Genomic DNA, 40427 nt, shown 5'->3' with positions numbered 1-40427 from the left:
GCTGGCCAAGCACGGTCAGGTCGAGCAGTTGCGCGTCCGCGCCGACAACGGCGACCGGTTCGCCGCCGACCGGCTAGCTGAACTGCTGGCCAAGCACGGTCAGGTCGAGCAGTTGCGCGTCCGCGCCGACAACGGCGACCGGTTCGCCGCCAACCGGCTAGCTGAACTGCTGGCCAAGCAAGGACAGTTCGAAGAAGCCGTCCAGGTGCTGCGCTCTCGCGCCGACAACGGCTCCCGGTACGCCGCCTGCCGGGTGGCTGAGCTGCTGGCCGAACAGGGACAAGTTAAGGACGCCATCCAGGTGCTACGCGCCCGCGCTGCCAACGGCGACGGACCCACCTCCCGCCGCTTGGCCAAGCTCCTCGCCGAACAGGGACAAGTCAAGGACGCCATCCAGGTGCTACGCGTCAGCGCCGACAAAGGCTACCGGTTCGCCCGCCACCAGTTGGTTAGCTTGCTGGTCGCGGAGGGGCAGGTCGAGGAGCTGGAACGCGAAGTGGCGGCTGGAACGGCAGGTGCGGTCGCCGCCCTGCGTCGCATACGGTCCCGCAGGACCGCAGACGGCGATTAGCAGATTAACAACTGAAGCGTGTGTCGAGCTACATGGATTCTGGGCTGATCCAGCCCGCTGAGCAGGTCCGGTACAGGTCTTCTGCCACACCTGACCGACATCTGCGCCAAGCTACCTGGCCGTTTTCAGTGACTTTCGGCAGAGGTGAAGGTTGATGTCGATCAGTCCTGCTAGCTCAAGGCGATCGCGGCCGGGTGGAAGTTGCGAAGAGTAAGTGCCCATTGGCCGATCGCGCAAGGGCGGGCAGCGAAGCGGCCGAGCTCTGGGTGCCGGATGCGTCGGCCGAGTCCTCCAAGGAAGTCGGTGAGGTCGGGGCGTGAGTCGTCTAGATCTTGACGGCGATGGTCCGCGGCGATCTCCAGGCGGGCGTGGCGATCATCGCGGTAAGGGCGGCGACGTCGGGGTATCGGGGTGCCAGTGTCGTGATGCCCGGCCAGGGTGCGGTGGAAGCGTTCGATTTTGCCGTTTTTTTTGGGGTCGGTAGGGCCGGGTCCGTTTCGGGGTGACGCCCAGCTCGGGGCAGTCGTGCCCGAAGGTATTCTTTTCACTCTCTCCCCCGGCGCCGTCGAAGTAGGCATCAGGGTCGAAGTCTGGGACGAGGAGCCCCCTTCCTTGACTCGGGAATACCTCGACACCTTCACATCCGAGATAACACCTACTCAGAACCCACTGCAGTTGACTTCAATTTCACCCGGCCCCAGCGATCGCTCCCTCGATTTGCCGGAGATCAGGCGTTACAAGGTCGAAGCTTATGTCATTTCACGAGAAACACGCCGCGACGAGGATTTCGACCTCGATGTCCGCGCTGAGCAATGGGTGATCCGCCTGTGGTGACGGGCCGGCGGCGCCGCGCCCGTCCAGCGAGCAGGAGCCACCCCTTGGACGCGACACGGACGGCGAACGTCGGGCTAAGCCGCGAGCGACAAGGTCAGCGGTGGCCGGTCGTTTCCCCAGCATGGATGGAGGGTTGCGCGGTCCGGTGCATGGCGATCCGGGCGCGGAAGGACTGCGCCACCGGCCCATCCGGCAGCGGAGCGGCCCACCGGTAGGACGGAGCCCGGGCCACCGCCGCTGCGACGAGTGTTCGGCCGAAGCCGAGGCGCCGGTACTCGGCCCCGACGTGGACGTAGTCGAGGGTGGTTGTCTGGCACGGCGGGCAGGTGGTCACGGTGACTCTGCCGACCTCGGTGCCATCGAGGCGCAACTCGATCTGGCCGGCCATCGTCCCGGCGGGCGGCGGATGCGCGACGAGGACGAGCCCGTCACCCGGAGCCGCATCGGCGGCGTGCTGGACGGTGACGTCAAGGTGCGCCCACTCCGCGAGGCGCCGGGCCCCTGGTTCGCAGGCTTCGTGGGCGCGGCAGACCTCGCACAGCGTGCTGTGCAGCCGGTAGCGGTGACTGAAAGGCTTGAGCCGGCCGTAGAGATCGAGCCGATGACCACGCAAGCAGACCATGAGCGTGCCGATCGCCGGCCGGACCGGGATCAGCCCGCCGAACTCACCCCGCGCCCCCGACCGGACGGCACCACCAACCTGGCCGTCGATCACGGGCCGGCTCACGATGGTCCCGGCCAGTGCGGGCGCCACCATGGGTTCGTGCGGCTCATCCAGCAACCTCCGACAGCCGACCGCCGGCGGTTGCCCCGACGGCGGCGACGGCGCCATCAGGGCCCGGGAGCTGCAGCGCCAGGTGGCGTGGGCGAGCCGCGGCCCCGCGGCCTCGGCTGGTCGCCACGACATCACGGGCATCCAGGTGGCCGAAACCGTCGTCCGAGAGGCCGCGCCACCGGCGTTTCGCGACTTCCAGTTCAAGATCGGCACCCGGCCAGGAGCCGGCAGAGATCAGGACCGCGCCCCGGTTCCGCACGCGGCCGGCCAGCCGACGCGCGAGTTGTGGCTGGATACCGCGGGCAGCGGCCGGGCCGAGCACGACCAGGTCGAACCCGTCGATCAACGCCGACACGACCGCAACCAGCTCAACCCCGGGATCCGGCACGAGCGCGAGCCGGTCCAAGTCCACGCCCAGCTCGGCGGCCGCCACCACCCCGACAGCCGGCATCCCGATGATCGCCGCCCACGATCCTTCCCGCGTCGCCTCGGCCAGCAGCGCCAAGACCAGCGCAGCCGAGCCCCGCACGGCTACCGTGCTGCCGCGCCGCAACCCACCCGGCACCAGCCCAGCCAGGGCCAGCGCCACCGGCAAGCGACCGGCGGACGCTGCCTTATCCAGGCTCGGCTCGCCGAGCTGCGCAGCCGTCCGGACACCCGGGATGGCCGCGAGCCCGGCCACCGCCTCCGGCACCCCCACCACGCACCTCCAGCACCACGAACACGCACCGGAGACGCCCACGAGGGGAAGCCGCAAGCGAACCCGAACTCATCGAACACTTGTTCGGATACTGCGAGACCCTGCACTATCTGTCAAGCCGAGCCGGTCAAGATCACCCTGCGATGACCGCGCCCGCAGCACTGAGCGCTCGACCTCGTACCAGCTGTCACCCACACGGCGACCGTCGACCTCATCGGCGTGTCCCACCTCGCCAGCGCCGCGATCGCCGAACTGCTCGCCCGCCGCGCGTCGCTACGGCTCTACGCCCCGCCGGAGACCGCCGCCCACCACGTCCTGAGCCTGGTGGAACTGGAACACCACACCAGCGATCCCGACCCCGCCTGAATCCGGCCCGCCCGTTCGGTTCCGTTGCCGGAAACGAGCGGTTGATCAGGCTTCTTCCAGACCCAGGCGACGCAACGTGCTGAGCTGGGTCATCGGGTTCGCCGGCCAGCCGCAGACACATGCGGCAGCTGACCCGCTGGTGGGTGGGGGTGATCTCGCCGCCGGCGCCGAGCGCGGACCAGCCTTGGTGGCAGGCGGGCGCGGGCAGGGTGAAGCTGTTGATCCAGCACCCAGACGACCTGGTGGGCGACGTTGGAACGGCCAATGCGCAGCCGCGTCCCGGTGAACAGCCGGTGCTGCACCCCGGCGAACTGGACCGGGTCGACCCGGGTGACCGGGAACAGCGGGAGCGACTCGCTCACCCAGCCATTATGGCCAGCAGAGTGCGCCAGGATTCGTCGATTTAGCTGGCACCATCGCGGCGGTTGCGTGGCTCGGCTGTTCACGGGGCCGGCGGCAAAGCGGGGGTGGCGTTACTGGCCATCGGCCAGTAACGCCACTCCATGACGCGCCGAGCCTGAGGCCATCCTGATAGGCGAATGAGGTGATCAGCCGTTCCAACTTGGGTCGGGCGAGCAGGACGCGGCGACGGGTTGGGCTGGGCGTGAGTGCTCCCGCCCCGGCCAGGTGGACGGACACCAGCGGGCAGCTGCACCGCAAGAACGGTGCCCTCGACATCGCCGGCCCGCCGGTGGACGGCACCGGGGAGCTCGCCGCCGCGGTGTCGGACCACCTATCGTGACGCAGGAAGCCCGCGCCACGAAACGGTGACCAGCACCACGGCCACGGCCACCCGCGACCAGCGAGAACCAGAGCGCAGTGCGCCGCCGCGGTGGCACCGGGCCACCATGATGCCTCCCCCGTTCCCGCCGCGCCGCCTATGCTCAGGGCACTCCCATGGCTGACGCCAGCTTCGCGAGGTCGTCGCGCAGGCCAGGCACGGCGTCGTCGCCGATGCAGCCGGTGGAGAACTCGACGTAGAGGTCACCGTCTTCCCCAAGCCACCGAGCACGATGCCGCCGAACGGCGGCTGAGCGAGCTGTACCTCAAGGCCGTCGAGCAGCTCGGCTCCCCGCAGGCGGCGGTCCGCCACAGCGGCCTCTACGCGCTCGAACGTGTCGCCCAGGACAATCCGCCACAACGCCAGACGGTGGCCAACGTGATCTGTGCCTACCTGCGCAACCCCTACACTCCGCCGGCGGAGACCGATGAACGCCGCCCGCTGGGCGTCCGGCGCCCGCTCCCCGCAACTGCAGGAACGGGAAGTTCGCCTGACCGCGCAACGCATCCTGCAGCGGCATCTTCACCCCGGCCCGGATCCCGGCAACCAGCACCCTGCCTTCTGGTCCAACACCGAGATAGACCTCACCGGCGCCGTTCTCATCGAGTTCTCCCTGGAAGGCTGCCTGGTCGCCATAGGGATCTTCCGAAACGCGACTTTCACCGGCGGCGCCCGTTTCGGCGACGCGACCTTCAACGGCGGAGCCGAGTTCGACGGCGCGAACTTCACCGGCGGCGCCCAGTTCGCTGGAACGACCTTCGACGCCGGCGCTCGGTTCACTGGGGCGATCTTCTCCGGCCACACCTATTTCCAACGGGCGACCTTCACCGGCAACGCCGACTTCGATCGGGTGCATTTCACCGGCGACACCTGGTTCGATGGTGCGGTCTTCACCTGCAACGCCGCGTTCGCCGGTGCGATCTGCACCGGGTACGTCCGGTTCCACCACGCGACCTTCGGCGGTGACGCCCATTTCGAAAACGCGGCCTTCCTCAGCGATGCCCGGTTCGGTCGGGTGACCTTCACCGGAACGACCCAGTTCGTCCGCGCGACTTTCGACGGCCCCGCCCAGTTCGGCGACGCGACCTGCACCGGCGACGTCCGGTTCAGCGGAGCAACCTTCAACGGCCTCGCCCAGTTCGACAACACGACCTTCTACCGCAGCGTCGCGTTCGTCGGTGCGGCCTTCAACGGCAACGTCTGGTTCCGCGGTGTGACCGTCGGTCACACCGCCCAGTTCATGAGAACGACCTTCACCGGCGAGGCTCGGTTCACGGGGACGGCTTTCGCCACCGAGGCCAACTTCGAGGGGGCGACGCGCCGAGGCCGGACCTTCAATCCCGTGCAGCGCGATTGGCGTCGCCGGTGTCGAACGACCACACGATGCGGCCGTCGTCGGCGACGCCGCGGTGGGCAGATGCAGGGCCTGCAGATCCCCGAGGTCGACGACCCCTGGATCCAGCACGCCGACCGCCTGCCCGCCGCGGTCAAGGTGTCCGCGCGCATCTACGTCCGGCGCCCCGAAGAGGTCGCCGGCGAGCTGCAGCGACAGATGAACAAGGTCCGCTCGCAGGTCAAGCACTACACCGACGAGCACGAGCTCGAGCCGCCGCAGTCGCTGTCCCGGCAGGCCGGGCGCGTGCTGGAGATCGACGACGAGATGACGTCGGGCTTCACCGCGCTCGCCACCCGCGTCCGCTCCTGGTGGCGGCTGGCAGTGTCCGGCCCGACCGAGCGCGACACGCTGCGCCTGGCCCAGCAGCTGCTCGACCTCTACGAGGTCCTGATGGCACCACGGGCGGAGGTCGTCGAGGAGCCGGAGCCCGTCACCGTGTGACTAGTTCTAAAACTGACAGAGGTTGTTGACAGTCTGGGCTCCTGATCAAGGGAGGCCCATGGCTGAGCGAGTGTGGAGTGAGAAGGACCTGGTCAGGCGCGCGAACCGGCGCCTGGCCGTCCTGCGTCACGCCGAAGAAGTCAGCGGCAACGTCGCGGCGACCTGCCGCTACTACGGCATCAGCCGCACCGTGTTCTACCGGTGGAAACGCCGCTACGAGGACGAGGGCATCGACGGTCTGAAAGACCGCTCGAGCGCGCCGCTGCACTGCCCGACGATCACCCCGCCCGAAGTGGTCGAGAAGATCGTCCACCTGCGGCATCACTACCACTTCGGCCCGTTGAAGATCGAAATGTACCTGCGCCGCTACCACGACCAGGAGATCGGCCACTCCACGATCTACCGCATCCTCAAACGCCTCGGCATGAGCCGGCTCCCGGCGTCCCAGCGCTACAAACGCCACCAGCAGCGGTGGAAGCGGTATGAGAAGCAGCGACCCGGCCACCAGCTGCAGATCGACGTCAAGTTCGTCGAGCCGATCACCACCGACGCCGGCCGGAAGAAGCGGTACTACCAGTACACCGCGATCGACGACTGCACCCGCCTGCGGATCCTGCGGATCTACCCCCGCTCCGATCAGAAGACCGCGATCCAGTTCCTCGACTACGTCCTGTCCCGACTGCCGTTCCAGGTCGAGAAGATCCAGACCGACAACGGCGCCGAGTTCCAGTCGGCGTTTCACTGGCACCTGCTCGACCAAGGCATCGGGCATATCTACATCCGCCCGGCCACCCCGCGGCTCAACGGGAAGGTCGAGCGTTCGCATCGCATCGACGCCGAGGAGTTCTACCGCCTGCTCGACGGTGTCGTCCTCGGCGACCTCGGCGCCTTCAACGACAAGCTCAAGGAATGGGAGGACTACTACAACTACCACCGCCCTCACGGGAGCCTGGCCGGCCAAACCCCGTATGAGAGGCTGCTACAGAAGACCCAACACCCATCCCAGGGTGTCAACGACCAGAAGCAGCAGCACAACTAGTGCGTGGGTGGGGTGGGCGGCGCCGTCGCGGCGGGCGACGGCACCGGGGGGTGGATCAAATCCATAACGAATGGCTGGAACCCGCCGATAATGATCGTCGCCACCCCGCCGGCGAGGGCGACGGCCACCGAAGAGCCCCATGCGCTCAGCCACCAGAGGTTGTGCACTTCGGCCAGCCGCGTGGAGCTGGTGCCGAATCCCCTGAGGACCTTGCGGTCGGCGAGCAAGCCGAGTGTCATCAGGACCGCAAAGTCCTGCGCGACGCCGAGGCCGACCTGCCGCCAGTCGGTGCTGCCGCGCCCGACCACGCCCTCAAGCACGGCCGTGACCGCGATGGCGACGAACAGCCAGGTGGCCTTCGCCAGCCCGGTGGGGCCGCGGAACAGGGGGAAGAAGTACCCGAACACGAATCCGAACCCCGCCCACGTGAGCATGAGCGGGCCGACGGCCGTCAAGACGGTGAGCACGGGATATGGATCCTGCGGCAGGATGTCCAGCCGCGCGCCCAGCAAGCCGAGCAACGTCCACGGTGCGCCCAGCGCGGCGCCGACGCCGGCACACCACCCGGCGCGTTTCCACGGACGGCGGCTGTGCAACGAGCCGAACACCAGTTGTTCGGTCGGGATGCCGAGCAGGCCGGTCGTCCTGGTGCTGAAGGCGTGCTGTTCGAGCTCGGTCACCCGACTTAGACCGGCCTCAAACCCGAGGGAGCCGTCGGCGACCTTGTCGCGGACGTCTTTTCGCGCGCCGGATAGGGCCCGGCGAGCAGTGCCCGCGGCGGTCAGCTTTTCGAGGACGCGTTCGCGCCGCCTGCAATCCGTGGCGAGGACCGCGGACGCGTTCGGCACCTGTGACAGGGGGAACAACGCCCAGGCCAGCAGGCCGGCCCCGGCAACTACGATCGGCGAAGGCGAGCTCACCAGTGAGTAGCCGGTGATCGCCAGCAGCGTGGCGGCGATGCCGATCGAGCGGTGCGCGTGCAGAGTAGGGAGTGCGGTCACCGGCTGGATTCCCAGCTGGCGCACCGCGGTCACCAGGGCCACCGTGAGGACGAGCCCCAGGATGCCGTCGAGCCGCAGGCCGAAGGACAGCAGGTCGTTCCAGCCGGTGGTGCCGTCCGGGTAGCGCCACGGGATCGCGACGGCGAGGCACACCACGGTCACGGCGACGGTCGACGGGCCCTTCGGTGCCCAGTTGAACGCGCGTCGCACGAGGAACCCGGCGCCCAGGGCCAACGCGGCCCCGGCGGCGAACAGGACGGTCAGCCTGCTGGCGCCGGGAAGCGCGCCGGTCTTGTACTGCACGGTCGCCAGCGTCGCCAGCGGCAGGCTGATCGCCGCCGGGAGCAGGAAGCGGCCGCGAAACGGGCCGGGCGCCTGACCCAGCCGCAGCAGGATTCCTTCCGCCGCCAGCCCGAATCCGCCGAGAACCAGCAGCTCGACGGCGACGACGCCCACCATGGTCCCGGGCGACCAAGGCTCATCGGCCAACGCTGTCGCCCAGACCGAAGCCGCGGCGGCGAGAAGGGTTACTAACGACAGGGAGGCGAACGCCGGTTTCGACGGGCTGGTTCCGGTTTCAGCCGGTCCCCGGAACCACCGGGGCGCCATGCCGAGGGCCAACGCCGTCAGCACGATGATGGCGCCGTTGACGGCCGAGTAGCCCGTGGTATCCCACCCGAATAACCGGGCGGGAACCAGGCGCCCGGGTGCTTTCGAGGTCAGCGACCACCACAGACCGCTGGTGACCGACGCCAGCTGGCTCAGCCCGACGATGAGGCCGTGGAGCCCCAGGACGAAAGCCGACAGCCGGGCGAACCGTTTCCAGGACTCCCGCCGGGCGACGGTTCCGAGCAGGCCGGAATACTCCGCCAGGTGGAGCAGCAGCCAGGCGACCGCAGCAAGCGCGGCACTCCCCAGGTAGCCCGCGGCGGTCGTGAGGCTCCCGGCCAAAGGGGAAGTCGTGCGGAGCCATTTCGGTGCCGGTTCGGCGAAGACGTAGGGCTGCGGGGAGCCGGCTGTAAGGTCGAGCTCGAAGGACCCGGCGTCTGCGCCGAGGTCACCCACCAGCTTGCGTTCGTTCTGTTCGGTCACGAGAACCGGTCCGCGGATGCCGCCGATCTGCCGGTCCTTAGCCGTCACGGTCAGGACGGTTCGGGGCCAGAAGCTACCCGAGACGCCCAGCGTCCGGTCGGCCGGTACGGGGGGCTGTCCTGGGAAGCGCCGTTCGGTGCCGGTGAGGGTGATGACGGCCTGGACTTGCCCGGCAGCCATGGTGACCGTGGGGCGGGTCCACTCGAGTGAGGGACCCTCGTCGAAGTGGAGATACCCCAGCTTGGCGGAGATGAACGCGTCCGGGTTCGCCCCGGCCTCGCCTCGCCGCACCTGGTCGACCAGCGGATGCCGTCCGGGCAGGCTCAGCGCCAGCCGGGCCGTGATCGTCCCGTCCGTTTCGCCGATATCCGCGGCGAGCCGGGGTTCCGCGAGCCCGGTCTCGTCGGCCGTCGCCCAGCGGCAGCTCACCGCCAAGGTCGGCTCCGCCCCGATCCACCAAGAGCCGCCTGGCGGGCACTGCGCCGTGCGGGAACGCGGGGTGATCATCTGCACGACATCCAGACCGAGTGCGGCGGCCCCGGCGAGGAGCAGCAGAACGGCCGCGGTGGAGGTGAGGCGTCCGAGCAGTCGCCATGGAGAGGGGAGGTTCTGGTTCCCGGACATCACGACCTCGCGGGCGTAGGTTTCCACCTGGCCTGCGAGTAGTCGAAAAGCGGGGTCCGCTCGTAACGGTCTTTGCCGAATCGTGCCTTTGCGATCATCGCGACCGCGTCCGGAAGCCGCGGTCAGCCCCGATTCGGCGTCGAAGTGGAGTTTCAAGGTGATGCGGTACCGGTCGCTCCGGTACGCCGAGCGCGTCAGCTCGACCACGCGGTCCGTTGGTGTCCCTCGTCAGCTGCTCGATACTGAGCTGGAGCCGGTCGGCCTAAAGGAAGCCCTGCCGGCCGACGTCGTCGCCCGGGTTGGTCGGGCAAGCCCTGACGTCAGCTTGCCCGACCAGTGGTCGGTGTCAGTAGTAGCGCCACGCGGCGCTCAGTAATAGCGCCATGCGGAAGAGGCTCCGTAGATTCGCCAGGGCGCGGAACTGCTTGTATCGGACCCAGGCCGGGTTCTGCCTGATCACCTCGCTGGTGTCGGTGACGGTGAGCCCGACGACCACCCGCAGCACGACGACTTCCCGTTCGCTGTCGGAGAGCATGTCCAGCATCCGCCACACCTGCGAGACAGCGCCGGCGCGTTCGCTCGGGCAGCGCCGCGTGCCGGCCAGCCGGTTCTGCACCGGCATTCGCATCCGCAAGCACGACACTGGGCGATGAGCGAAAGCAAACTCGGCGTCGGCGGCGTCCTCACCGACCTGCCTGTGCTGTGGATCAACCACCAGGCCCGCAACACCGACGCCGCATACAAGCCCGTTCAACTGGCGGTCGCAGCCCGGTGCGGGCTGACGGTCGCCGACACGCTCGTCACCAACACCTCGGCCGCCGTCCACCGGTTCGCCGCCGAAGGCGCAACAGTGACCAAAGCGTTCGGCGCGACAGCGATCATCGAGGACGGCGGCCGCAAGACGACCTTGACCCACCTGCTCGACGCCTCCGACCTCACGGACCTTCGCGGCGTCGAGGTGAGCGCGCACCAATTCCAGCGCTGGATCCCCAAAGCCTGCGAGGCGCGTCTCATCGTCGTCGGCGACCGGATCTTCACCGCCGCGATCCACGCCGGCAGCGCCGCCGGCTACCTCGACTGGCGCAGTGACTACGGCGCCTTGCGCTATGAACGCATCGACCCGCCGTGCGACGTGGTCGCCGGTGTGCTGGAGTACTGCATCGCGTTCGGCCTGCGCTACGGCGCCTTCGACTTCCGGCCCGACGGCTGGTGGGTGTTCCTCGAATGCAACGCCACCGGCCAATACGGCTGGATCGAAGACGCGATCAACGCCCCGATCACCGACACCCTCGCCGACCTCCTCGCCCAGGGAGCCGCATGACGGCCGCCGGCTGGCCGGAACTGGCCCACGGCCTGGCCGACCAGCTCGCCGACGACGGCGTCCTGCACTCCCCAGCCTGGCGGGCCGCACTCGAGCAGACCCCGCGGCACGTGTTCGTCCCGGCGTTCCACACCCAACGCGCCGACGGCACCTGGGCCACCACCACCGACGGCGATGACCGGTGGCTCGAACAGGTCTACCGCAACCAGCCCCTCGTGACCGCGCTCGCCACCACCACGACCGGCCACCAGGTCACCATCTCCTCCTCGACCAAGCCCGGCCTGATGATCCGCATGCTCGAGGCCCTCGACATCCACGACGGACACCACGTCCTCGAGATCGGCACCGGAACCGGCTACAACGCCGCCCTGCTCTGCCACCGCCTCGGCGACCAACACGTCTACTCCGTCGACATCGGCGCCGACCTCGTCACCGCCGCCCGCCAACGCCTCGCCAGCCTCGGCCACACCCCCACCCTCGCAGTCACCGACGGCACCGCCGGCCTCCCCCAGCACGCCCCCTACGACCGGATCATCGCCACCTGCTCAATCCCGGAAATCCCCTGGACCTGGGCCGAACAACTGCGCCCCGGCGGCCTCCTGCTGACCGACCTCAAACGCACCATCCACGCCGGCAACCTCGTCCTGCTCACACGCCACGACGACCGCCTGGAAGGCCGATTCCTCCCCGCTGGGCCGGCTTCATGGCCATCCGCCACACCGACACCGCTCCCGAAACCCACCAGCCCCCGATCAACCCCGACACCGGCACCCCGACCACAACACAGCTCGACCCGCTGCCATGGACCTTCCCCGTGCCGTGGTTCCTCGCCCACGCCGACCTCCCAGCGGGAATCGGCTTCGGCTACCGCGGCGCAGGCCCCGAATGGGCCGTCTTCACCGCACCCGACGGCTCGTGGTGCACCGTCCGAACACAACCCGACGACCACGGACAGCGGGACGTCCTGCAGAACGGGCCGACCGCAATCTGGCACCACGTCGAAACCGCCACCCACACCTGGACCCAGCTCGGCCAGCCAGGCTGGGAGCGACTCGGCCTCACCGTGTACCTCGACCGGCCGCACCGCGTCTGGCTCGACCAGCCCGACAGCCACATCCACTGGGAAATGCACAGCTGACGGTCGCGATCACGCCGAAGCCCAACCGCATCCAGCAGCGAACACACACCCGAACGCAAGGTACACCGGATGACCTTCACCAGCGAACCGCCCCTGCGGGTCGGCGCCCGCGTCCTGCTCCTCAACGCCGCCGACGAGGTCCTGCTCATCCACGCCCGCGACCCCGACGACCCCGGCCACCATTGGTGGGAACTCCCCGCCGGCGGCCAAGACACCGGTGAACAACTCGAGGACACCGCGCGACGAGAAATCGCCGAGGAAACCGGACTCGTCGTCGACGAGATCGGCCGCAAGCTCTGGACCCGCGAAAGCCGCTTCACCTACCGCGGCCGCGAGCACCACCGCATCGACCACGTCTACCTCGCCCGCACCGACCACACCGCACCGCGCACCACCACCCGGCACACCACCAACGAGCGCGCCGGGCTCATCGAACGCCGCTGGTGGTCAGCCGCCGCGATCTCGAGCTGCCACGACAAGCTCCTGCCCGCCGAACTGCCCGACCTGCTGCAGGCACTCCTCGACGACCGCTTCTCGCTCACTCCCCTGGCCCTCACCACTTGAGATCGACCGCGCCGGCGTGGACGCACCGCTGATCAGGCCGACACATCGCGATCCAGGCGCGGAACGACTGCGCCACCGGACCGGCCAGCAGCGGCGCCGTCCACCCGTAGGAAGGGGCACGAGCTACCGCAGCCGCCATCAGCGCGCGACCGAAGCCGAGATGCCGGTATTCGGTGATCGGCTCGCCGCGGCGACAGCGCCGCCGACGCCTAGTAGCTGCAGCGCGAGTTGCCGCAGGCCAGATGACCGATGCCGTCGTCAATGAAGCCGTGCCACCTGCGTTGCGAGACCCGGATCTCGAGGTCGAAACCGGGCCATACGCCGGCGGTGATCAGCGCCGCACCCTGGTCGCGGACCCGTCAGGGAGGCCGACGCACCCGGTCCGGCTGGACTCCCCTGACCGCGTGCACCTTCGACGCCGTGACGAACACCTACGAGCCGTTCCCGCGCCATGGTTCGTGCTGATGGCCAGCGCGACGCGGATCGTGTCGACACGCCCGAGCCACGCCTCCCCCGGGCGCACGGGATTGTCGGTGGTAACGCTTACGCTCTCAGGGGGAGGGCTCCCCCGAGCGGAACCTGCAGGTCCGTAGCGGTGCGAGACGTCCGAGACGAAGGGAGAGCCGATGAGCCTGGACGAGGCGTTCGACGAGTATCAGCAGACGGTCGATGCCGACCCTATCCAGGTCAAGGAGGCACGGGCCCGCCGCGACACGTTCAAGGCCGCCCTCGGCGCCGAGGGCGACGTTATCGAGGTATGGGGATCGGGCTCTTTGCGTCGCAGCACGCACACCGGACCGCTGATCCACGACGTCGACCTCGTGGTCGTGTTCGACCGTGATGACCACCCCGGTTGGGGCGAGCCGAGCAACAACACCGCCGCCGACTCGCTCGATGTGCTGCAGGAAAAGATCACCAGGTTGCTCGGCAACAGCGGCACGGTCGAGAAGCTGGTCCGACGTGCCGATCCGCGCCCGCACGCCGTGAAGTGCTTCATCGACCTCCCCGGTGCTCCCGAGGGATTCACCGTAGATGCGATGCCCGCGCTGAACGACAACGGCATGCTCCTCATCCCCGAGATAAACGACAACGACACCTCGCTGTGGATCCCTGCCAACCCTCAATACCTGGTCCGCGAGGTCGCCCAGCGCAGCTCGGACTGGGACTACTTCCTCCGGCTGGTGCGTGTGGTCAAGAAGTGGCGCAAACGCACCGAGGTGCAGGGCGAGGTCAAGTCGTTGGTGATGGAGGTTCTCGCCCTGCACCACCTCCCCGTTGACACCCGGCCTAACGCACTTCGCCGGTTCTTCACCGCGGCGGCGACCGCAGTGGGAAACGGACCGATCGTTGACCCGGCCGGTGTCTGCGGAGAGATTCAGCCCGAGCTTGACCGCGTCGGTTTGCGCGACTCGCTGCTGGATGCCGCTGACCTCGCTGACCAGGCGTGCGACGCCGCCGCCAACGGTTATACCGACGACGCGAAGAAGCTCTGGCGGGAAATTTTCGGCAGTGACTTCCCAGCACCGAAAGGCAAAGGCAACACCGGTCCCGCACTGATCACCCCCGCGGTCGCCAAGCGACCGATCAAGGACGCCCCCCAAGGCTGACGACGATCATGATCGATAAGGTGGAGTTCGCGGCAATCCCCTGGTGGGAAGCCGAACCCTCACGGTTCGCGCGAGATCAGCGCGAGATCGCCGCATCCTTTCCTGAGCTGACCTGGCACGCCGTCGGCGCCGGCGGGTGGAGCGGAAGGCTGTCCCTGTGGCCGTTGGGGCGGCCTGAACCAACTGGGCTGGTGTTCCTCCTCGGCGGACGTGGCCTGCAAGTCGAGATCACCTACCGCCAGGCGTACCCGATGGTGCCTCCGCGGATCTTTCCCGTCGATCCACGACCGGAACCCGTGGAGTGCACACAGCACCAATGGCATGTGAACGGAGACGGCAGCCTATGTCAGTTCCAGACCGACACTGCCTGGGACCCCCGTGATTCGGTCTGCGACATCATCATCAAGGCAGCGGCGTGGCGCGTCGAGTACGCGCTGATGAAGGCGGGTGCACTGGAGCAAATGACCCTGCACGGAATCGTGAGCGACTCATCCCTGGACGACTTGATCACGAGCACCGGCCAACAGCTCGAAAGCACCAACGCGCACCCAAAGGAGACCGAATCCGTGCCAAGCGCCGACGCCGAGGAGGAAGGATGACAAGCACCGTCCTCCTGCTTCCGCGCAACGGGCTGCGGCGCCTCATGGCCCTGAACGCCGGGACGTCGGGGGCGATCAAGTTCAAGCACTCGTCAGCTGACGATCTGATGTTGCTCAGTTACGTCAAGGTCGGCGAAGTCGGATACCAGGTACCTCTGGCTCCTAAGACACACCGACTCAATCAGGGTGACACCGGCGTTAACGGACTTTGGTTCCAGGTACCGGTGGAACTGCACTGCTGGTGGTACGAGCTCGTCCGGCGTGGAGATCAGTTCTGCGTGCCGCGCGACGAGTTCGTCAAGCGGCTTCCCGGCCCCTTGACCGATCCGGGCGCACTCGGCTATATCGTCCTCACGTACGCCCGTGGAGCCGCATTCCCGCCGTACGACGTCACCCCCATTCCGGAATTCGCGGCATGGCTGGTCACGCGCGATGGTGTTTCAGGTGTCAGTGTCGCTGTCGAACCAGCAGAGTTCGGTACGGGGCAGCTCGCCGCTCGTTGGCCGATAGATGACCTGGCCAAAGCGACGGTCATGGTGGTCGGCGTCGGTAGCATCGGCGGCGCAGCCGTCACGGCGCTCGCAGGCTACGGCGTCGGTCGGCTCTTGCTGGTCGACCCAGATCGACTGATGTGGCACAACCTGGTGCGCCACGTGCTTCCTGGCCGCCATGTAGGACATTTCAAGGTCGACGCGCTCCGCGAGCACCTCTCGGACCAGCGCAGCGACACAAGGATCGTTCCGTACCGCTTCGACGTCGTCGATGACGCACACGAGGTTCGCGGCCTGCTGTCTGCAACAGACATCGTTCTCTGCTGCGCCGATGGCGTTGCTCCGCGACGAGTGGTCAGCCACCTCGCACGTCGCGCCGGAAAGCCTGCAGTCCTAGCTTGCGTCCTGGACGATGGCGGCATCGGAGAGATCATCCGACTACGCCCGTACCCAGACCACGGCTGCCTCCTGTGCCGCCGCCAGGCACTCATCGACGACGGCACGTTCGATCCCGAACCAGAACTCGAGGCCGGCTATGGCACCGGTACACTACATCAACCAATGACGGCGGTAGGCTCTGACCTCGCTATTGTCGGTGATCTTGCCGCCAAGGTCACTACCGCGACTGTGCTGGAAACGGCCGGGCACTACACCCACCGTCTTCCCGGCGAGCAGCTCAACCTTGCCCTCCAAGCACGCCGCGGATGGCCCGGACCCTACGACCTCGGCTACACCGGCAACGCTCGCTGGGTCTCCACCGTCGCGCCGCCGCGTGATGACTGTCCTACGTGCGGGAAGCCGTGACAGACACCGTCCCCGCCTCCATCATCGTCGCCACGTCAGTTGTCGACACAATCGCCCACGAGGCACAAGCCTCCCGCGACGGCACCGAAACCGGCGGGATTCTACTCGGCACGACAGAGGGCAACAGCCTCGTTATCCGTCATGCCGGAGGCCCCGGCCGACATGCCACTCGACGAGCGACATTCTTCCAACGCGACCTCAACCATGCCCAGGCGCTCGGCGATCAGGCGTTCGAACGAGATCGAAGCGTGTGGGTCGGAGAATGGCACACCCACCTCGCAGCTCCAGCCGTGCCAAGCTCCCGAGATATCGCTACTTACCAGAAGTTACTCGCCGACCCCGAGCTTGACTTCGACTTCTTCGTCGCGATCATCCTCGCTGATCCGACGAATAATTGGACACAACCGCAAACAGCTACATGGTTCATTACGCCATCTGAGACCCGAGTCATTATAACAAACGGTCACACCTAACCACAAGAGTATAGTGCGACGCTCAATGAAGCCGGGCTCTATCGGTGAGTGGTTTCAGAAGTAGCCGACCACGACAAACTGTTCGATCGGATTCGACGGACGCGATCCCGGCATCAGCAAGGGCCACCTCAAAACGTCGAACACGGCCGGGACGCACCGAACCGGAACCTGGCGACCTTCTACGAGGAGATATACTCTAGGCGCGGACGGCTCTGGTCGACCTATGTCCAAGCGGTCGCCGCGCCTCCGGCTTTCACTTCCGCGCGATGACCGCCAGCAATCCGCTCGCCGGAAGGGGGCAACATTTGTCACCGATGTTACGACTCCGAACGAGAGCGTCATGCTACCCTGACAAAGACCCGAACAGGAGTGGCAGCCGCGGCGCAGCGCCGCGAACCGGTCGACACCTCCGCCACCTCGCAGCGCCAGCCGACTCGGTATCCCAAGCTTGCCAGTTCACGTGCGTATAGTCGCCACGATGCCTGGTGCCACGTCAACCTCTGCATGCCACTAAAGGCTCACATCTCACCCGACACCGTGCAGGTCCACTGGAATATGGTGGACAAAATGGCTTTCAACTACTTCCCGAATCGTTGTTATCAGCGGATATTCATGACCATCGACATGCACCGCGCTTCGCTCGATGATCTGCGACCACCTCCGCTTTCGCCGCGTACCAGACATTACCTCCCGCAGGCCAAGGTGGTTGTCAGGTATCGCACCGAGTCAACCGACCAGGCCGTCCGATCGGGCACGAAGAGGTCGACCAGTCCGTTCTGGCAGACGAAATCCTCGGCGAGGTCGAGGTTCGAGGCCAGCCACGACAAGGATCGGCGGTAGGCCGACGGCAGCGTGGACTGGCGGTACTCGTTGTCCGGTACGTTGTAGAACAGGCACTCGATGAAGTAGGACGACATGACCTTGGCCTGTTTGTCGGCCTCGATGTCCATCAGGTGGAGCCGCGCGTTCTTCACGGCTCGGACCACCTGCTTGAAGCGCCCTCCGGTTTCGGCGTCCTTCCGGTTGCCGTTCCTCAGATGCTGCTTCGGGAAGCTGATCACGGCCGTCCCGGACTTGTCTTCGAAGTAGATGCCTTCGTCGAAGGTTTCGGCACCGCTCGAGGAGAACTTCCGGTAGTGCCGGTATTCGAGGGCGGGAACGATGTCGGCCGGGATCCGGAACGGCGAGTCCCAGTCCCGGATATCGATGCACTTTCCGCCCACGGTCACGAAGTAGCTCTTCCGCAGTGCGGAGATGACGTCCTGCCGGAACTCACGCCAGCCGAACGTCGCGTCCTCGTACCGTGCGTGGAACCGTGTCTTCTCCAGCGACCCGAGATCTCTCAAGTGCTCCTCGAAGGGCAGCTTCAGCTGCACCACGAGATCGACGTCGCTGTGCGCGGGGATGTTCGTCTTGTTGGCGTAGGACCCTTGGACGACAATCTCATACGAGTACTCCCGCAAACGGGATGACCTCTTCAGCGCGTCGCTGAGCACTTGCTTCGTCCACGCCGGCCACGGCGACCCCGGCCGCTCGGACCACTCTTCTAGCTGTTCAGGACACATTTCCGCGCTCCTTTCGCGGAGCCCGAGGCGGTTCACTCCGGCCCGGGAAGAAGAGTTCGACGTGCGTTTCGGGCCGGCCCGCTCCGTCCAGCCACCGTGCCCACTTCTCCGGGTTCCCGCCGACGATCAGCAAGACTGCCGGCGCGTCGTTTCGGGTGATTTGCGCCATGGCGGCCCGATCGGTGGCGCTCGGCTCCACCCGGTGCCAGGGGTGTGAGTGCCACATGCCGAGGTAGCCGATCAGGCCCCGGCTTCGGTACCGGAGCTGCGAGGCGAACTCGCGCTGCGTCCCGGGATCCAGGAGCAATCCCTCGGCCCAGGCCGCGCTTCCCGGCGGCAGACCGCTCACCTCGGTGATCCAGACGATCTTGGCGGCGTGGTCGACCTGGCCGAGCAGAAGGCCGCCGGTTTCGCACTCCGGCCCGCGCAGTTCCCTGCTCTGCAGCACTTCCTGCCGGATGGCCGCGAAGGCGGTGGAGGCTATTCGCGTCTGGTAACCGTGGCCTGCTTCCGGCCGCACGACGTCGTTGGTCCACTGGAGCCGCTGCGCCGGCGCGCCCGGCGAGTCGCCGTTGGGAGACCGCATGACCGTCGCGTACTTCCGTGGCGTTAGGACCCCGTCCGGGACCGGTAAGCCGAGGAGCGCGAGTGCGTCGGTGAACAGCTGACCGGCGAACCCGGCCAGATCCGCGGCGGAGCCGGCGAAGGTGGGATCGGAGCACCCGGGCTCCGGCTGGAACACCTCCCCTCGGGGGACGTCCGGGAGTATATCGTCCAGCACGTCACGCAGTCCGTCGTCTTCGCCCGCTGCCAGCAGCAGCTGACGGAGGACGTCCACCCCGGCCACCCCCGACCCGGGCAACGCGAGCGTGGCGATGCCGATCTCACAGCGGCGGCTGACCATGACGGACAGCAGAGGCGGAGGGCCGGGGCGGTCCCGCCACGTCAGCTCCAGCGCCGCGGCGACGGCGCGATTGGCCGTGGCGTCGATGACCAGGTCGGCCTCGGGCAGCCCAGCTTCGCTCCGGACGAGCTTGACCGCGTCGGCGACCGAATACCCGATCGACACGTCGGGGGACGTCCGGCGCAGCCGTTCGCCGAGGACTTCGGCCTTGGGGAACCCGATGTCGTCGTACCCGTACGGCTGGCGGACGAGCAAGCCGTGGTGCACCAGCCCTGGGTCGATCAGCCGCACGTGGCGGGCGCCACCGCGCACGCAGAACTCGGCTATCGGCGCGCCAAGGGCACCACAACCCAGAACGAGCACCCGCTTGCCCCGGAGCCAGCGGGCCGGACGCCGGTGGTCACGGCGGAGCGTGCTGCCCGGACGCTGGTCTTCGACCCGCATCCACCGCACTTCGCGCTCTTCGAACCCGAAATCCGCCCACCATGCCGCGAAGTGCGCGATACGCTCCCGGATCGCCGAGTCGGGCCGCGCCCGGCTGCCCAGCAGGATCAGGCCCAGGGGCTCCGCGCCCGGCTGCTCGGCTCCGGCCGCCGCCGCGGCGGCGGCCGACACTCGGGCCCAGTTGATCAGCGAAGCGCAGGCGGACGAGTCGAGCCCCTGGCTTTTGAGCCCGGCGAGCAGCCCCTCGAGCTTCGTGGGGTAGCTGAAGCCGACCGGCCCGGGCAGCGCGACGACCGGGGCGAGAAAAGCCCGGCCGGGCTCCACGCCCCGGTGCGCCGGATCCGCTTTGAGCCATTGCGCCGCCTGCCGCAGGTCGAGCCAGCGCCTGACCTCGTACTTGCGCCGGCCCACGCTTTCGACGACCGCACCGGCCAGCCAGATCGACTCGTCGTCTTCGAGGGCCTTCGGCAGGTTCTGCCGGACGAGCAGCCGGCCCGGCGAGCCGGCCAGGTTGGTGATCGGCGGGTCCCACGGCACTTCGGGGCCGGTGATCGTGCCCGCGGCGACGTGCTCGAACCACGTCAGCAGCCGGGTGAGCACATCGGTCATGCCGACACCGGGGTCCCATTCGTACTGGGCCACGTACAGGCAGATCGACACACCCCAGACCACGTGCGGCAACCCGCCGAACCGGCGGTGCCGGAGCAACACCCGAGGTTGCTCGAGCGGGTACAGCGGGGGTACCGCGATCGTCACGCGCTCGCGCTCGAGGAGCGGAACGCTCGACCGGCCGGACGCGGCACCGCCGCAGTTGATCTCCAGCTCGATCAGGAGCCGCTCCTCGCCCGGCGTCGGCTCACCCACCCCGACGACAGCGAGATCGCCACCGGACGCCCGGGCCAGCATCAGGAGTTCGTCGAACGCCCCCGCCTGGCCCGGCGTCGGTGCGAAGGATTTGCGGGTCATGAACCGAAGACGACCGGAGCGTGCGAGAGCCCGCCTCGGTTTTCCAGTCGCAGCTTCTCGCGGCGCAGGGGATTGTCGGGCTCCGGCGGTGGTTCGACGTGCGCCGGTCCGGGGCCGGCAGGAAGGCGGGCCGGCGTCGACAACCCGAGCGCGGCCCCGATCGGCAAGGGGCTCACGCCGGCGATCTGGGTGCGCACCCGCACGAAGTCGGGCCGGTCGAGGAGCACCCGATCGGCGGCCGCCGGGGCCCGGCCGAGTTCGGCGCGCACCGCACCGCAGCCGGAGATCCGCCCGGTACCGGCGCACAACAGAATGCCCAGCCGGTGGAGCAGGCCGTCCAGTGCGTGGAGGTGCTGCCCGGCCTCGGCGTCGAAGCACCGCGTCAGCAAGTCGGAGACGAGTGCTGCGGCTAGCGCGGGCACATGGGCCAGCCGGATCACCAGCTCGGCCGTCGAGCCGGACTGGACAGCCGACCAGAACTTCTTGATCACGACCGCCAGCGAGCCGAAGACGTCACAGCTCTCCGGCCGCCAGGCCGCCGCGACGACGTCCCACTCCAACTGGCTGAAGGAGTCTTTCGGCGAGCCGGCGTCCTGCCACTCCGCGTCCACGGCGGCGTCCCTCGCCCGGGGCCGCCCGCCTGTGGCCGGTTCGCCGACGGTCAGCCCGGACGTCTTCCAGCGCGGCGTTTCCCCGTTGGGAGCGTCCCACCACACCTCGACCACCGACGCCGCTTCGTCGGCGCCGCCGCCGTCCTGAGCCGGATTGCACGTGAGACACGTGCGACCCGCCACCTGCAGCACCACGTATTCCCGCGAAACGATTTCCGCTGCGTACTCGGTGCCGCATGACGTGCACCGGCCGGCGAATCGGGCCGTCCGCCGGCGGCGGGGTTCGGTCCGCTGCGCCACCGCTGTGCGGTACGTCTTCGCCATGATCGAATCTCCCGTGTCCGGCGCGCCGAGAATCCGGACCTTACCGTGACGGGAATGCGTTGTCCGGTACGGAAAAGATTGTCCTCGAACTGTCAAGTCTTCGGCGGTTCACCGGAGCCGTCGTCGGCGAGGGGCAGGATGAGCCTCGGCAGGGTGCCGCGGCCGGCTTCCCGGGAACGGACGCGGATGTCGTCGTGGATCTGCTGCTCCACACCGGACGGCAGCTCCTCGTGCACCAGGTCGGCCAGCCGAGGCCGCAGCTGGGCGAAGTTCTCCTGAGCCGCCGCGGAGACGAGGATCCGGGCGAGCGTCCGGGGCAGCTGCGGGACCCGACGCAGCACTTCCTGCTGGACGTCGAGCGGGCTGGAGCGGAAGAGCACGCGCAGCGGGGAACGCAGCTTGTTGGCCAGCGCGTTTTCCTGCTTTTCCGACAGCTGGGCGTCGGCGGCGGCCGCGACACGCAGCAGCACCTCGACCGCGGATTCCGGCTCGCCTTGTCGCGCGAACCTGGTGATCAGGTTGCCGAGGACCGCGAAGCTGTCGACATCGGCGGGCGCGGCTGCCGCGACGGCGAACACCTCATCGAGGTCCAACTCGGCCGTCGAACCACCCCGGCACGTCAGCCTCAGCCAGGCAGAGCGGGCGATCCTGGCGACGTGCCCGGCTGGCCGCCCACCCGGTCCGGCCACGGCGGCGGAGACCGGATCCACTTCGAACAACTGCCGCAGCATCCCGTCGACCGCACCGAACCCGGCCTTCTCGTCCAGCGCCACGTCGACGGCCAGCTCGAGGATGTTTCCGCGAGCCTGCGGCACCGGGGTGGCCCGGAAGCGCGCGGCGAGCGTCGGCTGGTCCGGCGCCTCGACCGCACCGGCCCGGTAGAGGCGACGCCAGAGGCTGGCGGCCTCTTTCTGCTGCGCCCCGCTGCCGGCGAACAGCAGCTCGACGAGTTCACCGAGCGTCGCCGAGTAGCCTCGGAGCTCCGCGAGAAGTTCGACGTCCAGGTCGTTCACGACCTCCGCCAGCGGCTGCGAGGCCTGCCGGTGCACGGAAAGCTCGACGAGCAGCCGGAGCAAGTTCGGGAAGCGGCCGAGGTGGGGCACGAGGTCGTAGCTGACGTTCTGCTGCCCGATCGGCGAAAGCACGCCGGCGTCTGCTTTCACCCGCTCGAGCGCAGCCTGGGCGATGGGGTGGCCGCCGACGGCGGCCGGGATCAGCAGGACCGCCAGGCCGTCGTCGTCGAGCCAGTCGGCCACGCGTCCGGCCGGCCGGACGCCGTCGACGAGCATCGCCAGCTGCCGCGGTTCGAGCTTCGCGTCGCGGAGCGCCTGCCGGGCGGCGTGTGCCAGCCGTTGCGGGCCCTCGGCCAGGCTGTTCCCCGGCGCGGGAAGGCCGTCGAGCAGCCCGGTGATCATCGGGACGGCGGCGACGGCCGGGGCCTCGCCGCGCGCCGCGGCACGCAGCAGCGGCAGGAACAGCCAGCCGAGCGCGAACGGAGCGGCCCCACCCAGGCCGCGCAGCCGCGTCATCGTCCTCGTGACGAGCTCCCGGCCGAGGACGCCCGTCGTGATGAGCTCGGCCAGCGCCTGCAGCTGCGCGTCGGCGAGGACGTCCCGGCTGTCCCGTTCCAGGCGCGTGCAGACGTCCTCGAGCGTCATCAGCCACCAGTCGTCCGGGCTCGGCGCGAGCTCGTCGAGCCGGGTCCGCCACTCGAGGGCCTCGATGCGCCCGAGAGCCCGGCGCATTTCCGAAGCAGCCGCGTCGTGGTTTTCCTGCGAGCGCACGATCCGGCCCCGGAAGGCCGCCGCGGTGGCAGGTGATCCCAGCACCGGCCAGTTTTCGGCGACAAGTTCGACGACGCGGCAGGGCACGGCGCGATGCGTCTTCCGGTCGATCGTGGCGTCGAAAAGCGCGAGTAGCTCCTCCCCCGCCCACGCAGGGTTCGCCGGCGCGGCGGCGACCAGGACCCGGGCGAGCAGCAGCACCATCCCGGCAGGATCGTTCTTCCAGGACAGCACCACTGCGACACAGTTCAGCCGGCGCACCGCCGCGACGACGAGGGCCGGGCTGCGCGCGCTCAAGCGTTCGAGAGCTTCCAGCACCGACTTGCGCACGGACTCGTCCCGCTGCCAGACCCGTTCCAGCATCGCGATCTGCAGACCGACGTCCGCCTTGGCCACCGTCGGTATCGTCTGCGCATAGCGCCGGAGGGCAGCGGTGTCGGCGATCTCGATCAGCCGCTCGGTAGTGTCGGCGAGTGCGGGCCGGTGCGCAAGAACGCCGAGCGCGATCCGCCGAAGCAGCGGCACACCGGCTTCGGCCAGGTCGGCCAGGATCTCGGCCGCGGCCTCCGCGCAGAGCGGGTCGTCGACCGCGAGGATCAGCGCCTGCTCGGTCACCGCGCCGACGAATAGATCGTCCGCGTGCTCCCGGAGGTGTCCGGTGAGGAAGTCCAGCGCGCGGACACCATCCCGCGCCAGCAGGCCTCTGGAGGCCGCGTACTCGAACATCGTCTGGTGGAAGAACCGGACGGCGTCACCGGAGCGGGCCAGCACGCCACGGTGCGCGAGAGTCGTGACCTCGGCCCGGACGATCGACCGGTCGGCTTCGCCCCGAGGGTCCCGGCCGGCCGCCACCTCGGCGGCCGAGTGGACCAGCAATCGCTCGCCGAGCTCGACCAGCCCGGCCGCGAGCAGCGCGATCCCGGCGTTCTCGGCCGTCGAGGAGAGATCCGCACCGTCCGCGACCGCGAGCTCCCCGCGTCGGTCCGTGTGGACCCGCCGCTCCCAGTAGGTCTCGTACAGGCTCGCCACATCGTGTTCCAGCACCGGGAAGTCCGGGGTGTACAGCTCGAACAGCAGGCGCAGCTTCAGCGGGTTCAGCACGACCTCGCGAATGGTCAAGCCACGGGCGGACGCGCGGAGGATCGTGCTGACCTTCTCCTCGGGGGAACCGGGCGGTGCGTCCGGGCAGAAGACCGACACGTGCGCGGACACGGCGGCTGGCAGTTCTTCGTCGTCGTAGGGCCCCAGGACGACGGTGCGGAACGCCGCGGCGGGCAGTGTCCGTGCCTCCTCCGGGCGGGAGGTGACGACGAGTTCGGCGCCCGCGCCAGCGATCGCGTCGCAGATGTCGAGGAAGTCCTGGCGCTGCCGCTCGTCGTGGAGGAGCAGGTCGACTGTATCAACGAGATACACGGGTACGTGGCCGCGCGAGCGCGCCAGCTCGGCCGCCGCGACGAGCGCGTCGATCGTGACCCGCGGCTGGTGCCCCGCGGCGGAGGTCAGCCAGGACGAGTCGAACAGATAGGCGTCCGTCCCGGTGCCGGCGGTGAGTTCCGTGTACAACGCCCACAGGAGGCTGCTCTTGCCCTCGCCGGCTGCCCCCTGCACGAGGACCGGCTTGTCGTAACCGTCGTCCCGGAGCAGCGCGACGACCCGGGAGTGCTCGGTTCGCCGCACGTGGAGCCCGGTACTGAGCCGGTGACGGTCGCCGTCGACACCCTGACCGGCCGCAACATCGAGCTCGGTGGCCAGCCGGTCGGAGAGTAGGCGCAGGCTGTGGGCCACGGACCGGCCAGCGGCCGTCTCGAGCTCCCCGGCCTTCAGGCGAGTGCGCACCAGGGCGGCGTTCGGGTCGTCGAGCTCGTCGAAGATTTCGAAGGCTTCGAGGTACTTGAGCCGCGCTTCGCCGTCGGTGGGGTCCTGGGCGGAGAGCACGTCCCCCAGGCCCAGCAGTGTGAAGGCGAGCCCGTACCGGTCGATCGCGCGGCGAGCTGCCTCCGCCGCCCGGAACGCGGCCACGGCTTCTTCGCGCTCCCCCAGCTTCGCGAGCACGCCCGCCAGGTTGTTGACCGCCCACGCACGACCGTGCTCGTCACCCAGGTCGTCGAACGTGGCCACGGACTGCCGGGCGTGGTCCAGCGCCGCCGGCAAGTTGTCCAGGGCCAGGTGGATGCCACCCAGGAGGTTCGCGGTCCTGGCCTGGCCGTGCTGGAGCCCGGTCGACTCGAACAGCGAGAGAGCGGTGGTGGCGCACTGGAGTGCCGATTCGAGTTCGCCCGCCTCGCGGTGGGCCTGAGCGAGATGCAGGTTTGCCTCTGCCTCACCGGCCGCGTCCCCCGACTCCTGGAAGGCCGTCATCGCCTCACGAAGGGCTTGGAAAGCGTCCTCGGTCCGCCGTCGTTCCCGGTAGGCGACCCCGAGCCCGTCGCACAACCAGGCCACGGCCTCGCGTTCGCCGGTCGCCCGCGCGGCTTTCAGACCCGTTTCCTGGACCTCGATCCAGGTGGCCCACGGTTTGCGGCTGAAGAAGTACGCCGACGGGGCGAGCGCCAGCTGCCACGTAAGGTCGCGTTCGTCCTGTTCCCAGGCAGCGCGCGTCACCGCGGCGAGGTTCACGAGCTCGGTCTGGAACCACATCTCCGCAGCGGCGGCATCACCCGGCTCAGCCGGAACGGGCGCGAAGCCCGGAATCCGCGGGCGCCAGGCGTCGAGGGCCCGGTCATGGGCTTCGGCGGTCTCGAGGAACCAGCCGGCCGCGCGGCGCAGCGCGGCGTACCGTTCTTCGGCGGGTTCATCCCGATAGGCGCACTCCGCCGCGTAAGTTCGGACGAGGTCGTGAAACCGATACCGGCCGGGGCCAGCCGATTCCAGGAGGTGCGCGTCGAGCAGCGTCCGGATGCCCGCCCGGTTGCCGACGAGCACGTCCGCGGCGGCGCGCGAAAGGGTCGGCCCCGGATAGGCACCCAGCAGCCGGAACGTCCGTTGCGCCTCGGCCGGCAACGCGTCGTAGGAAAGCTTGAAGGCGGCCGCCACCGATGCCGTGGAGTCGTTCGCCTCGGTCAGGGTGCCGAGCAGCTCGGCTTCGAGCTCGGCGATGAAGTCCGCGAACTCGTCGGGCGAAGCGCCCTCCAGCCGCGCCGCCGCGATGCAGAGGGCGAGCGGGTGATACCCGCAGAGCCGGGCCAGCTTCGCGACCAGCGGACCGGCGCCGTCGTCCGCGGCGTTGTCCAGCAGGGTGATCGCGTCACCGGCCGGCAGCACGTCGAGCACGAGCCGACGCGCCCCCACCTGGGCCACCAGGCTCCGCATCTCCGATCGGCTCGTCGCCAGGACACCGCACGTGGACGAGCCGGGCACCAGGGGACGGACCTGGTCGGCGTTGCGCGCGTTGTCCAGCACCACGAGGTACCGGCGGCCGTGCAGGCAGGAGCGGTAGCGTCGGACCGCGCCGTCGAGGTCCTTGGGAATCGACGATTCCGGCACGCCAAGATCGCGCAAGAGCCCGCCGAGCACCTCAGCCGGGTCGGCCGGCGGGCCGGTCGGGTCGAAACCCCGGAGGTCGGTGTAGAGCACCCCGTCGGGGAACCGGTCAGCGACCAAGCGCGCGCACCGCGCGACGAGCGCGGTCTTGCCGATCCCCGCCACGCCGGTGACCAGGGCGAGCTTCGGCGTCCCGTCATCACCGGAGAGGATCGCGTCGAGCTCGGCCAGTTCTTTCTTACGCCCGGTGAAGCGCGCGTGCGTGGGCGGGAGCTGCTGAGGAGGCAGCACCGCCAGCTGGTGGTCGTGGATATGGAGGGCGCCGATCGAGCCGGCCTGCACCACGGTGCCCGCGGTTCCGGAAACCTCGTTCCGCACCGACGGCGGCTGCGGGTCCGGTACCGGAACGAGCGTCACCTTGGCCTCCACGACGGCCTGAAGAGACTGGCTCGGCCGCGACCACGCGAGCCCGAGGGTCGCCGCGATGAGGGCGCATTCGATGTCCAGCCCGCGACCCGCGGTGCCCAGTTCGGCGAGATGTCCGCGCAGCTCGGAAAGGGCATCCTTCGCCAACGCCAGCCGGGCGTGCTTCGCCGGATCGCTCGCGTCCGCTTCGGCGGTCAGCTTCCCGACCTGGCGCAGGGCAGGCATCAGGTCGTCGACCTGCTGACGCAGTTCGGTTCTCGACCGCAGAGTGTGCTCGCGGTCGCCCACGTACAAAGTTACCGATCTTCGCTCTTCGCTCACCACGACCACCGGCTTGCCGGTCTCCTTGGCGTACCGCGAAGCGAAGAGGTGCCGAGTCCCGCCTGCGGTCACGGCGACCTGCGACCGCGGTCGCAGGACCACGCGTTCCATGAGGATCAGTTTCAGATCCGCGGTGACCACCGTGGCATTGTCGTTGCGCGCGGCGCGCCCGATCTCCTCTGCAGTGAGCGGGAGGTCGACCCGAATGCCTCCTTCCACGAGGGCGGCGTCCTGTTCGTCATAACCCACTACGACGGTCGTGCCGTGGCCTTGTTCACGAACGAGTTCGACACCTTCGCGCAACACAGTCCCGAAGGCCAGAAGGGCACGCAGATCCGCAGGCGGCTCCTCGCTGCTGGTCACGTCACCTCCGAACCCACGGCGGGTGCCGGGATTCTATGCCACCGATCAACCGGAGCATCAAGTCTCACGTGGCTTCAACGGGCATCAGCTCGCCGTCCCCGACTGCCCGGCTCCGGCCAGCCCTTGACCATCGACACAATGCCCGCGCGGATCGACCGCTCGTCCGCGGTCAGCTGCCGGCCGTCCGGCACACCCCACCGTAGCCAGATGTCCGGATCAACATCAGAAGGCTCCGCTGCAGCTGTGCCGCCGCGACCCCGGCGCGTTCCGCAGCTCACCGCGCCCAGGTTCACGGCGAGTTCGATCGACAGGCAGGCGACGATGGTCGGTCCAAACCGTGCCGCCAGGTCGGTACACCAGAGGAGTAGCTCGAAAGAGTGACATTTTCGGCAGTCTTTCCTCGACAACGACATCGAGTCAAGACCTCTGTACAGGTCGCGTGCGTGCGACTTAAGATGATTCTAACGACCAAGACGGAGGTGGCGACCCGAACGCTGATCCACGCGGCCCGACCAGCCTGAACGCAGGTTACCGGAGCAGGGCTGCGTGTAGTTGCAGATGCTATGTCGGCAACAGACAGCCACGAGGTCCCACTCCGACCAGCGGGAAGCTCCGGACCATGGTCAGCTAGGGCATATCAGCGACAGGCGCCTTCTTCGGTCCAACCATAATGGTTTTGACACTATTTATTTTCTATCTCACAACACTCCTGTTTCACTTGATCAAAGGGGCAAGCAATAGCTACTTGAAGATCAAATTCGGGCGATTCGAATTCGAGCACAGTCAATCGACGAAAACAATCGACGAGAGCATTAAAGACGAAGAGGAATTCGGCAGACCTTCTCCGCCATCCACCCTTACCCCAACCCCGGCGGACGAGGGCGTTCATGAGCCCATTCGAAGAAAGTGATCCTTGAGAAGGCGTATTCGCATCCTCGCCTCGGCGGGCGATGCAGACATTCGGGTAGATTTGTCAACCCGACACATGATGACTGAATTGCTCGCCGCGCAGTCAACGGCTTAGGTGCGACGAACACTCGACTTCGGGACGCACCGTCAGGCACTCGGTGCATGGTCACTCAACCCTGCGCGGCCACCGCCAACACGACCGCGGCTACCTCACCCCCTACCTCGGCGGGCACGTGATCAAGGAACTGACCAACGCCCACGTCCAGGCAATGTTCACCACGATCATCCACACCCACGGCGCCGCCAGCCGACCAGTCACCGCAGGAATGCTGCAGCGCATCAAAGCCGCACCCACCGCCTCTAAGGGGAGCAGTCTCAAAGACCCGGGAATCAGTCATATGCCGCTTTCGTCGACGACATCAGCTCGATTCCGCCCCAAGCCAGAAATAAACCTGACGTCGGGTGAACCTAACGTGCCCCAACCACTGAAGTCACGCACAATGTCGCGGACCGAGCCCATAGTGACCGGTGTCCATGCCTCGGCGCTAGTTGCGAACAGTAGTCGGTCGGCGCGCAGCCACGCCGCCACGCGACACTTTTTCTCCACCTCCAACTTGGCTTCTCGACCGGTCAATTCACTACCGCTTTTGCATTCGGCGACGGTAAGGACATCGTCAGCGTACGAAATCAGATCTACTTCGACCTGTGGTTTGCCCCCGTCGAGGAACATGACCTCGTCGACGTCGACGAACGTTTTGCGCTGGTCCTTCTGCGTCGTCCGCAGGTATGCCGACAACAGGGCAGACACCTCACCATGCTCGGCCAGGACATGCCGACCCACCGGGTGCAGGTCGTAGAACCAAGTCGGTTCGCTCACGGGGAGCTTCCACGCGGCCTGGTCAAGGTCGTTCAACGCGTCACAGCGGACGCACCGCCAGCGCTGGCCGAGCCGATCGATGGTCTGAAACTGCTTCTGCTGGCACGTCGAACACAGAAGCACCAGCCCGCGGCGCAGAACCCCGGCCCGGAGAACGGCATCCACCCGGCTACGCACGTCGGCTTCATCGAGGCCGGCGACGCGCGCGCACATTCCGGCGAAGGTCAACACACCCTCCCTTGACGACAATGACACGCCGTCACCGTCCGGGTACGCCACCTTGCTTGTCGAACTGGTCGCCAACATGCCGCGGAGCGCCGGCAACAGAACTCCACCGAACACATCGACGTACTGCTCGCGCCCTCCGAGCATGTCCGCTAGCAGTCCCGTGCGCAGACCCGCTTCACTCGGCCTCGCTACAAGATCGCGTTCCGCCGCCTTGGCTCTGATCCATGCGGCGAGGCTCAACTCGCGGAGTGCGACTCGGGCAAGGGTGTTTTCCGGCCTGGTCCCGCGCGTGACGAAGTCATTCCGCCGTGACTGGTAGGTCATGCCGTGGCGGCTGCTTCTTGCCCATGTGGACATAAAAGCCGGGCGGTTACCGAACAGCTCGATGCTGTCCAAACCGCGTCGACGCACAGCGCGGCTGTCCTCCCAGTGCACGTCGACGTGCCACTGCAGATCTTCCTGAGCCGCCAAATCGGCACTCACGAGCACCGGAGCAGGAAGCGGTGCCGCCATTCGACGAGTACCGTCCTCCGCGACGGATATCGGCACGGTCACCTGGCTGTCCCACTGGTCTTCCACGGCCAGACTCACGATCGGCTGCTGCTGCCACGGCAACTTCGGACTGAGGATGACATCGAGCCCCGGATCCTGCTGCCCGGGGATCTTGATCTGATTCGCCTCAACGACGCGGTCGCGCGTGACCTCGAGTTCCTTTTCCGATCGCGAGATCGACGTGATCGCCAGGCGGTTGGAGTTTCGAGCGAGATCACGTGCGATCCGTGCAATACGGTGCCCGAGACGCCACCGTGCGGTGCCCTCACCGTCAAGCAACGACGATGGCAGCCAGAATCCTGTGCCGAAGGTCAGCTGCCAGAGGCGGGCCAGCGCAAAGTCCTCGGCGCTGTCGCCGACGACCAAGAGCCCGGTGCGGTGGATATCAAAGCCGGTATGAACCTCGACGAGATGCGTCTTGGATCGAGTGTGGGCGGTCGGCATCGTCTTGGTGTCCATGCCGACTGCCACGCCGGGATGCCACACCAACTCGTCGGGCGCTGAGCAACTCGGGTCGTCGAGCAGCCAACCCACCAGCTGCTCCCGAAGAGCATCACCAAGCACAGGTTCTTCAGCATTGTGCTCTGGTGGTGCGGCGACACCAGCATGATTTGCCACGGCAGCACCGAGCACACCTCCCCAATGCGCGGGACAGGCAAGGACAGATGCATGCCATGTCTCCGACATATTTACAACGTTCGGGAAATGGCCGGTCGGCTCGTCGCCCAGGTACTCGACGCTCTCGTACCATCCACCTCCCCGGCGAGATGCGTAGGGAGAGCACACGGAAACGATCTGTTCACGTGCTGCGTGATCGTCGGAGCTCGGCACAGCATCGTCCAGCACCATGCTGAGCATCCGCTCTCGTTCGTCGCCTGAGAGAGGTTCGCCGTCATCTCCAGAGACCGTGAACCAGCCCGGACGAAGATTTTCTACGTCGTCCACGGTTGGGCTGTAAGTCACGACGAAATCTGGGTCATATGCCTCGCATGCGCGCAGCAGTACGGCGTCGACCTGACCACCACGGTGCGGTACGACCGCGAAGCCAGCACCACCCCAGGCCCTGTCCGCGCGATACAGAGCGCGACGCACCCAGTAACTCCAATGCTGACCACCGTCGACGACAATAACGACTCGCGGAGGACGCAAGGTCGTACGTACAGAGGTGTACGACAGGATCTCGGTCGATGCCACCGCACGATTGAACCATGCGGCATCTGGTTCGAGCCGCTACCCGATCGGTGCGTCGCACTCTCCAAGTCGGATCATCCGATCGATGTACATCACGTCCGCTATGAACCCTTCGTCATTGCCGGATCGAGCACCCACTACCAAGCGCCGGCTCGTCGGATTACGCGTTCTCGACCACGTGCCACGCGAACTCCCGCGATATCGGCGCTCACGAACATCTCGTCCTCGCCCGCACGTAATGCTCCAGTGCGTAACGGACTGCAGGTCCGCAGCCGTCTGTGCTGCGAACTCGACCAGACCGATGCGTTGCTGCGCGACACGGCGGCACTGACAATGCAGGCATGACCTACATTGCACTGCCGGACGGCCGGACGTTGCACATCGAGATCACCGGGCCGCCTTCGGGGTTGCCCATGATCTTTCACCACGGTACACCCGGATCCGTACGCCGGTTCACCGGTTTCCAGCACACGGTGCACGAGCATGGCCTCCGCCTGGTGCGGTATTCGCGCGCCGGTTACGGTCAGTCCAGTAGATTGCCCGGCCGCGCGATCGCCGATGTCGCGTCGGATATCTCCGCAATCCTCGATCACCTCGGCGCACCACGTTGCCTCGTCGCGGGCCGATCCGGAGGCGGCCCACATTGCCTGGCCACCGCCGCACTGTTGCCCGAGCGAGTGGCTGGCGCACTCGTGATTGCCGGGCTCGCCCCGTGTGGCGTGGCCGGTCTTGACTTTCTCGACGGAATGGGTGAACTGAACATTGAGCTGTTCGGCCGAGCCTTATGCGGTGAGCCCGAACTTCGCCCGGCACTGGAATCCCGAGCCCACAGCCTTGGCGCTAACGACAGTGCGGCGATCATGCAGGAATGGCGCACTCTGCTCCCGGACGTTGACCGCGCAGTCCTAACCGGCGAGTACGCCGCGGACCTGGCCGCTAACTACGCCGAAGGTCTGCACCCAGGCGTCGATGGCTGGGTGGACGACGACCTGGCCTTCGTAAGCCCGTGGGGATTTTCCGTGACCGACATAGCCGTCCCCACCTTCATCTGGCACGGCACCGAAGACCTATTCGTTCCCTTCCGAAACGGCGAATGGCTGGCCCGTCACATTCCGGGTGCCACAGCCCACCTTCTCGACGGCGAAGGCCACCTGTCTTTTGCCATCGGCGCTCTCGACATGATGCTGACCGAACTGGCCGCGGCCTGGTAACTCCCCGCCCTGTTCCGGACGGCATGAACAGCCATGCGACGGTGTCCACCTCCTTCTGGACCACCCGGACCGCTCGGCAAGTCACGGCCGCCGACGGCACGAACCGGCGTACGACGTCTCGCACCGGCTCGAAGAGGAGAACCGCTACGTCCTTACCGCCACCACGGGCGGTGGCGCTGGGCTGCCACCACGCCGGCGGGCTCGACGAGTTCGGCGACGCGGGCGGCGATGTGCTTGATGTGCTCGTGGACCCACAACGCGCAGGCGAGGTCGCGCACCGAGGCACCCGGCTGCTCGAGGAGCTCCGGGAACGTGGGCGGGGCGAGCATCGGCACGTCGCCGTGGTCGGTGCGGTCGAGGCGGGACGCCAGATGGTTGTACCAGGCGGCGAGCTGGCCCGCCTGCTCGCCGAGGAGCAGGCGGAACGGGTCGGGTTCGACGTGGGGGTTCGGGAGCCCGGCCAGCGAGTGCGCGGTCAGCAGGACACCGACGGTGCCCGTGACCAGCCGCCACAGCAGAGGTTTGGGGACCGGCGCAGCGCGGGTCGCCGCGGCAGGCTTCCGGAGCCGACGCGCCGCCGAAGGAGCGTCCGACGTGGATGGTCCGGGTCGGGTCGGCGCGGCCGGCGAACCGACCTGGGCCGCGACCAGCCGGTCTCTGGCCGACTGGGCCGCTCCTGCGTGCAGGTCGTCGGCGTCGGACTCGGGATGTGCCCGCTTCGCCGCTCCTGGCTCGGCGGCATGGTGATGCCGAAGAGGTGAATGCTGGCAGTGTTCGATCGGACGATCGTGGCTCTGCACCGTCGCCTTGATGGCGAGACCGAGGACGAACTCACCCGTGGCACGCACTACCCGACCCGATGGGATCCGTTCGTCCACGACTACATGACCTTGGCCGACATGTACCGGTTCCGACGCAGCACTTCGATTTCCACCGCCACCAGCTGACGTTCGGCTAGCAACGGTGGCGCGGGCGGCTTCCCTGGACCGCCCGCGTCCCGTGCTCAGGAACAGCAGCCTTCCGGCTGCGTGGCCTTGTCGACCTGGCCGATTTCCGCGTCGAGGTGCAGCACGCGGCCAGGGTGGCGAATGCCGCGCTGTCAGTGCCGAAGGCTGAGGAGCGGAACCTGCCGGGCTGAACGGTCCCGCTTGTCGACGAGCAGCGGCGCAGGCGAGCTCCGCCAGCAGGGCGCACTACCGCTGCGACAGAAAGTGCCCTTGACCTGGGAATTTTCATTCTGGCGAGGTCGATCGTCTACTCGGTACACGGCACCGAAACCGAGGAGGAGAACGATGCCGAACACCAATGTCCCGCAGGGACAGAACGTGGAGCAGGCCGGCCACGGCGGCGGCAACCACCCGTTCCACGTGATCGTCCGGACGCTGGCGGGTCACCAGGTGCGGGAGACGGTCAAGCCGGACGACAAGGTCGCCGACCTCACCCGCAAAGCGGTGAAGTACTTCGTCAACAAGGGCGAGCTCGTCGACGGCGAGTACGCCCTGACCCTGCCCCGCGGCGGCGAAGGAGAGCTCGACCCCACGTCGACCCTCCAGCACGCGGGCGTGCGCGAGGACAACGTGCTCGTGCTGATCAACCGCAAGCCGCAGGTCGACGGCTGATGGCCCTGCACCCCCGGGTGCTGGCCGACCTGCTCGACATCGAGGTCGAGCAGGCGCGGGCACGGCTGGGCCCTCGCGCCGGAGACCTCCGCCGCGAGGGTTCCAGCCTGCTGATGACGCTGCGACCGCCCGCCGGCGGTACGTGGACGTTGCGGTTGGACGGCTCCCGGTACGACGCGGAGCCGTTCGACGTCGCCCTCGTCGACGACGCGGGCGACGTGCTTCCGCTCGACCAGTGGATCCCTGGGTTCGCCCACGGCATCCACAGCAGCCTCGGCGTGCCCTGGGTCTGCATCAGCGGAACCCGGGCTTACTACGCCCACGAGAGCCACTACGGAGAAAGGTGGGACGCGGTGCGATACGCACTCCGAGCGGACAGCCTCCTGGACCGCCTCCTGACCAAGGTGGGGCCATGAGCCCCTTGGCCCTGCCGGCGCAATTGCTGGCCGACGCGCGGATGTTCTTCGAAGATCGCGGAGCCCGCGGTCACGAGGGCACCGCCATGATCAAAAGCGGCCCGAACGGCGCGGCACTCGTCATTCCGCAGCAGCGGCCGTGGCGGGGCACCGGCGGCGGCGTCTCCGTGGAGGTCACCCGGGCCGGGCAGATCGACCTGGCCTTGGCCCTCGAACCCGGAGAGCTCTACGTCGCCCGGATCCACTCCCACCCGGCAGAGGCATTCCACTCACCTGCCGACGACGCGAACCCCGTCCTGACCCACGAAGGCGCACTTTCCATCGTCGCTCCGTTCTTCGGGCTCGGGTTGCGCCTCGGCCTCGACGCGTGTGCAGTCCTGCGCCGCGAAGGCGATCAGTGGCGGTCCCTGCCCCCAGGCAGCGAACGGAACCTTCACCTCCGCACGGACCCGGAGGTGAGGTCTGATGACTGACCCGCGCCTGAGGCTCCTCGGCACCGCCGACGAGGCGGCCGCGGCCGAGCTCCTGGGTGCTTTGGACGACGTGCGGGTGGTGATCCGCGCCGGGACGGACGTGACTGACGGGGCGGCCACCGCGCTGGCGGCGTTCACCGGCATGGCGGCTCGCCTGTTCGGCGACGTTGCCTTCGCGCACCGGGTCGCCTTGCCACCCAACTGGTGGGGCGCCTGTGACAGCGCCGCCCTGTTGACCGCCCTGGCCTCCGTACGCCCTCATCCCAAGCACGCGGCGCAGCGGACCCTCGTGGTCACCTTCGGCATCCAGGTGGAGGCCGGCGACCTCGGCGTGGGCGGCGACGACTACACCGTCCGCCTCGGCCTGACTCCGCAGCCCGTGGGGGCCGTGACGACCCACGCGCTCGGCGTGCACGCGGCGGCGTGCCTGGCAGTGAGCCAGCTCCTGATCCGTGTGCTTGGCCCCCTCGGGTTTTCGGGCGTTGCGGTGGACGCGCCGTACGTGGCGAACTTGATCGACTACGGGTTGGCCGCGGCGCCGGGGACACCTGCGCGCCGGCCGGTCCGCGGTCGCCTGAAGCTGGCCGTCGCGGGAGTCGGCTCGGTGGGCACGAGCAGCCTCGCCCTGCTCGCGACGGCGTTCGCTCCGCAGCTCACCGGGAGGCTGAGCACGGATGCGCTCGAGGAGATCCCGGTCATCGACTCCGACATCTTCGACCCGACGCGAAACCCTTTCCGCTATCCGGCGCTCCTCGGGACCGAGAGCGGGCCGAAGGCCGACTACATGGCCTCGAAGCTCACGAAGCTCGGCCTGGGCGCGCGTCCGGTCTCCACGAGCGTCGCCGACTGGGTCGTCAGCCGGGAAACCCCGGGCTTCGACGGGCTGGTGTTGTCGTCAGTCGACACCCTCACGGGCCGGTTGGAGGTAACCGACGTGCTGGCCCGGTCGGCGTTGTCCCTCGGCGTGTCCGGTCTCTCCCTGCACGCCCAGCGGGAAGGGTTCGGCGACGGGTTCGCGTGTCCGTTCTGCGACTTCGTCAGCGCCCAGCCTCCAGCCACCCAGGCGGGCGTCTACGCCGAGACCACCGGATTGTCCGTCCAGCGGGTGCTCGCGCTGCTCCAGGACGGGGCTCAGCTGACCGCCGCGGACATCGACCAGGCGATCGCGGCGGGCAAGCTGCCCGCACATCGGCGGGACGCGCTCGTCGGCCGGTCGATCAACGACCTGGTCCGTCAGGCGTATGCCGAAGCCGAGGTCCGCATGGGCGCTGCTGGCGGCGGTGAGGAGGTGGTCGCCGTGGCCGCGCCGCAGGTGTCCTGGTTCGCCGGCGTGCTGGCGGCGGCGGAGATCGTGAAACAGATTCACGGTCTACCGGTGCTGGCGGGCCGGGTAGACGTCGACCTCAGTGGACTGCCGCCCGGGCTGGTCCGCCGAGTGCCGGCCGACCGCACGGGCCGGTGCTTGTGCCGCTCGGGAACCCGGCGCCGGTGGTACCAGCAGTTGTACGGCGTTCAGGTACCGGTCGAGGTCACGCACGGTGCGTCATGACCCCCCTTACCGCCGTTCGGCGCATACTGCTGCTGTGAGCGCCGGTCAGGAAGCGGGTGAGGCGCCGGGGTCAACCGACGGCCCGGCGGCCGACCCCGGCGCGCTCTACGCGCGCTACCACGGGACCCTGAAAAGGTACGCAGAGGGAAAGCTTCCCCCCAGGCTGCGGAGTGAAGCCGGCACGGCCCTCAGCATCGTCTTCGAGCGGCTGGTGAACTACCGCAAGGAGGGCCGGATGCCCCGGCCGTCCAATTGGGAGGCCTACTTGCACGTCGCGGTCGGCAACGCCTGCAAGACCCTGGCGATGGCGCGGCAGCACGAGGAGGTCGACGACGGTGATCCGCGAATTCACCGCGACGCACCGCACGACCCGACTGGCGACGCCGTCCTCGAGCGAGATGAGGACCTCGAACAGGCGGAGCGCGCAGACCGCGCCAAGGCTGCACTGGAGGCACTCGACGAGCGGTCCCGTGCGATCGTCATCGCCAAGCAGGCCCACCGCCGGACCAACAAAGACATCGGCGAAGAGCTGCACATGACCGGCCAACGAGTGAGCCAGCTGCACAAGGAAGCACTGAAGCGGCTCAAGGAGGAGGTGAATCGTCCGCGTGACCGGCAACCCTGATGACGGTTCCAGGCAACGCACCGACGACGGCCGAGCTCCGGACATGCACGACGAAGTGGCTCCCTGGCTCGACGCCGTGAACGTCGCCGCCGAACTCGCCGCGGAAGAGCAGGAACGAACCGGACCTCCGACTCGCGAGCCCGTCAGGCACGACGACCCGGTCGCTCTGATGCTCGGCCTCGTGCCCGATCCGGGCGTACTCGTCGACGGCCGCAAACTCGCGGCCGCGCGCAAACGGTCGCAACTGGACCTCCGTCAACTCGTCGCCCGCATCAACGCTCGCGGATGGGACGTGACCATGCAGGAAGCGTTCAAATGGGAGCTCGGCCGTCCCGCCCTGGCCCCCGCACTCATCACCGCGATCGCCGAAGAGCTATCCGTCGGAGACGATGCACTTCTCACCGCGGCACAGCCAACCGGTGGCATCGACGACCTCTTCGACGACCAGCAAATCCAAACTTTCCTCTCGGACTGGGCAGCCGAGGCCGGCGTCCAGCCTGCGGAGCTCCGCCAGCGCGCCACGTCCACGTTGGCCGGCGCCGCCCATAGGAACCGCACCGGTGGCTCGGTCGAAGCTCTGCTTGCCGTCCTCCGGCAGTTTCGGTCGATCCCCGGCTTTTTGGACAGATCATGACCAGAAGGAGCCAGGCCACCAGGTTGGTGCGGGCACTCCCCGCACCACTTCGAGAAGCACTTCGCCAGGCGCCTTTCGAAGCGATGACCGGGACCGGTCTCACCGTTCGCGCAGTCGAGCAGTTGACTTCTCGCCGTGGCGCCCACGGGATGTGCGACGGGATGTCGTTCAGCGAGCACAACACCGTGCTCTACTCGCCCACGGACTCACGTCGCGAGAACTTCACCCTCCTGCACGAGTACGGGCACATACTGGTGCTTCAGGACGAGGAAGCTCTGAACTGGGTCGCCGATCAGGAAGAACCGGCCGTCGAGGTCGAGAAACTCTGCGATGAATTCGCCGCCATGCTCCTCGTGCCAGACGAAGTCCTGAACACGATCGTCGGCAAAGGGCCGATCACCGGGCAGCACCTGCTCGAGCTATTCAAGAAGACTGAGGCCAGTCAAATCGTATGCGCCATCGCGCTGGCCCGCCGTCTCACCTGCACAGGCGCAGTCGTCATCACTGACCGCGCCACCCAAAAGGTCGTCCACGCCCGGTTGGTCGACCGCCCGGCGGTCTACCCCACTTCCGGCCAAGGTGTCCCCAGCGACCACCCTTTAGCCCGGCTGCAACCCGGTCAGCAGCTGGTCCGCAAGTCGTTCTGGTCCACCCCGTGGGGTACTCGGAACACCTTCTACCTGAACGCCGCAGCATCTCCGAAGCGCACGTACGCTGTTCTCGCCGAAATCGACCTCTGGAATGTCGACAAGCTCCACCTGACTGGCCCGGAACACCAGCGAATCGAACAGCCAAGGACCACTTTTACCTGCCGATGCGGCTTCGCCGGCGGCACAACGGGATTTCCCTGCCCCGACTGCGGGAAGCCATTCTGTCCAAGATGCGGGCAATGCGACTGCCAGCGACGACAGTCCTTGACCGGAACCTGCAAGGAATGCTTCGCGCAATCTCCTAAGAATGCCCTTAAGAACGACGTCTGCAGCAACTGCCGATAACGCACTCCGTTTCATTCGCGGACATGACATTCTGCGATTCCATTTGCAGAGTCATACACAGTTCTCTCGAAGCCGCCGCCCAGGCCTGGCCGCCCGCCCCCTCTCCGCGACGAACGGCTTGATCGCCGTGCGGCTCTTGGACTTGTCCAGCGTCGCCCAGACGATCACCGCGTCCGCGCGCTCGCCCGACATCACGAAGATCCTTTCGCCGCCCTCCCGGCGAGCCGGGTCAGCGCGGATAGACCCCAGCCCATCGCGTCCCATTTCCCTGGCACAGCCATGCGACCCCTCCATCCGCTACCTACTCGACAGTAGATTAACTCGGGAGTCAGGTTCGCGCGCCAGTGCGGGGTCGGTCATGGGTGCGCGGTGTGCAGTTTCCGGTGCCACTCGCCGAACCGCAGCCGTTCGAAGGTGATGAGCCCGAGCACCAGCGCGGCGGCGACCACCAGCAGCGCGGCGGCCGGCACGTGCTCCAGCAGCGGCGTCGCCGCGACCAGCAGGACGCCGAGGACGAGCCGCTGGACGTTCCAGCTGCCGAGGTTGCGCTTGCGCAGCGCGCTGAGCGCGATCAGGTAGAGGGCGAGGCCGCCGGTCAGCGTCCAGATCGGCACGCCGTGCAGCGCTTCGCCGGGCGTGTGGTGCTCGGTGTCGGCGATGTAGAGGAAGGCCTTCTTCAGCCCGAGGGCGACCAGCACGATCCCGGCGATCAGCGGCAGGTGCAGGAAGGTGTAGGAGTCGGTGGCGAGCTTGGTGCGCTCGGTGCCGGTGGCCTGGGTGAGCCGGTGCTCGGAGACCCGCGCGACGACGTCGAAGTAGGTCCACCACATCCCGGCGGCCAGCCCCAGCCCGCACACGGCCGCACCCGCGACCAGCCACGACATGGGCAGCGCCCCGATCCCGATCCCGATGGCGACGATCGACTCACCGAGCGCGATGATCACGATGAGCCCGAACCGCTCGGCGAAGTGCGCGGGCGAGTTCAACCGCCACCCGTCCGGCCCGGTGAGGTAGACGTTGAGGTAGTCGACCAGCAGCGCGACGACCCACAGCCCCAGCTGCCACGGCCCGCCGAGGAAGGCGGCCACACCCAGCAGCACGACACTGGGCAGCAGCCCGACGAACATCTTGAGCAGCACCCGCCGCAGTCCCGGATCGTCCTTCGCCGCGCCCAGGTAGGCAACGAGGTGAAGAAGCCGAACGAGCGCGTAACAGACGACGAAGAGAGCGGGCGCGTACAGGCCGCCAGGGTGGTCGACGAAGGCTTCCGGGATGGTCAGCGACACCAGGAACATCACGGCCATCGCGCCGAACATGGCCAGCCGCGCGATCCCGTGGTCGAC

33 protein-coding genes and 3 pseudogenes are annotated in these 40427 nt (G+C 67.9%); 24 read left to right on the top strand and 12 right to left on the bottom strand.

Features of this window, described 5'->3' with window-relative positions:
• Both ABZX11_RS41815 and ABZX11_RS41810 read left to right on the top strand, forming a co-directional pair.
• Positions 1 to 571: hypothetical protein (locus tag ABZX11_RS41815; RefSeq protein ID WP_354923998.1), on the top strand; the 571-nt coding region annotated here is incomplete at its 5' end.
• 525 nt (positions 572 to 1096) lie between these two features.
• A complete protein-coding gene (locus ABZX11_RS41810; protein ID WP_354923996.1) occupies positions 1097 to 1405 on the top strand; it encodes a hypothetical protein in 309 nt (102 codons plus the stop codon).
• A gap of 94 nt (positions 1406 to 1499) precedes the next feature.
• On the opposite strand, the gene ABZX11_RS41805 is transcribed toward ABZX11_RS41810, so the two are convergent.
• Together ABZX11_RS41805 and ABZX11_RS41800 are read right to left on the bottom strand one after the other, a co-directional pair.
• Entirely contained in the window at positions 1500 to 2186 is a 687-nt protein-coding gene (locus ABZX11_RS41805) for a GNAT family N-acetyltransferase (RefSeq protein ID WP_354923994.1), read from the bottom strand.
• Positions 2176 to 2880 carry a hypothetical protein gene (locus ABZX11_RS41800; protein ID WP_354923992.1) on the bottom strand — a complete coding sequence of 235 codons (705 nt, stop codon included), beginning with the start codon at positions 2878 to 2880 and terminating at the stop codon, positions 2176 to 2178. Before ABZX11_RS41800 ends, ABZX11_RS41805 begins: the two co-directional genes overlap by 11 nt.
• A gap of 219 nt (positions 2881 to 3099) precedes the next feature.
• On the opposite strand from ABZX11_RS41800, the gene ABZX11_RS41795 reads away from it, so the two are divergent.
• From ABZX11_RS41795 to ABZX11_RS41770, 6 genes and pseudogenes are all read left to right on the top strand, one after another.
• The gene (locus ABZX11_RS41795) at positions 3100 to 3246 is read left to right on the top strand and encodes a hypothetical protein (RefSeq protein WP_354923990.1); all 147 of its coding nucleotides are present in this window, start codon (positions 3100 to 3102) and stop codon (positions 3244 to 3246) included.
• A 119-nt stretch (positions 3247 to 3365) separates the two neighbouring features.
• Positions 3366 to 3653 (top strand): hypothetical protein, encoded by a 288-nt coding sequence (locus tag ABZX11_RS41790; RefSeq protein ID WP_354923988.1) that lies wholly within the window; start codon positions 3366 to 3368, stop codon positions 3651 to 3653.
• Positions 3654 to 3850: 197 nt separating this feature from the next.
• Complete coding sequence (locus ABZX11_RS41785; protein ID WP_354923986.1) at positions 3851 to 3988, top strand: hypothetical protein; 138 nt, start codon at positions 3851 to 3853, stop codon at positions 3986 to 3988.
• 466 nt (positions 3989 to 4454) lie between these two features.
• A pseudogene (locus ABZX11_RS41780) lies at positions 4455 to 5234 on the top strand (pentapeptide repeat-containing protein); the annotation flags it as partial.
• 204 nt (positions 5235 to 5438) lie between these two features.
• Positions 5439 to 5807, top strand: a pseudogene (locus ABZX11_RS41775) (ATPase); the annotation flags it as partial.
• A 115-nt stretch (positions 5808 to 5922) separates the two neighbouring features.
• Complete coding sequence (locus tag ABZX11_RS41770; protein ID WP_354923984.1) at positions 5923 to 6903, top strand: IS481 family transposase; 981 nt, start codon at positions 5923 to 5925, stop codon at positions 6901 to 6903.
• Here ABZX11_RS41770 and ABZX11_RS41765 read toward each other — a convergent pair.
• A complete protein-coding gene (locus ABZX11_RS41765; RefSeq protein ID WP_354923982.1) occupies positions 6900 to 9827 on the bottom strand; it encodes a hypothetical protein in 2928 nt (975 codons plus the stop codon). The two genes, ABZX11_RS41770 and ABZX11_RS41765, sit on opposite strands and share 4 nt — an antisense overlap.
• Positions 9828 to 9966: 139 nt before the next feature.
• Complete coding sequence (locus ABZX11_RS41760; protein ID WP_354923980.1) at positions 9967 to 10242, bottom strand: hypothetical protein; 276 nt, start codon at positions 10240 to 10242, stop codon at positions 9967 to 9969.
• 27 nt (positions 10243 to 10269) lie between these two features.
• Here ABZX11_RS41760 and ABZX11_RS41755 point away from each other — a divergent pair, with 27 nt between their 5' ends.
• The 8 genes and pseudogenes from ABZX11_RS41755 (at position 10270) to ABZX11_RS41720 (ending at position 16617) form a co-directional block, all read left to right on the top strand.
• Entirely contained in the window at positions 10270 to 10941 is a 672-nt protein-coding gene (locus ABZX11_RS41755; RefSeq protein WP_354923979.1) for a hypothetical protein, read from the top strand.
• Positions 10845 to 11501: pseudogene (locus ABZX11_RS41750) on the top strand (methyltransferase domain-containing protein); the annotation flags it as partial. The gene ABZX11_RS41755 and the pseudogene ABZX11_RS41750, both read left to right, overlap by 97 nt.
• Before the next feature lie 143 nt (positions 11502 to 11644).
• Entirely contained in the window at positions 11645 to 12079 is a 435-nt protein-coding gene (locus ABZX11_RS41745) for a hypothetical protein (protein ID WP_354924040.1), read from the top strand.
• 69 nt (positions 12080 to 12148) lie between these two features.
• Entirely contained in the window at positions 12149 to 12643 is a 495-nt protein-coding gene (locus ABZX11_RS41740) for an NUDIX domain-containing protein (protein ID WP_354923977.1), read from the top strand.
• Positions 12644 to 13269: 626 nt separating this feature from the next.
• The gene (locus ABZX11_RS41735; RefSeq protein WP_354923975.1) at positions 13270 to 14250 is read left to right on the top strand and encodes a hypothetical protein; all 981 of its coding nucleotides are present in this window, start codon (positions 13270 to 13272) and stop codon (positions 14248 to 14250) included.
• A gap of 8 nt (positions 14251 to 14258) precedes the next feature.
• Positions 14259 to 14849, top strand: coding sequence for a hypothetical protein (locus ABZX11_RS41730; RefSeq protein WP_354923973.1), 591 nt, complete (start codon positions 14259 to 14261; stop codon positions 14847 to 14849).
• Complete coding sequence (locus ABZX11_RS41725; protein ID WP_354923971.1) at positions 14846 to 16144, top strand: ThiF family adenylyltransferase; 1299 nt, start codon at positions 14846 to 14848, stop codon at positions 16142 to 16144. Before ABZX11_RS41730 ends, ABZX11_RS41725 begins: the two co-directional genes overlap by 4 nt.
• Positions 16141 to 16617 (top strand): Mov34/MPN/PAD-1 family protein, encoded by a 477-nt coding sequence (locus ABZX11_RS41720; RefSeq protein WP_354923969.1) that lies wholly within the window; start codon positions 16141 to 16143, stop codon positions 16615 to 16617. Before ABZX11_RS41725 ends, ABZX11_RS41720 begins: the two co-directional genes overlap by 4 nt.
• A 683-nt stretch (positions 16618 to 17300) precedes the next feature.
• Here the strand turns inward: ABZX11_RS41720 and ABZX11_RS41715 are convergent.
• The 5 genes from ABZX11_RS41715 to ABZX11_RS41695 form a co-directional block, all read right to left on the bottom strand.
• Positions 17301 to 18182, bottom strand: a complete 882-nt coding sequence (locus tag ABZX11_RS41715; protein ID WP_354923967.1) for a nucleotidyltransferase — start codon at positions 18180 to 18182, stop codon at positions 17301 to 17303.
• Positions 18172 to 20496 (bottom strand): ThiF family adenylyltransferase, encoded by a 2325-nt coding sequence (locus tag ABZX11_RS41710; protein WP_354923965.1) that lies wholly within the window; start codon positions 20494 to 20496, stop codon positions 18172 to 18174. Before ABZX11_RS41710 ends, ABZX11_RS41715 begins: the two co-directional genes overlap by 11 nt.
• Positions 20493 to 21431, bottom strand: a complete 939-nt coding sequence (locus ABZX11_RS41705) for a hypothetical protein (protein ID WP_354923963.1) — start codon at positions 21429 to 21431, stop codon at positions 20493 to 20495. The genes ABZX11_RS41710 and ABZX11_RS41705 overlap by 4 nt, the downstream gene beginning before the upstream one ends.
• A 92-nt stretch (positions 21432 to 21523) precedes the next feature.
• The gene (locus ABZX11_RS41700; protein ID WP_354924034.1) at positions 21524 to 27748 is read right to left on the bottom strand and encodes a tetratricopeptide repeat protein; all 6225 of its coding nucleotides are present in this window, start codon (positions 27746 to 27748) and stop codon (positions 21524 to 21526) included.
• A 1360-nt stretch (positions 27749 to 29108) separates the two neighbouring features.
• Positions 29109 to 31565, bottom strand: a complete 2457-nt coding sequence (locus ABZX11_RS41695) for a hypothetical protein (protein ID WP_354923961.1) — start codon at positions 31563 to 31565, stop codon at positions 29109 to 29111.
• 338 nt (positions 31566 to 31903) lie between these two features.
• Here ABZX11_RS41695 and ABZX11_RS41690 point away from each other — a divergent pair, with 338 nt between their 5' ends.
• Complete coding sequence (locus ABZX11_RS41690) at positions 31904 to 32773, top strand: alpha/beta hydrolase (protein WP_354923959.1); 870 nt, start codon at positions 31904 to 31906, stop codon at positions 32771 to 32773.
• Positions 32774 to 32925: 152 nt separating this feature from the next.
• Here the strand turns inward: ABZX11_RS41690 and ABZX11_RS41685 are convergent, their stop codons facing one another.
• Positions 32926 to 33621 carry a hypothetical protein gene (locus tag ABZX11_RS41685; RefSeq protein ID WP_354923957.1) on the bottom strand — a complete coding sequence of 232 codons (696 nt, stop codon included), beginning with the start codon at positions 33619 to 33621 and terminating at the stop codon, positions 32926 to 32928.
• Positions 33622 to 34065: 444 nt separating this feature from the next.
• On the opposite strand from ABZX11_RS41685, the gene ABZX11_RS41680 reads away from it, so the two are divergent.
• From ABZX11_RS41680 to ABZX11_RS41650, 7 genes are all read left to right on the top strand, one after another.
• Entirely contained in the window at positions 34066 to 34392 is a 327-nt protein-coding gene (locus ABZX11_RS41680; RefSeq protein WP_354923955.1) for a hypothetical protein, read from the top strand.
• Positions 34392 to 34808, top strand: a complete 417-nt coding sequence (locus ABZX11_RS41675; protein WP_354923953.1) for a hypothetical protein — start codon at positions 34392 to 34394, stop codon at positions 34806 to 34808. Before ABZX11_RS41680 ends, ABZX11_RS41675 begins: the two co-directional genes overlap by 1 nt.
• Positions 34805 to 35281, top strand: a complete 477-nt coding sequence (locus ABZX11_RS41670) for a hypothetical protein (RefSeq protein WP_354923951.1) — start codon at positions 34805 to 34807, stop codon at positions 35279 to 35281. Before ABZX11_RS41675 ends, ABZX11_RS41670 begins: the two co-directional genes overlap by 4 nt.
• A gap of 76 nt (positions 35282 to 35357) precedes the next feature.
• A complete protein-coding gene (locus ABZX11_RS41665) occupies positions 35358 to 36830 on the top strand; it encodes a hypothetical protein (RefSeq protein WP_354923949.1) in 1473 nt (490 codons plus the stop codon).
• Positions 36831 to 36864: 34 nt separating this feature from the next.
• On the top strand, positions 36865 to 37455 hold the full coding sequence (locus ABZX11_RS41660) for a sigma-70 family RNA polymerase sigma factor (RefSeq protein ID WP_354923947.1): 591 nt from the start codon (positions 36865 to 36867) through the stop codon (positions 37453 to 37455).
• Positions 37439 to 38089 (top strand): hypothetical protein, encoded by a 651-nt coding sequence (locus ABZX11_RS41655; protein ID WP_354923945.1) that lies wholly within the window; start codon positions 37439 to 37441, stop codon positions 38087 to 38089. Before ABZX11_RS41660 ends, ABZX11_RS41655 begins: the two co-directional genes overlap by 17 nt.
• Positions 38086 to 39084: an ImmA/IrrE family metallo-endopeptidase gene (locus ABZX11_RS41650; RefSeq protein WP_354923943.1), complete on the top strand. Its 999-nt coding sequence runs from the start codon at positions 38086 to 38088 to the stop codon at positions 39082 to 39084. Before ABZX11_RS41655 ends, ABZX11_RS41650 begins: the two co-directional genes overlap by 4 nt.
• Positions 39085 to 39135: 51 nt before the next feature.
• Here the strand turns inward: ABZX11_RS41650 and ABZX11_RS41645 are convergent, their stop codons facing one another.
• Both ABZX11_RS41645 and ABZX11_RS41640 read right to left on the bottom strand, forming a co-directional pair.
• Positions 39136 to 39276 carry a hypothetical protein gene (locus tag ABZX11_RS41645; protein WP_354924038.1) on the bottom strand — a complete coding sequence of 47 codons (141 nt, stop codon included), beginning with the start codon at positions 39274 to 39276 and terminating at the stop codon, positions 39136 to 39138.
• A gap of 164 nt (positions 39277 to 39440) precedes the next feature.
• The coding region (locus ABZX11_RS41640; RefSeq protein ID WP_354923941.1) for a low temperature requirement protein A at positions 39441 to 40427 on the bottom strand (987 nt) is incomplete at its 5' end.

This window comes from Amycolatopsis sp. NPDC004169 (genome assembly GCF_040610315.1).
GTDB lineage: Bacteria > Actinomycetota > Actinomycetes > Mycobacteriales > Pseudonocardiaceae > Amycolatopsis.
This window is presented reverse-complemented; position numbering and strand designations above follow the sequence as displayed.

Excerpts from the sequence above, each read along its gene's own strand:
- ABZX11_RS41730 (WP_354923973.1), top strand. The coding sequence starts at position 14,259 with ATGATCGATAAGGTGGAGTTCGCGGCAATCCCCTGGTGGGAAGCCGAA.
- ABZX11_RS41680 (WP_354923955.1), top strand. The coding sequence starts at position 34,066 with ATGCCGAACACCAATGTCCCGCAGGGACAGAACGTGGAGCAGGCCGGC.
- ABZX11_RS41735 (WP_354923975.1), top strand. The coding sequence starts at position 13,270 with ATGAGCCTGGACGAGGCGTTCGACGAGTATCAGCAGACGGTCGATGCC.
- ABZX11_RS41690 (WP_354923959.1), top strand. The coding sequence starts at position 31,904 with ATGACCTACATTGCACTGCCGGACGGCCGGACGTTGCACATCGAGATC.
- ABZX11_RS41745 (WP_354924040.1), top strand. The coding sequence starts at position 11,645 with ATGGCCATCCGCCACACCGACACCGCTCCCGAAACCCACCAGCCCCCG.
- ABZX11_RS41710 (WP_354923965.1), bottom strand. The coding sequence starts at position 20,496 with ATGACCCGCAAATCCTTCGCACCGACGCCGGGCCAGGCGGGGGCGTTC.
- ABZX11_RS41760 (WP_354923980.1), bottom strand. The coding sequence starts at position 10,242 with ATGCCGGTGCAGAACCGGCTGGCCGGCACGCGGCGCTGCCCGAGCGAA.
- ABZX11_RS41755 (WP_354923979.1), top strand. The coding sequence starts at position 10,270 with ATGAGCGAAAGCAAACTCGGCGTCGGCGGCGTCCTCACCGACCTGCCT.
- ABZX11_RS41770 (WP_354923984.1), top strand. The coding sequence starts at position 5,923 with ATGGCTGAGCGAGTGTGGAGTGAGAAGGACCTGGTCAGGCGCGCGAAC.
- ABZX11_RS41740 (WP_354923977.1), top strand. The coding sequence starts at position 12,149 with ATGACCTTCACCAGCGAACCGCCCCTGCGGGTCGGCGCCCGCGTCCTG.
- ABZX11_RS41645 (WP_354924038.1), bottom strand. The coding sequence starts at position 39,276 with ATGTCGGGCGAGCGCGCGGACGCGGTGATCGTCTGGGCGACGCTGGAC.
- ABZX11_RS41650 (WP_354923943.1), top strand. The coding sequence starts at position 38,086 with ATGACCAGAAGGAGCCAGGCCACCAGGTTGGTGCGGGCACTCCCCGCA.
- ABZX11_RS41790 (WP_354923988.1), top strand. The coding sequence starts at position 3,366 with ATGCGGCAGCTGACCCGCTGGTGGGTGGGGGTGATCTCGCCGCCGGCG.
- ABZX11_RS41725 (WP_354923971.1), top strand. The coding sequence starts at position 14,846 with ATGACAAGCACCGTCCTCCTGCTTCCGCGCAACGGGCTGCGGCGCCTC.
- ABZX11_RS41675 (WP_354923953.1), top strand. The coding sequence starts at position 34,392 with ATGGCCCTGCACCCCCGGGTGCTGGCCGACCTGCTCGACATCGAGGTC.
- ABZX11_RS41670 (WP_354923951.1), top strand. The coding sequence starts at position 34,805 with ATGAGCCCCTTGGCCCTGCCGGCGCAATTGCTGGCCGACGCGCGGATG.
- ABZX11_RS41715 (WP_354923967.1), bottom strand. The coding sequence starts at position 18,182 with ATGTGTCCTGAACAGCTAGAAGAGTGGTCCGAGCGGCCGGGGTCGCCG.
- ABZX11_RS41705 (WP_354923963.1), bottom strand. The coding sequence starts at position 21,431 with ATGGCGAAGACGTACCGCACAGCGGTGGCGCAGCGGACCGAACCCCGC.